This window comes from Acidimicrobiales bacterium, from assembly GCA_035316325.1.
Lineage (GTDB): Bacteria > Actinomycetota > Acidimicrobiia > Acidimicrobiales > VFJN01 > DASXTK01.
Map to the genome: position 1 here is coordinate 1 of DATHJB010000168.1, position 42,878 is coordinate 42,878.

General features: G+C 72.2%; 37 protein-coding genes and 1 pseudogene. 28 read left to right on the forward strand and 10 right to left on the reverse strand.

What is annotated here, in order from left to right; genetic code table 11:
- From VK611_21795 to VK611_21840, 10 genes and pseudogenes are all read left to right on the forward strand, one after another.
- On the forward strand, window positions 1-333 hold a 333-nt coding region (locus VK611_21795; GenBank protein ID HMG43981.1), incomplete at its 5' end, for a hypothetical protein.
- Window positions 334-527: 194 nt separating this feature from the next.
- Window positions 528-2,516 carry a TIGR03960 family B12-binding radical SAM protein gene (locus tag VK611_21800; GenBank protein HMG43982.1) on the forward strand — a complete coding sequence of 663 codons (1,989 nt, stop codon included), beginning with the start codon at window positions 528-530 and terminating at the stop codon, window positions 2,514-2,516.
- Window positions 2,513-3,259, forward strand: a complete 747-nt coding sequence (locus tag VK611_21805) for a TIGR03936 family radical SAM-associated protein (protein HMG43983.1) — start codon at window positions 2,513-2,515, stop codon at window positions 3,257-3,259. The genes VK611_21800 and VK611_21805 overlap by 4 nt, the downstream gene beginning before the upstream one ends.
- 15 nt (window positions 3,260-3,274) lie before the next feature.
- Window positions 3,275-5,392 (forward strand): Rne/Rng family ribonuclease, encoded by a 2,118-nt coding sequence (locus VK611_21810; GenBank protein ID HMG43984.1) that lies wholly within the window; start codon window positions 3,275-3,277, stop codon window positions 5,390-5,392.
- A 14-nt stretch (window positions 5,393-5,406) separates the two neighbouring features.
- Window positions 5,407-5,871: a DUF1707 domain-containing protein gene (locus VK611_21815; protein HMG43985.1), complete on the forward strand. Its 465-nt coding sequence runs from the start codon at window positions 5,407-5,409 to the stop codon at window positions 5,869-5,871.
- A 75-nt stretch (window positions 5,872-5,946) separates the two neighbouring features.
- Window positions 5,947-6,252, forward strand: coding sequence for a 50S ribosomal protein L21 (gene rplU, locus VK611_21820; protein ID HMG43986.1), 306 nt, complete (start codon window positions 5,947-5,949; stop codon window positions 6,250-6,252).
- Between the two features lie 13 nt (window positions 6,253-6,265).
- Window positions 6,266-6,520, forward strand: a complete 255-nt coding sequence (gene rpmA, locus VK611_21825) for a 50S ribosomal protein L27 (protein ID HMG43987.1) — start codon at window positions 6,266-6,268, stop codon at window positions 6,518-6,520.
- Window positions 6,521-6,574: 54 nt separating this feature from the next.
- Window positions 6,575-7,828, forward strand: a pseudogene (gene obgE, locus VK611_21830) (GTPase ObgE).
- 40 nt (window positions 7,829-7,868) lie between these two features.
- The gene (proB, locus tag VK611_21835) at window positions 7,869-8,960 is read left to right on the forward strand and encodes a glutamate 5-kinase (GenBank protein ID HMG43988.1); all 1,092 of its coding nucleotides are present in this window, start codon (window positions 7,869-7,871) and stop codon (window positions 8,958-8,960) included.
- A gap of 8 nt (window positions 8,961-8,968) precedes the next feature.
- Complete coding sequence (locus tag VK611_21840; protein HMG43989.1) at window positions 8,969-9,457, forward strand: NUDIX domain-containing protein; 489 nt, start codon at window positions 8,969-8,971, stop codon at window positions 9,455-9,457.
- Window positions 9,458-9,475: 18 nt separating this feature from the next.
- Here VK611_21840 and VK611_21845 read toward each other — a convergent pair whose 3' ends face one another.
- Window positions 9,476-10,273, reverse strand: a complete 798-nt coding sequence (locus tag VK611_21845; GenBank protein HMG43990.1) for a PspA/IM30 family protein — start codon at window positions 10,271-10,273, stop codon at window positions 9,476-9,478.
- A gap of 161 nt (window positions 10,274-10,434) precedes the next feature.
- On the opposite strand from VK611_21845, the gene VK611_21850 reads away from it, so the two are divergent.
- Window positions 10,435-11,646, forward strand: coding sequence for an MFS transporter (locus tag VK611_21850; GenBank protein ID HMG43991.1), 1,212 nt, complete (start codon window positions 10,435-10,437; stop codon window positions 11,644-11,646).
- On the opposite strand, the gene murJ is transcribed toward VK611_21850, so the two are convergent.
- Window positions 11,609-13,567 carry a murein biosynthesis integral membrane protein MurJ gene (murJ, locus tag VK611_21855; protein ID HMG43992.1) on the reverse strand — a complete coding sequence of 653 codons (1,959 nt, stop codon included), beginning with the start codon at window positions 13,565-13,567 and terminating at the stop codon, window positions 11,609-11,611. The two genes, VK611_21850 and murJ, sit on opposite strands and share 38 nt — an antisense overlap.
- Window positions 13,564-14,352: a hypothetical protein gene (locus tag VK611_21860; protein ID HMG43993.1), complete on the reverse strand. Its 789-nt coding sequence runs from the start codon at window positions 14,350-14,352 to the stop codon at window positions 13,564-13,566. The genes murJ and VK611_21860 overlap by 4 nt, the downstream gene beginning before the upstream one ends.
- Before the next feature lie 98 nt (window positions 14,353-14,450).
- On the opposite strand from VK611_21860, the gene VK611_21865 reads away from it, so the two are divergent.
- The 6 genes from VK611_21865 (at window position 14,451) to VK611_21890 (ending at window position 21,611) form a co-directional block, all read left to right on the forward strand.
- On the forward strand, window positions 14,451-15,878 hold the full coding sequence (locus VK611_21865; GenBank protein ID HMG43994.1) for an ABC transporter substrate-binding protein: 1,428 nt from the start codon (window positions 14,451-14,453) through the stop codon (window positions 15,876-15,878).
- Window positions 15,879-15,939: 61 nt separating this feature from the next.
- The gene (locus VK611_21870; GenBank protein HMG43995.1) at window positions 15,940-17,067 is read left to right on the forward strand and encodes an ABC transporter ATP-binding protein; all 1,128 of its coding nucleotides are present in this window, start codon (window positions 15,940-15,942) and stop codon (window positions 17,065-17,067) included.
- Window positions 17,067-17,960 (forward strand): sugar ABC transporter permease, encoded by an 894-nt coding sequence (locus tag VK611_21875; protein ID HMG43996.1) that lies wholly within the window; start codon window positions 17,067-17,069, stop codon window positions 17,958-17,960. Before VK611_21870 ends, VK611_21875 begins: the two co-directional genes overlap by 1 nt.
- Window positions 17,950-18,786, forward strand: coding sequence for a carbohydrate ABC transporter permease (locus VK611_21880; GenBank protein HMG43997.1), 837 nt, complete (start codon window positions 17,950-17,952; stop codon window positions 18,784-18,786). The genes VK611_21875 and VK611_21880 overlap by 11 nt, the downstream gene beginning before the upstream one ends.
- Before the next feature lie 4 nt (window positions 18,787-18,790).
- Window positions 18,791-20,200 carry an ABC transporter substrate-binding protein gene (locus VK611_21885; GenBank protein HMG43998.1) on the forward strand — a complete coding sequence of 470 codons (1,410 nt, stop codon included), beginning with the start codon at window positions 18,791-18,793 and terminating at the stop codon, window positions 20,198-20,200.
- 10 nt (window positions 20,201-20,210) lie between these two features.
- Complete coding sequence (locus VK611_21890; GenBank protein ID HMG43999.1) at window positions 20,211-21,611, forward strand: ABC transporter substrate-binding protein; 1,401 nt, start codon at window positions 20,211-20,213, stop codon at window positions 21,609-21,611.
- A gap of 69 nt (window positions 21,612-21,680) precedes the next feature.
- Here the strand turns inward: VK611_21890 and VK611_21895 are convergent, their stop codons facing one another.
- The 3 genes from VK611_21895 to VK611_21905 are packed head-to-tail and all read right to left on the reverse strand — an operon-like array spanning window position 21,681 to window position 25,178.
- Window positions 21,681-23,510 carry an extracellular solute-binding protein gene (locus VK611_21895; protein HMG44000.1) on the reverse strand — a complete coding sequence of 610 codons (1,830 nt, stop codon included), beginning with the start codon at window positions 23,508-23,510 and terminating at the stop codon, window positions 21,681-21,683.
- Between the two features lie 31 nt (window positions 23,511-23,541).
- Window positions 23,542-24,585, reverse strand: a complete 1,044-nt coding sequence (locus tag VK611_21900) for a hypothetical protein (GenBank protein HMG44001.1) — start codon at window positions 24,583-24,585, stop codon at window positions 23,542-23,544.
- On the reverse strand, window positions 24,582-25,178 hold the full coding sequence (locus tag VK611_21905; protein HMG44002.1) for a GNAT family N-acetyltransferase: 597 nt from the start codon (window positions 25,176-25,178) through the stop codon (window positions 24,582-24,584). The genes VK611_21900 and VK611_21905 overlap by 4 nt, the downstream gene beginning before the upstream one ends.
- A 59-nt stretch (window positions 25,179-25,237) precedes the next feature.
- On the opposite strand from VK611_21905, the gene VK611_21910 reads away from it, so the two are divergent.
- Complete coding sequence (locus VK611_21910) at window positions 25,238-26,476, forward strand: glutamate-5-semialdehyde dehydrogenase (GenBank protein ID HMG44003.1); 1,239 nt, start codon at window positions 25,238-25,240, stop codon at window positions 26,474-26,476.
- Window positions 26,477-26,495: 19 nt separating this feature from the next.
- Here VK611_21910 and VK611_21915 read toward each other — a convergent pair whose 3' ends face one another.
- Window positions 26,496-27,044, reverse strand: coding sequence for a TIGR03086 family metal-binding protein (locus VK611_21915; protein ID HMG44004.1), 549 nt, complete (start codon window positions 27,042-27,044; stop codon window positions 26,496-26,498).
- Between the two features lie 63 nt (window positions 27,045-27,107).
- On the opposite strand from VK611_21915, the gene VK611_21920 reads away from it, so the two are divergent.
- The 10 genes from VK611_21920 (at window position 27,108) to VK611_21965 (ending at window position 39,062) form a co-directional block, all read left to right on the forward strand.
- On the forward strand, window positions 27,108-27,914 hold the full coding sequence (locus VK611_21920; protein ID HMG44005.1) for a helix-turn-helix domain-containing protein: 807 nt from the start codon (window positions 27,108-27,110) through the stop codon (window positions 27,912-27,914).
- A 49-nt stretch (window positions 27,915-27,963) separates the two neighbouring features.
- Window positions 27,964-28,902 (forward strand): MoxR family ATPase, encoded by a 939-nt coding sequence (locus VK611_21925; GenBank protein ID HMG44006.1) that lies wholly within the window; start codon window positions 27,964-27,966, stop codon window positions 28,900-28,902.
- Window positions 28,902-30,413 (forward strand): VWA domain-containing protein, encoded by a 1,512-nt coding sequence (locus VK611_21930; GenBank protein HMG44007.1) that lies wholly within the window; start codon window positions 28,902-28,904, stop codon window positions 30,411-30,413. The genes VK611_21925 and VK611_21930 overlap by 1 nt, the downstream gene beginning before the upstream one ends.
- Before the next feature lie 39 nt (window positions 30,414-30,452).
- Window positions 30,453-31,256, forward strand: coding sequence for a septum formation family protein (locus VK611_21935; protein ID HMG44008.1), 804 nt, complete (start codon window positions 30,453-30,455; stop codon window positions 31,254-31,256).
- Window positions 31,257-31,748: 492 nt separating this feature from the next.
- Window positions 31,749-33,323, forward strand: a complete 1,575-nt coding sequence (locus VK611_21940; GenBank protein HMG44009.1) for a glycosyltransferase family 2 protein — start codon at window positions 31,749-31,751, stop codon at window positions 33,321-33,323.
- A 13-nt stretch (window positions 33,324-33,336) separates the two neighbouring features.
- On the forward strand, window positions 33,337-35,067 hold the full coding sequence (locus VK611_21945; GenBank protein ID HMG44010.1) for a hypothetical protein: 1,731 nt from the start codon (window positions 33,337-33,339) through the stop codon (window positions 35,065-35,067).
- Between the two features lie 24 nt (window positions 35,068-35,091).
- Complete coding sequence (locus VK611_21950) at window positions 35,092-36,018, forward strand: DUF4397 domain-containing protein (GenBank protein HMG44011.1); 927 nt, start codon at window positions 35,092-35,094, stop codon at window positions 36,016-36,018.
- 152 nt (window positions 36,019-36,170) lie between these two features.
- Entirely contained in the window at window positions 36,171-36,821 is a 651-nt protein-coding gene (locus VK611_21955) for a class F sortase (GenBank protein HMG44012.1), read from the forward strand.
- Between the two features lie 15 nt (window positions 36,822-36,836).
- Window positions 36,837-37,313 carry a nuclear transport factor 2 family protein gene (locus VK611_21960; GenBank protein ID HMG44013.1) on the forward strand — a complete coding sequence of 159 codons (477 nt, stop codon included), beginning with the start codon at window positions 36,837-36,839 and terminating at the stop codon, window positions 37,311-37,313.
- A 9-nt stretch (window positions 37,314-37,322) separates the two neighbouring features.
- Window positions 37,323-39,062 carry a DUF2207 domain-containing protein gene (locus VK611_21965; GenBank protein ID HMG44014.1) on the forward strand — a complete coding sequence of 580 codons (1,740 nt, stop codon included), beginning with the start codon at window positions 37,323-37,325 and terminating at the stop codon, window positions 39,060-39,062.
- Between the two features lie 7 nt (window positions 39,063-39,069).
- Here the strand turns inward: VK611_21965 and VK611_21970 are convergent, their stop codons facing one another.
- The 3 genes from VK611_21970 to VK611_21980 all read right to left on the reverse strand — a co-directional run.
- Window positions 39,070-40,299: a cytochrome P450 gene (locus VK611_21970; protein HMG44015.1), complete on the reverse strand. Its 1,230-nt coding sequence runs from the start codon at window positions 40,297-40,299 to the stop codon at window positions 39,070-39,072.
- A gap of 23 nt (window positions 40,300-40,322) precedes the next feature.
- Window positions 40,323-42,110 carry a glycoside hydrolase family 15 protein gene (locus VK611_21975; protein HMG44016.1) on the reverse strand — a complete coding sequence of 596 codons (1,788 nt, stop codon included), beginning with the start codon at window positions 42,108-42,110 and terminating at the stop codon, window positions 40,323-40,325.
- Between the two features lie 9 nt (window positions 42,111-42,119).
- Window positions 42,120-42,878, reverse strand: a 759-nt coding sequence (locus tag VK611_21980) for an aldose 1-epimerase (GenBank protein HMG44017.1), incomplete at its 5' end; no start/stop codon positions are given.

Consider the following 42,878-nt stretch of genomic DNA (forward strand, 5'->3'; position numbering starts at 1 on the left):
CGTCTCGTGGCTTTGAGTCAGCGGCACCGGAGCGAGATCTACAATGTGTGGGCCCCACAGCTCGGCGAGGAGGTGGCCGAAGCCTTGATCTCCCACTTCCCCTCCCGCGACCTCGACGAGCCCGTCACGAAGGAGTTCGTCGAGGTGAAGGTCTCCGAACTCCGCTCCGAGTTGCACCAGGGTTTCGGCGAGATCCGTGACGAGATGCACAAGGGGTTCACGGAGCTTCGTCGAGACTTCGACTCGCGGATGCAGCAGATGACCCTCTGGCTGGCGGGCATGGTCGTCGCCCTGGCTGGGGTAGGAGTCAGCATTGCCCTCGCCTTCGGCTGAGACAGGAGATCCTGTGGCAGAGCGGAGCCTCTACGACGATTACCCCTGGTTCAGGCCCCTCATGGTCGGGTCTCTCGCCGTCACGTGGCTGGCGATCATCGTCACCGTCGTCCGCGCCCTCAGCTGAGATCGACGACCAGGCAGTAGGCGAGGTTCGGGGGCGGAGGGTGGGGATGGCTACCCTGGACAGGGACATGCGGCAACCGACGCGGGACATCTGGACAGAGCTCGAACCTCACCTCGCCGACGTCGAGAAGCCGGCTCGCTACATCGGGCTGGAGCTCGGCGCCCAGACCCCCGAGCACGCGCCGCACAAGGTGTCCTGGCTGCTCACCTACCCCGACACCTACGAGGTCGGGCTCCCCAACCAGGGCCTCCAGATCCTCTACGAGATCCTCAACGAGCGCGACGACGCCGTCGCCGAGCGCTCGTACGCGCCGTGGACCGACCTCGAGGCGGTCCTCCGCCGCGAGAGGATCCCGCTGTTCTCGGTCGACACCCACCGGGCCGCCGGCGAGTTCGACGTCCTCGCCTTCAACCTCTCGGCCGAGCTGACCTTCACCAACCTGCTCAACTGCGTCGACCTGGCCGGCATCCCCGTCCGGGCCCGCGATCGCCACGGCGACCACCCGCTGGTCGCCGCCGGCGGCCACTGCACCTACAACCCCGAGCCCATCGCCGACTTCCTCGACTTCGTGGTCCTGGGCGACGGCGAGGAGGCGGTCGGCGACATCACCGAGGTGCTCCGGGAGTGGAAGGCGGAGTCCCGCCGCACGCCCGAGAGCCGCCACAACGTCCTCCGGGAGCTGTCGCACGTCGAGGGTGTGTACGTCCCGTCGATGTACGAGGTCGACTACGACGGCCCGGTCCTCAAGGCCGTCCGCCCCCGCTACCCCGACGTGCCCGCGCAGGTCGAGAAGCGCACGATCGCCGACCTCGGCCAGTGGCCCTACCCCCGCAACCAGCTGGTGCCCCTCACCGAGGTGGTCCACGACCGGCTCAACGTCGAGGTGTTCCGGGGCTGCACCCGGGGCTGCCGCTTCTGTCAGGCCGGCATGATCACCCGCCCGGTGCGGGAGCGTCCGGCCGACCAGGTCCGGACCATGGTGCAGGAGGGCCTGCGCCGCACCGGCTACGACGAGGTGGCGCTCACCAGCCTCTCCACGGCCGACTTCTCCGGCATCGAGGGCGTCGTCAAGAGCATCGTCGACGGCAGCAGCGACGACCCCACCAGCTGCGGCAACGTGTCGGTGAGCCTGCCCAGCCTCCGGGTCGACGCCTTCACCGTCGGCATCGCCGCCCAGATCCAGAAGGCCCGCCGCACCGGCCTCACCTTCGCCCCCGAGGCCGGTACCTGGCGGATGCGCCAGATCATCAACAAGCTCATCCGCGAAGAGGACCTGTACGGCGCGGTCGACAGCGCCTTCAGCCAGGGCTGGCGCCGGGTGAAGCTGTACTTCCTCACGGGCCTGCCGTCGGAGACCGACGCCGACACGCTCGGCATCGTCGACCTGGCCCGCAACTGCGTCGAGCTGGGCAAGAAGCACAACCGCAACGTGCAGGTGAAGGCGTCGGTCGGCGGCTTCGTGCCCAAGCCCTTCACCCCCTTCCAGTGGTTCGGCCAGAACACGGTGGCCGAGCTGCAGCGCAAGGTGGGCCTGCTGCGCGACGCCGCCCGGGGCAGCCGGCAGCTCCAGCTCACGTGGCACGACCCCAAGGCCACGCTGGTGGAGGGCCTGATGTCCCGCGGCGACCGCCGGCTCGGCCCGGTGATCGAGTCCGTGTGGCGCCAGGGCGGCACGTTCCAGGAGTGGAGCGAGCACTTCGACCTGGCCCTGTGGGAGAAGGCGATGGCGGAGGCCGGGCTCGAGCCCGACTGGTACGTCCACCGGCACCGCACCGAGGACGAGGTCCTCCCCTGGGACCACATCTCCGCCGGCCTCCACAAGGACTTCCTGTGGCAGGACTGGCAGGACGCCCTGGCCGAGGTCGGCCTCCCCGATTGCCGCTGGACGCCCTGCTACGACTGTGGGGCATGCACCGGCTACGGCATCGAGCACGTCGTCGCTTCGCCGGTGCCCCCGGCGGGCGGCAGCCAGGGAACGGGTCAGGACCTCATGCGCGGCACCGGTGTGCCCGTCGCCCTGACCACCAAGCGACCCGTCGGCGTGGGCACACCATGAGCGGCCCGACCGCACCCCGCAAGCTCCGGGTCCGCTTCACCAAGACGGGGAAGGTCCGCTTCACGAGCCACCGTGACGTGGCGCGCATCTGGGAGCGGGCGCTGCGACGGGCCGGGCTTCCCGTCGCCTACTCGGAGGGCTTCTCGCCGCGGCCGCGGCTCAGCTTCGGGCTGGCGCTGTCGACCGGGCACGAGTCGCTCGGCGAGTACCTCGACGTCAACCTGCGGGAGGACGCGCCCGGAGGCGACGTGGCCTGCGAGTTGTTCGCCCTACAGGTCAACCCGGCGCTGCCGGTCGGCCTGGAGGTGCAGGCCGTGGAGCCCCTCGCCGCGGGGGCCGACTCGCTGCAGCAGGCGGTGACGAGCTCCACCTGGCACTTCGAGCTCTCGGGCCTCTCGGACGACGCGCTGGCGGCGGCGATCGCCCGCACGATGGCCACCGACGAGATCGTGGTCACCCGGGAGCGGAAAGGCCAAGAAGTCACCGAGGACATCCGGCCATGTATCCTCGCCTTGCAGGTGCTGCCCCCTGGCACAGGATGCGGGGTGGCAGAGGCCGAGCTGGCGACCCAGCCCAGAAGTTTGCGACCAGCCGAGCTGGTCGACGCGCTCGACCCGGCATTGCATGCCGATCGGGTCGTGCGCATGCATCAATGGACGCTGGTCGGCGGCGCCCGGCAGGAGGTCATCCCCCTCCCCCCGGCAGCGACGCTGGCCCCGCACGCCCAGGCGCGTGCGTCATGAGAAGGGAATCGATAGATGTCAGAGACCGAGGCACGGTCGGAGGCGCCTCAGCGCCCTGAGCCGTCCCCGTCCACCGACGATGCGCAGGTTGCACCCACAACCGGCGACGCGACGGCGGCGGGAGAGACTTCAAGCGAGGCGGCGTCGTCTGACGCCTCTCGCAAACGCCGGCGGCGCGGTTCACGCGGTGGTCGCAAGCGGTCCAAGCCGCGCAGCGAGGGCGGCGACGGCGCCGGTAGCGGCGACGAGGACGATAGCGACGACGGCGACGACGACGAGGGCCCGCCGAGCGACAACGGCAGGTCCCGCAGCTCCCGCAGCAGCCGGGAGCCCGACGAGCTGCCCGACCCGCCGAACGAAGGCCGTCCGTCGGTCGAGGCGGCGGAGAAGGCGCTGGTGCGCAAGGCCGCCCCGTCGGGCGCGCCCAACCGGCCGAAGATCGGCGACACCATGCCCGCACCGGCTGCGGCGGCCGCGCAGGCCGACGCGGACGCCAAGGAAGGCTCGGGTGGCGGACGTCGGCGCCGGGGTCGCGGCGGGCAGTCGAAGACAGGCGCCGTCGTCGGCGCCGGTTCCGGCGCGGGCGCACCGGCCGACGACATGGCCGCCCGCAGCAGTGGCGGCCGCAACAGCGGTGGCGGTGGCGGCGATCGCGCCGGCGATGACACGGGCGCCAAGCGGAAGCGCCGTCGCCGGGGCCGCGGCGGCACTGGCACTGGCAGTGGCAGTGGCCAGGGCAGCGGCTCCAGCCGTCCGGCGGGCCAACCGGTCGAGATGCTCGCGGGCGTCCCCGTCGAGGTCGACGAGGAGACCCTGGAGCGCCGGCGGGGCCGCGAGCGCAAGGGCCGCCCGGTCGGTCGCTACATGATGTGCGTGCACGTCAGCGACAAGGCCACCCAGATCGCGGTGCTGGAGGGCCGGGCGCTCATCGAGCACTACGTGTCCCGCCCGTCCGACGACGTCTCCCAGATCCACGGCAACATCTACCTGGGCAAGGTCCAGAACGTGCTGCCGGGCATGGAGGCGGCGTTCGTCGACATCGGCACCCCCAAGAACGCCGTGCTGTACCGGGGCGACGTCCACTTCGAGAGCGAGGACATCGAGCGCAGTAGCGGCAAGGAGCGCCACCTGCGCATCGAGCAGATGCTGCGGGCCGGTCAGACCATCCTCTGCCAGGTCACCAAGAACCCGATCGGTGCCAAGGGCGCACGCCTCACCCAAGAGGTGTCGCTGCCCGGCCGGTTCGTGGTGCTGATCCCCAACTCGTCGACCTACGGCATCTCCAAGCGCCTCCCCGACGACGAGCGCAAGCGCCTCCGCCAGGTGCTCGACCGGGTGAAGCCGGCGCAGCACGGCATCATCGTGCGCACCGCGGCCGAGGGCGTCACCTCCGACGAGATCGAGAACGACGTCCGCCGCCTGCTGCGCCAGTGGGAGCAGATCGACAGCCTGGCCAAGCGTTCCAAGGCGCCCGCCATGCTCTACCGCGAGCCCGACATGGCCGTCCGGGTGATCCGCGAGGAGTTCAACCAGCACTACCGGGGCGTCGTGATCGACGACCGGGAGCTCTACGAGCAGGTGCGCGACTACGTCGGCTCGATCAGCCCCACGCTGGCCGACCGGGTGGAGTACTACGACCCCTCGGCCGAGGACCTGCCGCTGTTCGAGAAGCACCACGTCCACGAGCAGCTGCACCGGGCGCTCGACCCCAAGGTCTGGCTGCCGTCCGGTGGCTCGCTGATCATCGAGAAGACCGAGGCCCTCACGGTCATCGACGTGAACACCGGCAAGAACGTCGGCAAGTCGAGCCTCGAGGAGACGGTCTTCAAGAACAACCTCGAGGCCGCCGTCGAGATCGCGCGCCAGCTGCGGCTGCGCGACATCGGTGGCATCATCGTGGTCGACTTCATCGACATGGAGCGTCGCGACAACCGCGACGAGGTGGCGCACGTGTTCCGCGACGCCTTGTCCCGCGACAAGACCCGCACTCAGGTGTTCGAGATCTCCGAGCTGGGGCTCTGCGAGATGACCCGCAAGCGCATCGGCGAAGGGCTGCTCGAGTCGTTCTCGACGCACTGCCCGATGTGCGAAGGTCGTGGGGTCCTGGTCGACAAGGAGCTGTTGCCGGACTAGGGGAGGCGACGAGGGTGGGCGAGCTGGTTCCGGAAGAGCAACAGAGGCAACAACAGCCGGTGGTGGCCCGGCGCGACATGCGCGTGTCCGACGAGGACCGCCACGCCGTGGTCGACGAGCTGCGGGTGCACTTCAGCCTCGGCCGGATCGACCTGGCCGAGCTGGAGGACCGGGTGACCGGCGCGCTCGAGGCCAAGGTGCGCGGCGACCTCGAGCCGCTGCTCACCGACCTCCCCGAGCTGCGGCCCACGTCCAACTACAACGGCCCGCCCATCCGGGAGCGCGACCGGCCCGAGGGCGAGGCGTTCCGGGCGCACTTCTACCTGTGGGCCGTGCTGTCGGTGTTCTTCGTCGTGATCTGGGCCGGCACCGCGGCCCAGGCCGACGGCGACGTGCCGTTCTGGCCCGTCTTCCCCATCGCGGGGATCGGCCTGACGGTCGGGGTCCACGCGGCGCTGCGCAAGGCGACCGAGAACTAGCCCCTCCGCGGCTGGGCTCGGTAGGCTGGCGCGCCGCCTTCCCGGCGGAACCCCCTGAGTAGGTAAGGCTCTCGCATGTACGCAGTCATCAGGACCGGTGGCAAGCAGCACCGGGTGGAAGAGGGACAGACGCTCGACATCGAGCTGATCGGCGACGACGACAAGGTCGAGCTGAAGCCGATCCTGCTGGTCGACGGCGACACCGTGCTGGCCAAGCCGAGCGAGCTGACCAAGGCCACCGTCAGCGCCAAGGTGCTGGGTGAGACCAAGGGCCCGAAGATCAACGGGTTCACCTACAAGAACAAGAGCAACAACAGCAAGCGCTGGGGTCACCGCCAGCGGTACACCACCATAGAGATCACCGGGATCTCCAAGGGCTGAACGGGAGGCCGACATGTCGAAGACCAAGGGCGCCGGTTCAACTCGAAACGGCCGCGACTCACAGAGCAAGCGCCTCGGCGTCAAGGCGTTCGACGGCACCGCCGTCCACGCCGGCACGATCATCGTGCGCCAGCGGGGCACCCGGTTCCACCCGGGCGAGAACGTCGGACGGGGCGGCGACGACACGCTGTTCGCCCTGATCGACGGCAAGGTGAAGTTCGGCCAGCGACGCGGTCGCAAGCTGGTCGACATCCTGCCCTCCGAGTAGCCCGGCCACCGCGCCGAGGCGAGGTACACCGCCACGTCACAGCAACAGTTCGTCGACGAATGCAACCTGCACGTCAAAGGCGGTGATGGCGGGGCCGGGGCGGTGGCGTTCCGGCGCGAGGCCCACGTCCCCAAGGGCGGGCCCGACGGTGGTGACGGCGGCAACGGCGGCGACGTCTGGCTGGTCGCCAACCGCAACGTCGCCTCGCTCCTGTCGTTCAAGGACACGCCGTTCCGGCGCGCCACCAACGGCACCCACGGCCAGGGCAAGGGTCGCCACGGGCGAGCCGGCAGCGACATGGTGGTGATGGTGCCGGAGGGCACCCAGGTGCTCGACCGCGACGGCGTCGTCATCGCCGACCTGGTCCACGCCGGCGACCGCTACCTGGCGGCCGCCGGTGGCCGTGGCGGGCGGGGCAACGCCAAGTTCCTGTCCAACAAGCGCCGCGTGCCGGGGTTCGCCGAGCAGGGTGAGATCGGCGAGGAGCACTGGCTGCGGCTGGAGCTGAAGCTGCTGGCCGACGTGGCGCTCGTCGGGTTCCCCAACGTGGGCAAGTCGACGCTGATCAGCCGCATGTCGGCCGCCAAGCCGAAGATCGCCGACTACCCGTTCACCACGCTGGAGCCGCACCTCGGGGTCGTCCGGCTGGAGGACACCTTCGAGTACGTGGTGGCCGACGTGCCGGGCCTCATCGAGGGCGCCAGCGAGGGGAAGGGGCTGGGCCACCGGTTCCTGCGCCACGTGGAGCGGGCCCGGGTGCTGTGCGTGTTGATCGACCTGGCCCCGGTCGCCCCGGCGCCGCCCGCCGAGCAGCTGGCGGTGCTCCTGCACGAGCTGGAGGCCTACCAACCCGACCTGCTCGCCCGCCCCCGCCTGGTCATCGGCAGCCGCGTCGACCTGGAGGAGTCGGGTTCTGACGGGTCCGACGACCCCGGGGTCGAGCTCGACCTGCGGGTGTCCGCCGTGGTCGGGACCGGGGTGGCGGAGCTGCGGGGTCGGCTGGCCGACGCCGTGCGGCTGGCCCGGGAGGAGCTGGCGGAGCCGACCCAGTTCGTGGTCCATCGGCCGATACGGCAGGGCTACGAGGTGGTGCGCGACGGCGACCGCTGGATGGTGGAGGGACGTGAGGTGGTGCGGGCGGTGGCGCTGTCGGACCTCACCCGGCCCGACGCCCTGGCCGAGGCCCACCGCCGCCTGAAGAAGCTGGGAGTCGACCGGGCCCTTGCCCGAGCGGGAGCCCAGCAGGGCGATACGGTGCAGATCGGCGGACTGGCATTCGAGTACTCCGACGACGACATATCAACATAGGAAGACGAGGATGAGGCGGTAGGACAAGGGTGACGTACTCGTGATCGTGGTCGCCAAGATCGGCAGCTCTTCGATTACCGACGAATCAGGTCACATCGACAAGTCGGCCGTCGCCAAGTTCTGCACCGAGGTGGCGGCGTTGTGGGAGATCGGCCATCGGGTGGTGGTCGTGACCAGTGGTGCGATCGCCGCGGGCCTCCCCGCCCTGGGCCTCGACCACCGTCGCACCCGTGACGCGGTCACCCTGCAGGCGGTGTCGGCCATCGGGCAGAGCCGGCTCATGCGGGTGTACGACGCCGCGCTGGGCGAGATGGGCCTGGTCGGGGGACAGATCCTGCTGGCCCCGCTCGACTTCATGATGCGCCAGCAGTACCTCCACGCCCGGTCGACGCTGAACCGGCTGCTGGAGCTGGGCGTGGTGCCGGTGATCAACGAGAACGACGCCATCGCCGACGACGAGATCCGCTTCGGCGACAACGACCGTCTGGCGGCCCTGGTGGCCCACCTGCTGAAGGCCGACCTGCTGGTGCTGCTCACCGACCAGCCCGGCCTGCTCACCGCCGACCCCCGCTTCGACGCCCAGGCGTCGCTGATCGAGGAGATCGTCGAGCTGGACCACACGCTCGACGCCGTGGTCGGCGGGGCGGGCGACCGGGGGAGCGGCGGCATGGCGTCGAAGCTGGCGGCCGCCAAGATCGCCGCCTGGTCGGGTGTGCGGGCGGTGATCGCCCAGGCCGACCGGCCCAACGTGCTGGTCGACGCGGTCCACGGCGCCAACGGCGTGGGCACCGTGGTGGTGCCCCGGGGACGTCGCCTGGGGGCGCGCAAGCTGTGGATCGCCTTCGCCGTCGGGTCGACGGGCACGATCGTGGTCGACGAGGGCGCCCGGACCGCCGTGTTCGGGCGGGGCAAGTCGCTGCTGCCGGCCGGAGTGGTGGAGGTGAAGGGCAGCTTCGAGGTCGACGCTCCCGTCGAGATCGCCACCAAGGATGGTCAGGTGTTCGCCAAGGGCCTCACCCGGATCGACGCCGCCGGCCTGCGGGCGGTGGCCGGCCAGCGCACCCCCGACCTGCCCGAGGGCGTGCCCCACGAGGTCATCCACCGCGACGACCTCGTCGTCCTCCCGCGGTAGGGGTGTCGGTGGGCGAGGGTGTGGATCCGACGTCGGGCGACGGGTTCGTCCTGGTCGCGGACGGGACCGCACGGTGGGGCCTCTACGGCGCCGCCGGGTTGCTGGTCCGCCACGTCGACGCGGCCACCGGGGCAGCGTCGATCTTCGTGGCGCTGCGCTCGCAGTGGACCCACATGGGCGGCAAGTGGGCGGTCCCCGGCGGGGCGCTCGCCCTCGGCGAGACACCGGTGGAGGCGGCGCTCCGCGAGTTCCGCGAGGAGATCGGGATGTCGCTGCCGGCCGAGCGGGTGGTCGAGATCCACGAGGACGACCACGGCGGCTGGTCGTACTGGACCGTCGTCCTCGACGTCGACGAGCCTTTCCCCCTGCCCACGGGCATCAACTGGGAGACCGCCGAGGTCCGCTGGGCCGTGGCGCACGAGCTCCACGACCTCGCGCTCCTCGAACCCTTCCGCGCCACCCTGATCCGCTTGGCGCTCCTGCCCGGGCCCGGCTGACGGCCGGGCGAAGGCCGCTCAGCTCCCCTCGGGCTTCGCGGCCTCCTCCTTCTCGGTGGCGGGGATCTCGGGGACGTCGTCGGTGACGGACGGGGCGCCGATGCCGAGCTGGTCCTTGATCTGCGACAGCCGGGCCTGGGCCTCGACGTTCATCGACGCCGACTCGACCTCGAGCATCCGTGACTCGACCGAGGTGTCGGTGAGCTCCGACATGCCCTTGGCCTTGGCGTAGCGGGCCTCGATCTTGTCGCGCACCTCGTTGAGGGTGGGCACGTCCTCGCCGACCGTCTCCGACAGCGACGACATGGCCTTGTTCATCGTCTCCTGCATCTTGGCCTGGTCGAGCTGCGACAGGAGCTTCTGTCGCTCGGCCAGCTTCTGCTGGAGGGCCATGGCGTTCTGCTCGACGGCCTTCTTCGCCTGGTTGGCCGCGTCGGTCGACTGGAGGTGCATCTGCTTGAGGTCGTCGACCTCCTTCTCCAGCTGGATCAGGCGGTTGGCGAAGGCCTCGGCCGTGGACGTGAACTGCGCCGACTTGGTGGCGTCGCCGGACTTCGCCGCGTCGTCGGCCATCCGCACCGCCTGCACGGCGTTGCCGTTGACCTTCTCGAGCTCGCCCATGGTGCGGTTGAGCCGCATCTCGGTCTGCTTCTGGTGCGCGATGACGTTGGCCGCCTGCTCCTTGAGCCGGCGCTGCTGGTCCTGCGCCTCGGTCAACGCCTGCTCCAGCTGGACCTTGGGGTCGGCCCGCTCGCTGAACGACGATGACAGCTTCGCCGTCATGTACTTCCACCACCGCCGGATCAGTTTCAACATGCGACCACCCTACGCTAGAGCTGTGACAGTCAAGGCCGCGCAGCGTCTTGACCCCGCTTGGGGCTGCGGCGGGTGGTTGGAGGGCCGTGACAGTCAGGACTCCGGGTCGTCGGCCTTAGCCTCGGGGGATCGACTCGGATCTGCGGCTGGCCCGTCGTGCCGTGGCGGCGGTGTTCTTCGTCAACGGTGCGCTGTTCGCGAACTGGGTGACGCGCGTCCCGGCGGTGAAGGACGCCGTCGATACCGGCACCGGACCGCTCGGCGTGGCCCTGCTGGGCATCGGGGCGGGGTCGCTGCTGTCGATGCCGTTCTCGGGCCGGCTGTGCGAGCGCTACGGCAGCGGGCGGATCGTCACCGCCAGCGGCCTGGGGATGTCGGCCGTGCTGCTCCTGCCCGCCTTCGCCCCCGACGTGGTGACCCTCGGCCTGTGCCTGCTGTTCTACGGCGCCGGCTTCGGCCTGCTCGACGTGTCGATGAACGTCCAGGCGGTCGCCGTGGTGAAGCGGCTGGAGCGGCCGATCATGCCGTGGTTCCACGCCGCCTTCAGCTGCGGCGGCCTGGCCGGCGCCGCCACCGGAGGCCTGGCCGCCCAGGCCGACCTCGGCCCCGCGCCCCACTTCGCCCTGGTCGGCTCCGTCATGGCGGTGGTCGTGCTGTGGGCGGATCGGCACCTGTTGCCGGACCCCGACCCCGTGCCCGAGCCCGCACCGAAGCCGGAACCCGAGCCCGACCCGACGCTGCAAGGCCGAGATGGCGACGGCGACCGCGACCGCCGGACCCGGCGGTTGAACCCCTACGTGATCGGCGTCGGGGCCGTCGCCGCCTGCGCCGCGCTGGGCGAGGGCGTGATGGCCGACTGGTCCACCCTGTTCCTCCGCGACGTCCGTGACGTCGACGCCGGCCCCGCGGCCGCCGGGTTCGCGGCGTTCTCCGTCGCCATGACCGCCGGTCGCCTCGGCGGCGAGGCCGCCATCCGCCGCCTCGGTGCCACCAGGGTCCTGCAGGTCGGCGGGTCGACCGCGGCCGCCGGCGTCGTCCTCGCCGTGACCGTGCCGTCGCCCGTCGCCGCCGTCGTCGGCTTCCTGCTGGTGGGCCTGGGCCTGTCGTGCGGCTTCCCCCTGGCCATCAGCGCCGCCGGCGAGAGCGGGTCCGGGTCGGGCAGCAACGAGATCGCCACCGCCTCGATGATCGGCTACCTGGGCTTCCTCCTCGGCCCGCCCCTCATCGGACTGCTGGCCGAGGTCGTGGGCCTGGGCCCCGCGCTGCTCGCCATCGCCGTCTCGTCGGCGGGCCTCGTCGCCCTGGCCCCGATCCTCGGGACCGCCGACCCGGCCGCTACCGGCCCAGACCCGGTAAGGGCAGGCGCGCGGTGAGCGCGGCGGCCTCGGGGACCTGCAACCAGCGCGTCATCACCAGGTAGACGACCCCGGCCGGGCCGAGCACCAGCGGCGCCAGCAGCAGCGCCGGCCAACTGTTCGGCAGCACGGTGACCAGGCCGAACGCCACCGTGGCGGACACCGCGCACGACGCCGCGATCGGGTTGAGCCAGCGCCCGGCCATCCGGGTGCGCCCGATCCGCCAGGCGACCGCCCGCGCCAGCATCCGGTACTCGACGATCGCGGCGACGGTCGCGCCGATGGCGAAGGCGATCAGCCCCAGGTGGACGAACTCGGTGTTGAGCCGCACCGAGGACGGCAGCGGCCCGACGGCCCAGAAGTCGTCCCAGCCCTGCACGCCGTTCGACCCGATCGTCAACCGGTCGAGCGGGAACATCACGGCCAGGCTCACCACGGTCGACACGACCACCCGGATGACCGACAGCCGCGGCGGCGTCTTGGGGTCGTCCAGGGCGTAGAGGCCGTTCTGCAGCAGCCGCGACGACGTCGTCGCCGGTAGGCCGATGGCGAACACGGCCAGCGCCAGCCAGACGCCCCAGGTGTCGTCCCAGCCGAACTTGCCCCGCTGGAAGATGGCACCGACGATCACGTCGCCCACCACGACGTACATGGTGGCGATGGGCAGCACGTAGAAGGCGATGCGGGCCATGCCGTCTTCCAGGCGCCGCCGGAACAGCCGGCGGGTCTCGGGGTCGTGCACCGACACCTGCGACAGGTCGGGCAGCTCGGCGGCGGCCACACCGAGGCCGAACATCGAGATCGGCAGCTGGTACAGCAGCAGGGCGTAGAACAGCGACGACACCGCCCCGGTGGCCAGGAAGCTGGCCAGCCACAGGTCGATGTAGATGATGAACTGGACGATGCCCTTGCCCACGATGACGGGCATGAAGCGGGTCACCACGCTGCGGACCGGGGCGCTGCGGGTGTCGAGGCTCAGGCGCATGTTGCGGCCCAACAGGCCCAGCACCGGGCGCAGTTGCACCAGCAGCTGGAGCAGACCACCGACCAGCACGCCCCAGGCCAGGGCCGTCGCCATCCGCCACTGGCTCTGATGGGTGAGGCCGGCGGCGAACAGCGCCGCGATCTGGGCGGCGTTCCACAGCACCGGCGCGATGTAGGACAGGAAGAACTTGCGGTGGCTGTTGAGCACCCCGAGGCACCAGGCCGACAGCACCAGGAAGCCGATGCCGGGGAACATGATGCGGACGAGCCGGACGGTCAGTGCGAACGTCTCGCCCTCGAAGCCGGTGACCAACACCCGGGCGATCGGCTCGGCGAACATCACGCCGACGAGGCTGATGATGCCGGTGATCACCAGCAGCAGGCCGGCGATGGCCCCGGCCAGGCGGCCGGCCTCGCGCTCGTTGCCCTCGTCGCGCAGCCGGGCGTACACCGGGATGAACGACGCCGACAGCACACCTTCGCCCAGCAGGTTCTGCAGCATGTTGGGGATGCGCAGCGCCGCCTTGAAGGCGTCGGCGGCGGGGCCGGTGCCCAGGAAGGAGGCGATCACCGTCTCCCGCACGAGGCCGGCGCAGCTCGACAGGAAGATGGCGATGGCGACCAGCCGCGACGACTTCGACGACGACGGCTGCTCCTCCTCCTCGGGCGGCGGCTCCGGGGGTGGCGGGCGACCCGGCCGAGGGGGAGAAGGGCGGCGGGTCGGACGGACCTGGTCGTCGGCCCGGGTCCGCAGGCGAGGCCCCGACTGCTGCAGGAGCATCTCGTCGAGGATCGGCATCTCGATGGTCGGCGCGTCGGGCTCGTACCACCCGGGCTCCGGCTCCGGCCCGTCCTCGGCGTAGGGGGAGTGCGGACGCGGCGCGTGCCGCTCGCGCTCGTAGGGGTCAGCCCGCAGCCAGGGGTCCTGGTCGTGCTCGTCGTTGCCGGTCGTCACCCGGCGGGGCCTTGGGACATCCCACCCGTCGACGTGCCGTGCGTGCCGTGGGTCTCCTCCAGGGCCAGGCGGAGGGCCTCCATGTCGCTGACCATGCTGTCGACGTCGGTGGACAGGCTCGACACCGACGCGTTGGAGTCGGCCTGGGCCGAGAGCTCCAGCGCCCGCACCACGGCTTCGCCCATGCGGGCGTCGAGCAGCCGCAGCTGGCTGCGCGCCTGCTCGATGACCCGGTCCATCCGCTGGGCCGTCGCCTGCTGCACCTCGAGCGACTCGATGGTGCGGGCGACGCTCTCGTCGCCGGGGGAGGCGTCGCGGGCCTGGGCGGCCTCGGCCAGGTCACGGCCGATGTCGGCGGTGTCGATGCGACGCCGGGTCTGCACCAGCGACTCGCCCCGGTTGGCGATCTGCCACGTCTCCTGCACCAGGGTGTCCATCTGGCCGGCGATGCTCTGCAGGGTCTCCTGCAGCGGACCGGACCGGGTGCGGCTGACCGCCTCGTGGAAGCGGGCCCGGGCGGCGACGGCGTCCTGCACGGCCCGTCGCCACGGCTCCTGGAGGGTGAACGGGTCGATGCGGTCGCCCCGGGCCCGGCCGCCCCCGGTCATGGCGGCGCCGACCCGCACGGCCCACGCTCCCGCCCCGACCACCACGGCGCCGACGATCGGCAGCCCGAGGGCGATGCCCACCGCGGCCCCACCCCCGGCGGCGAGGATGCCGACGGGCGACATCATGGCCCGCGCCACCTTGGGCGTGAAGAAACGATCGCGCAGAGAGAGCCCCACGGCCTCAGAGTAGTTGTGGGGTCGCGTGACCAGGGGGAGCCAGTCCATTCGCTTCGCGTCCAGGTTCCGTTCACCCGACGGCTGTAGGGTCCCGGCCCGTGGGAGGAGCACGCCGAGCGTGGGTCGTCGCGGCGGCGACGGGGCTGCTGGTCGCGTCGTGTGGCGGTGGCGACGACGACGGCGCGTCGGGCGACGACGAGGGCGACGAAGCGGCGACCACGGAGCTGCCCCCCTGCCCGCTCGACGCCCTCGACGACGCCACCGAGCCGGTCGAGATCGTCTACTGGCACGGGATGACCCGGGTCGCCGAGGACGCCCTGAAGGCCCTCACCGACGAGTTCAACGCCTCGCAGGACCGGGTGCAGGTGAAGCTGGTGAACAACTCCAGCGGCAATCAGCACGACAAGTACCTGGCCGGGCTCCAGACCGGCGACCTGCCCGACGTGATCCAGCACGACGCCACCCTGCTGCAGCAGATGGTCGACACGCAGACCGTGGTGCCGGCCGAGTCGTGCATCGCGGCGATGGAGGAGCGGGGCGACGAGTTCGACGAGGCCGACTGGGTGGAGCGCAGCCTCGTGTACCACCAGCTGGACGGGGTGCAGTGGGCGCTGCCGTTCGGCGTCGCCAACCCGGTGCTGCTCTACAACAGGGCGGCCTTCACCGAGGCGGGGCTCGACCCCGACGACCCGCCCGCCACCCTCGACGACTACCGGTCCGCCGCCGAGGCCCTGGTCGACGCCGGCTACCGCTACGGCGCCGCGGTGGCGATCGAGGCGTGGCACTTCGAGGAGTTCCTCGCCCTGGCCGGTGAGACCTACGTCGACCAGGGCAACGGCCGCACGGACCGGGCCACGCAGGTGACCTTCGACGGCGGGTCCGGCGAGGAGCTGTACGCCTTCTTCGACCAGCTGGTCGACGACGGCCTCGCCGTGACCAACCCCCGCGAGGGGCCCGACGGCATCAACAACCTGCTGGCCATTGGCAACGGCGACGCCGGGATGACGGTGGTGTCGTCCTCGGCGCTGGGATCGGTGCTGGAGGTGCTCGGGTCGGACCAGTACACCGACGTCGAGCTGGGCGTGGGCCCGATGCCCGGGTTGACCGAGGACGGGGGTGTCGTCGTCGCCGGTGGAGGCCTGTCGATCACCGCCCGCGACCCGGCCAAGCAGGCCGCCGGCTGGGAGCTCATCCAGTTCCTCACCAGCCCCGAGAGCCAGGCCACGTGGGCCGCGGCCACCGGCTACGCCCCGGTGCGCCAGTCGTCGGTCGACCTGCCCGAGCTCCGGCAGCGCTGGGAGGAGGAGCCCGGCTTCCGCATCTCCTACGACCAGCTGGTGGAGGGCGTCGAGAACGAGGCGACCGCCGGCCCGATGGTGGGCGACATGGCCGCGGTGCGGACCGCCGTCGAGGAGGCGCTGACCGCCATGTTCGTCGCCGACCTGGCCCCCGACGAGGCGCTCGCCGAGGCCGCCCAGGTCTCGAACGACGCGATTGCCTCCTACAACGAGCGCCTCGGTGGGTAACGTCCGGGGTCGCCGCCGGCCCCGGCGCGTGGCGGAAGCGGAAGCGGATGAGGAGTAGTTGATGGGACGGGTTGCCTTCGACCACGTCACCAAGCGCTTCGGCGACGTGACCGCGGTCGACGATCTCACCCTCGATGTGGCCGACCAGGAGTTCCTGGTGCTGGTCGGACCGTCGGGGTGCGGCAAGACGACAGCGCTGCGGATGCTGGCGGGCCTCGACGACCCCACGTCGGGCGACATCGTGATCGGCGAGCGGGTGGTCACCGAGGTGGCCGCCATCGACCGCGACATCGCCATGGTGTTCCAGAGCTACGCGCTCTACCCGCACATGTCGGTGCGGCGGAACATCGAGTTCCCGCTGCGCAGCCGCAAGGTGCCGGCCGACGAGCGCAACGAGCTGGTGGCCGAGGCCGCCGCGGCGCTGGGCCTGGAGCAGCTGCTCGACCGCAAGCCGGCGCAGCTGTCGGGCGGTCAGCGGCAGCGGGTGGCGCTGGCCCGGGCGATCGTGCGCCGGCCCGAGGTGTTCCTGATGGACGAGCCGCTGTCGAACCTCGACGCCAAGCTGCGGGTGCAGACCCGGGCCGAGCTCGTGGAGCTGCAGCGGCGGCTGGCCACCACGGTCGTCTACGTGACCCACGACCAGGTCGAGGCCATGACGATGGCCGACCGCATGGCGGTGATGGACCAGGGCATCCTCCAGCAGGTCGGGCCGCCCCAGGAGGTCTACGCCAAGCCGGCGAACCTCTTCGTGGCCCGCTTCATCGGCAACCCGCCGATGAACACGATCACCGGCACGGTGTTCCGGACCGACGGCACGCTCGGCGTCCAGCTCCCCGGCGGCCGGGTGACGCTGCCGGAGAGCGTGGCCGCGGCCGTGCAGGCGCACGACGGCGACGACGTGGTGGTCGGCGTGCGACCCGAGCACGCCACGCTCGACCCCGAGGGCAGCATCGAGGCGACCGTCGCGGTGGTCGAGGTGCTGGGCCACGAGCAGCACGTGATCTGCCGGCTGGCCGACGACACGCTGTTCACCGTCCGCCAGCCCAACGACGACGTCCCGCCCGGCCTGGGCGTCGGCCTCCGCATCGCCGTCGACTCCCGCCGCCTCCACGTCTTCGACCCGGAGTCCGGCCGTCGTCTCGAGGTCGCCCCCGCGGCGCCGGCCGAACCGGCGGAGACGACGACGTAATGGCCGGGCGCACCCGGCGTGCGCAGCGTCGGCGGGAGGCGCTGCTGGGCTACCTGCTGGTGGCCCCGGCGCTGGTCGTGTTCGCCGTCTTCGTCTTCTACCCCTTCGCCAAGAACTTCCAGCTGGCCTTCTACCAGGACCCGCTGTTCAACCTCCCCGGCAAGCGCTACGTCGGCTTCGACCAGATCAGCGACGTCCTCTCGTCCGAGGACTTTCGCCACAGCCTCTGGACGACGATCGCGTTCGCCCTGCTCTCGGTGCCCGCCGGCATCCTGCTAGGCCTGGCCCTGGCCGTCGCGGCCCACCAGAAGCTGCGGGGCATCGGCATCTACCGCACGATCTTCGCCTCGACGGTGGCCAGCTCGGTGGCGGTGGCGGCGGTCATCTTCGGGACGCTGTTCAACCCGGTGATCGGCTGGCTGCCGTGGCTCGGCATCGAGCCCCAGCCGCCGTTCCTGCAGAACCCCGACTGGGCGCTGCCCGCCGTCGCCCTGGTGACGATCTGGCAGAGCATCGGCCTGTCGTTCATCGTGATGTCGGCGGGCCTGCAGGCCATCCCCGAAGAGGTGCTGGAGGCGGCCGAGCTCGACGGTGCCCGTCCCTGGCGGCGGTTCTGGCGGGTGACGGTGCCGCTGCTGTCGCCCACGATCTTCTTCGCCGTGGTGGTCGGGTCGATCTTCGCCTTCCAGGCGTTCGCCCAGGTGGAGATGCTCACCAAGGGCGGCCCGATCGACCGCACCAACGTGCTGACCTACAACATCTTCGTCACCCTGCGGGAGAGCCAGGACGAGGGCCGGGCGGCGGTGCTGTCGATCGCTCTGTTCCTGGTCACGCTGCTGCTGACCCTGTTCCAGATGCGGATCCTCGAGAAGCGGGTGCACTATGCGTCGTAGCGGTGGCCGGCCCGGGCTCAGGAAGTTCGCCCGCTACCTGCTGTTGACCGCCCTGGCGTTCGTGGTGCTGTTCCCCATCTACGTGACGGTCGTGGGGTCGCTGCTGATGCCCGAGCAGCTCACGTCGCGCCCGCCCACGCTGATCCCGGACCACCCGCAGTGGAGCTCCTACAGCGACGCCTGGAGCGGCGGCCACTTCTCCACCTACCTGCGCAACAGCGCGGTGATCACCGCGCTGATCACCGTCGGGCAGCTCGTCACGTCGATCCTCGCCGGGTACGCCTTCGCCCTGCTGGAGTTCCCGTTCAAGCGGACGATCTTCGTGGTGTTCCTGGCCACGATGATGGTGCCGTTCGAGGTCACGATCATCACCAACCTCCAGACCGTGACCGACCTCGGTTGGTACAACAGCTACGCCGGCCTGGCGGTGCCGTTCCTGGCGACCGGCTTCGGGGCGTTCCTCATGCGCCAGGCGTTCCTGCAGATCCCGCACGACCTGCGCGACGCGGCCACGATCGACGGCTACGGCCACCTCAAGTTCCTCGGCCGCGTGGCGGTGCCGCTGGCGCGCCCGTCGATCGCGGCGCTGGCGGTGTTCTCGTTCCTCGGCGCCTGGAACCAGTACCTGTGGCCGCTGCTGGTGACCAGGGACGACGAGTACCGGACCGTTCAGATCGGCCTCAAGCAGCTGCGCAGCACGCAGCTCGACGAGATCAACGTGACGCTGGCCGGCACGATCCTGGCGGCGTTGCCGCTGGTCGTGCTGCTGATCCTGTTCCAGAAGCAGCTCATCCGCGGGCTCACCACCGGGGCGGTGAAAGGTTGATGGAATGTTGAAGCCCCTCGCGGCGGCCACCTCGGCGCTGCTCCTCCTCGTGGCCTGTGGCGGAGGCGACGACGACTCGGGCGACTCCGGGGGCTCGGGCGACGGCGACGGCGGCGGCGACCTCGCCGACTGCCCGGTCGACGCGCTCGACGACGCCACCGCACCCGTCGAGATCTCGTTCTGGCACCCGATGGTGCGGGCCAACGAGGAGGCCCTGATCGCGCTGACCGACGCCTACAACGCCTCGCAGGACGAGGTGGAGGTGTCGCTGGTCAACAACACCACCTACGACGACCAGCAGGACAAGTACCGGGCCGGCCTCACGTCCGGCGACCTGCCCGACGTGTCGATGCAGCAGGACATCTACCTGCAGCAGCTGATCGACACGCAGACCGTGCTGCCGGCCCAGTCCTGCATCGACGCCACCAGCAACTTCCCCACCGACGACTTCACGGCCCGCACGCTGGAGTACTACCAGGTGGGCGACGTGCAGTGGGGCCTGCCGTTCAACGTGTCGAACCCGGTCTTCTACTACGACAAGGCGGCGTTCCGGGCGGCCGACCTCGACCCCGAGGCCCCGCCCGCCACCTTCGACGACGTGAGGGCCGCCGCCGAGGCGATCACGGCGTCGGGCTACCCGGCCGGGTTCGGGCTCAAGGTCGACTCGTGGTACTTCGAGCAGCTCGTGGCCCTGCAGGGTGGCGAGCTGGTCGACAACGGCAACGGCCGCGACGACCGGGCGTCGGCGGCGACGTTCGACAGCGAGGCCGGCGCGGCGGTGTTCGACTTCTTCGGCGCGATGGTGGCCGACGGGCTCGCCACGCCCAGCCCCCGTGAGGGCCCCAGCGAGTTCGACAACCTCCTCGGCATCGCCAACGGCCAGCACGCCATGACCTTCGACACCTCGGCGGCGCTGGGCACGATCGTCGAGCTGCTGGCGTCCGGCCAGTACACGAACGTCGACCTGGGCGTGGCCCCGCTGCCGAAGGGCGACCCTGACGCCGAAGGTGGCATCGTGGTGGGCGGCGCCGCGCTCTACATCTCGGCCACCGAACCGGCCAAGCAGGCCGCGGCCTGGGACTTCATGCAGTACCTGACCACGCCGGAGAGCCAGTCGCAGTGGGCCGCGGCCACCGGCTACATCCCGGTGCGGGCGTCGGCCACCGAGCTGCCGGAGATCACCGCGCGCTGGGCCGAGGTCCCCGGCTTCCGGGTGGCCTACGACCAGCTGGTCGACGGCGCCGACACCACCGCCACCAACGGCGGGGTGATCGGCGACTTCGAGGGTGTGCGGGCCGCCATCGAGGACGCCGAGGACACGATGTTCCTCGACGGCGGGTCGCCCGACGCCGCCGTGGCCGACGCGGCGACCGCCGCGTCCGCCGCCATGGAGGCGTACAACACAAGACTGTGAGGAGCGCACGGTGAGGACACGAACGGGTCTGGTCTGGCTGACGGCGGTCGCTCTCCTGGGCGCCGCCTGCAGCGGTGGCGACGACGACGCCGGTGGTGGGGGAGGTGGCGGGGGCGGCGGTGACCTCCCGGAGTGCCCGCTCGACGCCCTCGACGACGCCACCGAGCCGACCGAGATCACGTTGTGGCACACGATGGTGCGGGCCAACGAGGAGGCCCTGGTCACCCTCACCGACGCCTTCAACGCGTCGCAGACCGACGTGAAGGTGAACCTGGTCAACAACAACGACAGCAACGACCAGCACGAGAAGTACCTGTCCGCCATCAGCACCGGCGGCGAGCTGCCCGACCTGGTCCAGTCGCAGGAGTTCTACCTCCAGCAGCTGGTCGACACGCAGACCGTGCTGCCGGCGCAGTCGTGCCTGGACGCAGAGAACACCAGCACCGAGGACTTCGTCGACCGCACACTTGCCTACTACGAGATCGCCGACGTGCAGTGGGGGCTGCCGTTCGCCGTCTCCGAGCCGATCCTCCTCTACAACCGCACGGCGTTCACCAACGCCGGGCTCGACCCGGACAACCCGCCCGCCACCTTCGAGGACCTGCGCACCGCCGCCCAGGCGCTGGTCGACGCCGGCCACGAGGGCGGCCTCGGCCTCAAGCTCGACGCCTGGCACCTGGAGCAGATGCTGGCCTGGCAGGGCGAGCCGTTCGTGAACAGCGGCAACGGGCGCGAGGAGCGCGCCACGGAGGTGGCGTTCGACACCGACACCGCGGTGGAGACGTTCGCGTTCCTCAAGGGCCTGGTCGACGACGGCCTGGCGATCACCAGCCCGGCCGATGGCGAGGGCGGCTTCGACAACCTGCTCAGCGTCGGCACCGGCAAGGTGGGAATGACCATCGACGCCTCGGGCTCCCTGGGCACGATCATCCAGGTGCTGGAGAGCGGCCAGTACGCCGACGTCGAGCCGGCGGTGGCGCCGGTGCCGGGCCGGGAGGACGACGGCGGCGTGCTCGTCGGCGGCTCCGGCCTCTACGTCTCGGCCCAGGACCCGGCGAAGCAGGCCGCGGCCTGGCGCTTCGCCGAGTTCCTGACGTCGGCCGAGAGCCAGTCGCAGTGGGCCGCGGCGACGGGGTTCGTCCCGGTGCGCGAGTCGGCCACCGAGCTGCCGGAGGTCCAGCAGCGCTGGCAGGAGATCCCCGGCTTCCGGGTCGCCTACGACGAGCTCACCGAGGGTGCCGAGAACGACGCCACCGCGGGTCCCGCCATCGGCGACTACCGGACCGTGCGGCGCGTCGTGCAGGAAGCCGAGGCGAAGATGTACCTGGAGGACATGTCCCCCGAGGACGCCGTCGCCGAGGCCGCGGAGAAGGCGAACGACGCGATCTCGTCGTACAACTCCCGCATCTGAGGCCCGACCCACCGAAATTGCGTGGCTGGCGGTCGCTCTGCGACCAGCAGCCACGCAATTTCGGGTCGGTCAGAAGTTGGAGATCACGTTGTTGAGGACCCGGTCGATGGTGGTCGGGTCGGAGGCGTCGTAGGCCGCGGCCGACGTGGCCTCGGCGATCTGGCGCAGGGTCGACTGGTCGGCGTCGCCGCCGTAGCCGATCGGGAACACCCGCACCGGCCGGCTGGCCACACCCTCGCTCGACGACTCCAGTGAGTCGATCAGCGAGGCGAGCTGGTCGCGGTCGTCGGTGTTGTCGCCGTCCTGGTTCATGCCGTCCGACAGCACCACCACGGCGTTGATCCGGCTGGGGTCGAAGGCCTCCAGCGCGGCGTCGTACGCCTCCTGGGTGGCCTCGTACAGCGGCGTGTTGGCCACCGGCGCCAGGTCGCGGATCTGGCCGGCGAGCTGCTCGCGCACGTCGCCCACCCGGGCAGGCTCCTGCAGCTTCAGGATGTTGTCGGTGCCCTGCGGGCCGAGCTCGGTGGAGAACGTCCACAGGCCGACCTCGTCGTCGTCCTTGAACAGGTCGAGTGCCTGGGCCGCGGCCGTCTTCGCCAGGTCGAGCTTGGTCTCGCCGGTCTCCGGGTTGCCCGGGTCGCCCATCGAGCCGGACACGTCGACCAGCAGCAGCACCCGGGCCGACTTGCGCTGCGTCTGCCAGTCGGCGAGCAGGTCGGCCAGCACGGGGGGCTCGGGCACCTCGAGCAGCGTGTCGGGCGTGGCGGGGTTGACGCCGTTGTCCTCGGTGATGGGGGCGCCCACCGCCACGTCGGGGTTGCCGGGGCGGAAGCCGTACTCCAGCACCTTCTCCTGGTTGTCCGCGGTGCCGGCGAAGTCGACGAACAGCTGCGCCGCGTCCTTCTCCTCCTGGCTCACCCACTCGGCGTCGAGCACGAACAGCGGGTGGTCGGAGTAGAGGGTGCCTTCCTTGGGATAGATGGCGACCAGCGGCTCGCGGGGCGGGCGGGCCTCCTCGCCGGCGTCGAGGATGCCGTCGGGGTTGCCGGTGTTGTAGTCGATCACCGACTTCTCCTCGACCGCCACGGCCGACACGTACTGGAACGGGTTGCCGCGCTGGTCGGCCCGGTACCAGTTGTTGAGGAACGTGAGGGTGGTGTCGCCGTAGTGGACGACCGCCGACTCGACGGCGCTGGCGAACTGGGCGACCGCGGGGTTGTCGAGGTCCTCCGACGACAGGCCGCTGGACTTGTTGGTGGCCGCGTAGGCCTGGGCGATGAGCGCGGAGAGTCCGCTGGTGGAGAAGTTCGGGTTGGTCTTGCCCAGGCGGAACGCACCCCACTCGGGGTGGCCCTTGCCGGCCCAGCCCTGGGTGTCGCGGGCCAGGGCGAGGATGTCGGCGAAGCCCACGGGGGTATCGGGCCAACCCAGTGCGTCCGCCATCGGCCGGGGCATGGCGATGACCAGCGGGCTGAGCATGAAGCGCTCGGCGGCGGGGTCGGTGATCGCCGTGCCGGTCTGCTGGTTGAGCACCGTGCCCCAGGTCGACGCGGCGGGCGACCAGATCACCGGCCGCGGCCCTTCGAGGTTCTCGTCCCAGCCCTCGGCCAGCAGCGACTCGGCGAAGCCGGACGACTTGCTCTGAACCCGCACGAAGGCGCAGTCGCCGCCGTCCATGTCGGCGGCGTCGGAGCCGTTGAAGTCGTCGGCCAGGTCGGTCATCAGCTCGAGCTTCTCGGGCGACGACGCCAGGTCGACCGGCACGCAGTCGCCGGGGTCCTCGAGGCTGCCCTCGTCACCGCCGTCGTCGTCGTCATCGCCGCCGCCGCACGCCGCCGCCGTCACGACCAGCGCCGATGCCAGGAACGCTCCCCACCACCGCCAAGTCCGCCGGGTCATCCGTCACTACCTCCACTCACCGAGAACACGTTCATACCAGCTGCTGCCAGCGTTGCAGCAGCACCCGCAGGACGTCGCCCCGGGGGATGCCGGGGTCGTCGGGCAGTTCGACGTCGGCGTCGAGGCCTTCCGCGAGGTCGCGGCCATCGACGCGCCAGCCGGCGGCGGCGAGGGCGTCGCGCAGGGCGTCGTCGTCGGCGAGGTCGGGGGCGGCGTCGCTGTCGTCGCCCTCGTCGGTCACAGGCACGGCGACCAGGTCGGCGGTCACGATCGGCTCGGGCACCACCACCTGCACGCGGTCGCTCTCCAATGCCCGGTCGGCGTCGGCTTCGACGGTGCCGAGCACCGCCAGCAGCCCGGGGCCGCCGGTGATCATGGCGTCGACGGCGTCGGGCCGGTCGGCGGTCCGGGCCTCGGCGGCCAGGCGGGAGAGCCAGTTGTCGAGGCCGCCGTCGAAGTCGTTGCTGGCGTAGCCGGCGTCGTCCAGGTAGTCGGCGGCGGCCGCGCCCAGGGCGACGAGTCCCGGCCCGGCAGCGGGACGGGCGATGCCGGCCTTCACCGGGCCCCAGTTCGCCTGACCGCCGGCCGCCGTCCAGGGCCCGGCGGCGACGTCGCCGACGCACTGCCAACCGATCTCGCCGCCGCACGCGCCCGACGTGGCCAGGGCCTCGGCCCGGTTCTCCTGCACCACCAGCACGACGGGGGAGCGGGCGATCGTGGCGCTGGCCTCGCCCAGCACGGCCGGCTGGTTGGCCAGCTCGCGGGCGGCGCTGACGGCCTCGGCCCAGGACCGGGGCACCAGCCACACGTCGGCGTCGACCGCGTCGGCGGTGCGGGCCGCGGTGAGGGCGTCGGCGGTCACGACGGCGTCCTCCACCCGGACCGTGTAGTCGTCCTCGAACCGGTCGCAGACGTCGGCCAGCTCGGGCGGGCAGACCAGCGTGGTGCCGTCGCCGTCGCCCCCACCGGAGCCGCCGCCACCACCGTCGTCGTCCCGGCCCCGGATGAACAGCGCCAGCCCCACGAGGCCGACCGACACCCCGAGCGCCAGGACCCGTCGGGCGTTCTCGTTCACGCCGCCTTCGGCTCCCGCCACATGGGCCACAGCGGCGGGCCGTCGGGTAGCTGGATCTCGGCCGTCACGGCGAAGCCGTAGCGGGCGTAGAACGCGATGTTCCGCTCCTTCGACGACTCGAGGTAGGCGCCCAGGCCCTGCTCGTCGCAGCGGTCGAGGATCGGGGCCATGAGGTCGGCGCCGACGCCCGTGCCCTGCGCCGGCGGGTCGGTCCCCAGCACGGAGAGGTACCAGTGCGGTGCCCGGGGGTGGGCCTGCTCGATCACCGACAGGCCGCGCACCGCCCGGAACACGCGGGGGCCGACGGCAGGCGCCATCACGGGCAGCGACCGCAGCATGTCGACCCACTTCTCCTTCCAGCGGTCGGGCGGGTCCCAGAAGGCGCCGCCCAGGTGGCCGTCGGTGGTGAGCACCTCGCCCTGCACGCCGTGGCGGCGGGCCTCGAGGGCGAAGAACCGCCGGAGCCGCTTCAGCCGGCGCTCGTCGTGGGGGCCGAAGAGCCAGGTCATCACCGGGTCGTCGGCGAAGGCGCGGGCCAACGCCGCGGCCAGCGGCGCGATGTCGTCCGGTGTCGCGGTCCGTGCCCTGGTCACGGCCGGAAGCCTGCCACAAACCCTCTGGGGATCAGACGCCGGCCAATACCATGGCCCCCATGTCGACCATTCCTGAGCTGGGGCGCCGAGCCAAGGCCGCCGGGCGGGTGCTGGCCACCGCGTCGACCGAGGCCAAGGACGCCGCCCTGCTCGGGGCCGCCGACCTGCTGGTGGAGCGCACCGCGGACCTGCTCCGAGCGAACGCCGAGGACGTCGCCCGGGAGGAGGGCGCGGGCGTCAGCCCCACCGTCGTCGACCGCCTGCGGCTGACCGCGGCCCGGGTGGAGGGGATGGCCGGCGGTCTGCGCCAGGTGGCCGCCCTGCCCGACCCCGTGGGTGGCATCACCGAGGGCTGGACGCGCCCCAACGGCCTGCGCATCCACAAGGTGCGGGTGCCGCTGGGCGTGGTGGCGATCATCTACGAGAACCGCCCCAACGTCACCAGCGACGCCTTCGGCCTGTGCCTCAAGTCGGGCAACGCCGCGTTCCTGCGGGGCTCGTCGGGGGCGATCCGGTCGAACATGGCCATCGCCGGGGTGCTGCGGGAGGCGCTCGCCAAGGCGGGCCTGCCGGAGGACGCCCTGGTGCTGGTGGAGGACACGTCCCGCGAGGCGGCGGTCGAGTTCATGCGCCAGCGCGACAGCATCGACTGCCTCATCCCCCGGGGCGGCCCGTCGCTGATCAGCTCGATCCTCGACAACGCCACCGTCCCCTACGTGATCGACGGCGACGGCAACTGCCACGTGTACGTCGACGCCGCGGCGGACCTGGGCATGGCGCTCGACATCCTCGACAACGCCAAGACGCAGCGGCCCTCGGTGTGCAACGCCGCCGAGACGGCGCTGGTCCACGAGGCGGTCGCCGAGGCGTTCCTGCCGCGGCTCGCCGAGCGGCTCGACGGCGTCGAGCTGGTGGGCGACGAGCGGGTCGCCGCGGCGCTGGGCGTGCCGCTCGCCACCGAGGACGATTGGGCGCACGAGTTCCTGGCGCTCAAGCTGGCGGTGCGGGTGGTGCCGTCGCTCGACGCCGCGGTCGACCACGTGGCCCGCTACGGCTCGGGTCACTCGGAGGCCATCGTCACCGGCGACCTGGCCGCCGCCGAGCGCTGGACCGACGAGGTCGACGCCGCCGCGGTGCTGGTCAACGCCTCCACCCGGTTCGTCGACGGCGAGGAGTTCGGCTTCGGCGCCGAGATCGGGATCTCCACCCAGAAGCTCCACGCCCGCGGCCCGATGGGCCTCCGCGAGCTGACCACCGAGAAGTACGTGGTCCACGGCACCGGCCAGGTCCGCCCCTAGCTGCCGCCCCACCGAGCGGTTAGGGCTTCCGGCCCAGGAAGGCGAGCATCCGGGTCTGGACGTCGGCGTCCGGGGGCACCGGCACTTCGGGGCCGATGGCGCCCGACGACCGCATCATGTCGCCCAGAGCCGAGGCCCGGTCGAGGATCCGCTGGGCGTCGCCGGGGTCGATCGTCTCGTCGACGCCGGCGGCGCGAGCCAGGTCCCAGCCGTGGACGACCAGGTCGAAGTTGAGGAACCCGTCGACCCCTTCGTCCCAGCGGGTGGGGCCGCGGAAGCCCTCGTACTCCGCGCCGGCCCGCTCGGGGTCGTCCAGGTCGGCCTGGATCACGGCGCTCGCGGCCTTCCAGGCACCCGACGGGTCGTCGTCGACCGAGGGGATGTCGCCCAGCTCGCGCCCCACGAAGCCGAGGAACAACCCCTGGGTGTCGACCACGTGGCGGACCAGCTCACGGGTGGTCCAACCGTCGCACGGCGACGGGCCGTCCCAGCGGTCGGCGGGCACGGCGTCGACCTTGGCGGCGAACTCGGACGAGAGGCGGCGGTAGCGGTCGGCGATCTCACTCATACGAGAAGGTTGCCCGTTCCTGCCACGCACAGTCTTGAAGGAACACGACATAGCCTGCGGTCCGTGGCCCCACCGGTCTCCGAGAGCACCCGCGGGATCATCGACCCCATGCGGGCCCGCACCCGCTTCGACCACCAGCGCTTCGACCCGTCGCCCCGGGTGGCCCGCTTCGTCACCTGGTACGCCGCGCTGAGCTGGGACCTGGGCGCCGACGTCCACGACCAGCAGATCCTCAGCCACCCGGTGGCGAACCTGGTGTTCGGGCCCGAGGTGGTCAACGTCACCGGGCCGTGCCACACCCGGGTCACCCGCCGCCTGGAGGGGCGCAGCTGGGCGCTCGGCGTGATGTTCCGCCCCGCCGGGTTCCGCCCGCTGCTCGACGGCCCGCTCACCGGGCTCACCGACCGCACGCAGCCGGCGGGCGACGTGCTCGGCGCCCCGGTCGACGCCGTGCAGCGCCAGGTGGCGGCCACCGACGAGTGGTCGGCGCGGATCGCCCTGGTCGACGCCTACCTGGACGCCCGGCTGCCCGACGAGCTGCAGCCCTCCGAGGCGACCACCTCGATCGTCGAGCGCATCGCCGCCGACCGCACGTTGTTGCGGGTCGACCACCTCGCGGCCGAGTGCGACACCGGCGTCCGCCGGCTGCAGCGCCGCTTCGCCGACCACGTGGGCGTGAGCCCCAAGTGGGTGATCCAGCGCTACCGGCTGCACGAGGCGGCCGAGACGGCGGCGGCGGGCGGCGACATCGACTGGGCGCAGCTCGCGGCCGACCTCGGCTACAGCGACCAGGCCCATCTGGTGCGCAGCTTCACCCGCGCCATCGGCGTCCCACCCGACCGTTACGCCCGTGAGAACACTCGTGGGTAGACGTTCCAAAGATTGACCCTGCGGTCAAGTCGGCCGGTAACCTGGCCCGATGGAGTCGCAGGCGTACCGTTTCGAGTCCGTCCCCGCCGTGCGCGAGTCGCTGCGCAAGGTCGACTACCTGGCGGACGAGGGCATCGCCGGCGTGGTCTACCTCGCCGATCGCCTCGGCAAGCCGGTCCTGGTCGAGGGCCCGGCCGGCACCGGCAAGACCCAGCTGGCCAAGTCGGTGGCCGACATGACCGGGTCCCGCCTCATCCGCCTGCAGTGCTACGAGGGCCTCGACGAGTCGAAGGCGCTCTACGAGTGGAACTACAAGAAGCAGCTCCTCCGCATCCAGGCCGAGCGCAACGACGGCGCCTCCTGGGCCGAGATCGAGGACGACATCTTCTCCGAGGAGTTCCTGCTCACCCGGCCGCTGCTGGAGGCCATCCGCGCCGAGGAGCCGGTGGTGCTGCTGATCGACGAGGTCGACCGGGTCGAGGTCGAGACCGAGGCGCTGCTCCTGGAGATCCTCTCCGACTACCAGGTGTCGATCCCGGAGCTGGGCACGGTCGTCGCCACCCAGATCCCGCTGGTGTTCCTCACCTCGAACAACACCCGTGAGCTGTCCGAGGCCCTCAAGCGCCGCTGCCTCTTCCTCCACGTCGACTACCCCGACCTGGAGCGCGAGCGTCAGATCGTCCTCGCCAAGGTGCCCGACATCACCGAGGGCCTGGCCGAGCAGGTCGCCCGCATCGTCCGCTCGATCCGCCAGCTGGAGCTGAAGAAGCCGCCGTCGGTGTCGGAGACCATCGACTGGGCCCGGACGCTGCTGCTGCTCGGGGTCGAGAAGGTCGACGCCGAGGTCGCCACCAGCACCGCCAACATCCTGCTCAAGTACCAGACCGACATCGCCAAGGCGGTCAAGGAGCTGGCTCAGGACGACTCGCTCGGCGGCGAGGGCGCGGCGTCGGGAGCTCCCGGCAAGCCCTGGCAACGGACCTCTTGATGGCCGGAAGCGGCATCGCCGGCAACGGCGCCGCCCTCACACGCGAGGCGATGGGGGCGGGGGTCGCGCTCACCGAGCTGCTGTCGGGCTTCATCTCCGAGCTGCGCACCGCCGGCCTGCCGGTGAGCCTCACCGAGAACCTCGACGCGATGGAGGCGGTGAAGCACATCCCCATCGAGGACCGCGAGGCCTTCAAGTACGCGCTCGCCGCGACCCTGGTGAAGAACGCCTCGCACTGGCGGGTGTTCGAGACGGTCTTCGAGGTGTACTTCTCGCTGCGGGGCAAGGACTTCGCCCTGAACGACGAGCAGGCCGGGGGCATGCCCGACCTCGACGAGCTGCTCGGCGAGCTGGCCGACCAGCAGCGGGGCGACCAGCCGGGCGGCAACGGCTCGGGCGACATGATGACGCCCGAGGAGCTGGCGGAGATGCTCTACCGGGCGCTCCAGCAGGGCAACGAGGCGATGCTCCAGGCCCTGGCCCGCCAGGCCGTGCGGCGCTACGCCGGCATGGAGCCGGGTCGCCCGGTCGGCGGCACCTACTACCTGTACCGCACGCTGCGGAACCTCGACCTCGACGGCCTGCTCGACAAGCTCATGCAGGAGGCCCGCGAGGGCGCCGACGACCAGCTCTCCCCGCTGGAGGAGCGCCTCGAGCGCGACGAGTACGAGTCGCGCATCGACAAGCTCCGCAAGCAGATCGAGGCCGAGATCCGTCGCCGCCTCGTGGCCGACCGCGGCGTCGACGCCATGGCCCGCACGCTGCGCAAGCCGCTGCCCGAGGACGTCGACTTCATGCACGCCAGCCGCGAGGAGATGGCGTCGCTGCGCAAGGCGATCTACCCGCTGACCCGCAAGCTCGCGGTGCGCCTGGCCCGCAAGCGCCGCCACGGCCGCAAGGGCCCGCTCGACTTCCGGTCGACCATGCGGCACTCGCTCAGCTACGGCGGCGTGCCGGCCGACCCCAAGTTCCGCTACCCGCGCCCGTCGAAGCCGGAGATCGTGGTGGTGGCCGACATCTCGGGCTCGGTGGCTGCCTTCGCCCGCTTCACCCTCCACCTCGTCTACGCCATCAGCAACCAGTTCTCGAAGGTGCGGGCCTTCGTGTTCATCGACGGCATCGACGAGGTCACCCGCCTGTTCGAGGGCACCGAGGACATCGCCGAGGCGGTGCACCGGGTGAACACCGAGGCCGACGTGATCTGGGTCGACGGCCACTCCGACTACGGCCACGCCTTCGAGGAGTTCTGGAAGCGCTGGGGCCGGGAGATCGGGCCGAAGTCCACCGTGCTGCTCCTGGGCGACGCCCGCAACAACTACCACGCCTCCCAGTCGTGGGTGCTCAAGGAGATGGAGCACCGGGCCCGCCACCTCTACTGGCTGAACCCGGAGCCGAAGAGCTACTGGAACACCGGCGACTCGATCATCGGCGAGTACTCCACGTTCTGCGACGGTGTGTTCGAGTGCCGCAACCTGCGCCAGCTGGAAAAGTTCGTCGATCATCTCGTATAACGTGCCCCCTCTTGCGGTGGGACGAGCTGGGAGGTCGTGATGAGTGATCCGTGGCAACCGGGAGGTGGGCAGCCGCCGCCGTCGGCACCGCCGCCGCCAGGGTCGGGTGGCTTCCCGCAGCAGCCCGGCTACCCGCCGCAGCAGCCGCCGCCGCCCGGGTACCCCTCGCCGCCGGGTGGGTTCCCGCCTGCGCCGGCCGGTGGGCCGGGGTGGTCGCCGCCGGGCGGCGGCCAGGGCACCGACGGCTTCGCGATCGCCGCGTTGGTGCTCGGCATCCTGTCGTGCATCCCACTGGGGATCATCTTCGGGATCATCGCCCTCAACCGCATCGGCCGGTCGGGGCAGAAGGGCCGGGGCCTGGCGATCGGTGGCATCGTCGCCTCGGTGGTGTGGGGCGCGCTGGTGGTGGGCGCCGTGGCGCTGGGCGGCGACGACGCCGAGCGCGACGACGAGGGCACCATCACCGATGCCGGCTCCGAGGACGTCTTCGACCTGGGAACGGGTGACTGCATCAACAACCCCACGGAGGAGTCGGAGCTCGAGACCGTCGATGCCGTCCCCTGCACCGAGCCGCACGACGCCGAGGTGTTCGCCGAGTTCGACATGAGCGCCGCCGGCGACACCTACCCGGGCGTGCCTGCCGCCCAGCAGGAAGCCCAGACGGGCTGCTCCGAGCAGTTCGAGGGCTTCGTCGGCATGCCTTTCGACGGCACGGCCCTCAACCTGTACTACCTGTATCCCACGCAGGACTCGTGGGACCGGCTCGACGACCGGCAGATCACCTGCCTCGTGTCCGACCCGGCCGGCCCCACCACCGGCACCCTCGAAGGCGCCGCCCGGTAGCTCGTCAGCGAGGAGGCGCGATCGGCGGACAGCGCCAGCTCGGCCCGCCGATCGCCCTCACCCTCGCCTCAACCGGCTGCAAGACAGGACGAGCGCCCCAGCCGTGCCGCTGGAGCGCTCGTCGAGTGCCACCCGACCGAGGTTGCCCTCTTGGGGAGGGTGAGGATCCACGCCCCGGGGCCGGCGGGGGGAGCCGACCCGGGGCGTGAGAACTTCACTGGCATCACGGTAGGCGCGCGATGTTGCGCACCTGTCACCTCTGGATCAGGGGAGCGTGGCCAGATTCTGAACGTCGGGTGAACCCGCCCGCCGCAACACGATCGCCCCGGGGCGTACGACGATCCCACCGTTGAGTGGCCGTGGAGGCGCTCCGCGTTGCGTTCTCGTGACGGCTATGGGCGATCCTTGACGCTCGCGTCACGGCTGACCAGCATGTCGAAGTTGGGTTAGGCGGAGGAAGGCGCGGGGAGCATGGGGCATCGTATTGCCACCGTGAGTGGGCGCGTGGCGGGCGCGCTCGCCTTGGGTGCTGCCCTCGCGCTCGTCTGGGGAGGCACCGCGGGTGCCACCGATGGGGACGAGCCCTCGGAAGGGACGTTGCTGCCACCCGAGGGCGGCGTTTCGATCGTACCCACCGACCAGGCGCCGGATCAGCCGGTACCGGCGCCAATCTCGGACGATCCCCAAGAATCCTCGGGCCTGCTCGACCTCGGTGACGTCGGCGCCCTGGAAGCCGTCGGCTGGGCCTTGGCCGCCCTCGCCTCGCTGGCCGCGACGGGCATCGGCATCACCCGCCTCACCCGGATGCTCTACGTGTGGCGCTCGCCGGCCTCGCTGGCGGCGTCGGGCTTCGGGCCGGTGAACGGTCACACGTCCACCAGCTTCTCGCTGCTCGTCCCCACGTCCCGCCGCCACCCCGGCGACCTCGACGCCACCCTCGACGGGTTGGCCCGGCTCGACCACCCGTCCTACGAGGTGGTCGCGGTGGTGGCCTACGACGACATCGCCAACCGCTCCGTGGCGGCCGAGGCGGAGGCCTGCTACCCCGGTCGGGTCCGGGTGTTCGTCGACCGCAACCTGCGCCGCGGTCGGGCCGCCAGCCTCAACGCCGCGCTCGACGAGTGCCGTGGCGAGGTGGTCGGGGTGTTCCAGCCCGGCGACCAGGTGCACCCCCGCCTGCTGCGCCACGTCGACGCCTGTCTCGCCGACCCGGCGGTCGGGGCCGTGCAGGGCGGTGTCCGCCACGTCCTGCACGCCCGACGCTGGTTCGCGGCCCGCAGCGTGGTCGACCAGTACTTCTGGTCGCGCAGCCGGCTGCAGTTCCACGCCCACCAGCACTTCACCCCGCTGGAGCCGACCACGTCGTTCGTGCGGGGCCAGGTGCTCCGCGACGTGGGCGGCTGGGACGAGCGCGGCGTCGACGAGGCCCGCGAGCTGGGCGTCCGGCTGTCGGTGCTGGGCATCCCGGTGACCGCGGCCTACGACCCCGAGCTGGCGACCCGCACCGCGGCGCCCGCCACGCTGCGCGCCCTGCTCCGCCTGCACCACCAGCGCATCCGGGGCTACCTCCAGGTGCTCCGCAAGGGCGTGTGGCGCCGGCTGCCGACCCGGCGGCAGCGCCTGCAGGCCCGGGCGATGCTGGCCCGCCCGCTGGTGGAGGCGACGACCACCCTGGCCGTGGTGTCGGCGCTCGTCGGCGTTGTCGTCGCCGGCGCCTCCACCGCGGCCGTGGTGCTGGCGGTGCTCCCGGCGCTGCCGGTGCCGGTGGTCGTCGGCGCCGAGCTGGCGGGCCTCGCCGAGCTGGGCCGACTCGAGGGACACCGCGTGCGGGCCCGCGACCGGCTGCGGCTCGTGGTCTCCTTCCTGCCCTACGACCTGCTCGTCAGCCTGGCCGCTCTGGCCGCGCTGCCGGGCTTCCTCACGCGGGGCACGGACGCCCGACAGCCGTCCGTGCCCATCGCGCCCTCCCAGGACCGGCACTCCCGCCTCGACGGCCTGACCGCGGACGTCGTCGACCTCTCCGACCACCGCCCCCAACTCCGCGCCGTGGGCGACCCCCGGCGATGAGGGGTGGGGACTTGTGAGCGCCGCGACCACGCCGGCGTTCGCCCGGGACGGGCCGGGCTGGCGCTACCGGGTGGAGTCGCTGCCCGTGCGGCGCATCCAGGACTTCGCCATCGCCGCCACCGTCGTCGCCGCGGGGGCCGCGGTCCACGCGGTGCACCTGGCCGACGCCCCCGGCCGCACGACCGGCGAAGGCGTGCTGGTCGGCCGGGCCTGGCTGCTCGACGGCGGGCTCCGCACCCACGTCACCGACTGGTACGACCACCCGCCGCTCGGCTGGCTGCTGCTCGGCCTGTGGACGTCGCTGACCTCGGCCTTCGAGCGCGCCCCCACGGCGATCGGGGCGGGTCGGGAGCTGATGCTGGTGGCCTACGTGGCGTCCGCGGCGCTGCTGTGGATCCTGGGCCGGCGCCTCGGCCTGCGCCGCTGGGCCACCGCCGTCGCCCTGGTGGTGTTCGGCCTCGTGCCGCTGGCGGTCGAGCTGCACCGCCAGGTCACCCTCGACAACCTGGCCGTCCCCTGGCTGCTGGCGGCGTTCGCCCTGGCCAGCAACCCCCGGCGGCCGCTCGTCGCCTACGCCGGCAGCGGCGCCTGCCTGGCCGCCGCGGTGCTCACCCGGGAGACGGCCCTGCTGTTCCTGCCGCTGCTGGTGTGGCACCTGCGCCGCTCCAGCGTCCCCTCGACCCGGCGCTACGCGCTGGTGGTGAGCGGCACGCTGTTCGTGCTGGTGTGCGCCGCCTACCTGGTGCCGGTGGCGGCGTCGGGCGAGCTGGCCGCCACCCAGGACCACCCGGGCCTGCTCGACGGCATCGGCTACCGGCTCCGCCACCTGGGCGGCGACGAGGCGGCCGCGGGCCTCGTGGTGATGCTCCTGCCGGCGGCGGCGCTGGCCGTCGGGGGGCTGGCGCAGACCGCCTGGCACCGTCGCGGCGCCACCGACCGGCCCCACACCCCGCTCCTGGTCGTGGCGGCGGTGGCGGCGACCACGGTCGTCGCCTGGTGGGGCGTCGAGCACCGCCTGCTCGTCCCCGACGAGGCCCGCGCCGACGTCGAGCCCGTGGTGCAGGCCGAGGCGTGGGTGCACGCCAACCTGGCCGAGTCGCCCGTGCGCCTCGTGGTCGACGACGCCGTGTGGGTCGACCTGGTGGAGGCCGGCATCCCCGTCGAGCGGCTGACGGGCCACGAGGCGATCGCCCTCCCCGACGACGTCGGCCGCCCCCGACCGGGGGAGGGAGCCTGGGCCGACCACCAGGTGGTGCTGGTGACCCCGGCGCTGCGGGCCGCCGCGCCGCCGGACGTCCTGCAAGGTGCCGTGCCGCTGGCCACCTTCGGCTCGCACGACGACCGGGTGGAGCTGGTGCGCATCGGCGCCCCGCCCGGGGCCGTGCACGACGGGACCGCCGCCGCCGGCCAGGGCGCCGAGCTCGCCGACAACCCGTCGGTGCAGATGACGACCGAGGTCCGCCGCGTGCTGGTCGGGGGCCGGGTCGACCTGCGCCTCATGACCACGCTCGTCGCGCTGGGCACCGCCCGCCCCTACCAGGTCACCGCCTTCCCGGCCGACCCCGCCGAGGTCGAGGCCGGCGCACCGCGGCGGGTCGCCGAGCTGCGCTTCGCCACCCCCGGCGACGCCCTCCTCGCCGCCGACATCCTCCGCGTCCAGCAGCCGCCCTACCAGCCGGCCGACGTCGAGGTCATCGACGACGTCCAGGTCACGGTCACTTACGAGCCGGCACCGCTCGGCTGACAGAACGACAGGAGCAACGGAGACATGCGCAACAGCGTGAAGGACCATTCCGATCCAGGAGCACGGTGGCGCCGCGCGGCGCCGTTCGCCGTGCTCGCGGCGCTGGCCGCGGTCCTGACGGTCGTGACACCGGCCGGGGCGCAGGAGGCGAACGCCCACATCCGCCTGGCCCACTTCTCGCCCGACACACCGGAGATGGACGTCTACGTCGCCGGCTTCGACGGTGAGGAGACCCGGGTGCTCGAGGGTCTCGGCTACGGCGAGGTCTCCGACTACGCCGCGCTGCCGGCCGGCAGCTACACGTTCCTGCTCCGACCCATGGGCGCCCCGGCCGAGAGCGCGCCGGCCGTCACCGCCTCGGCCGACCTGGCCGAGAGCGCGGCCTACACGTTCGCAGCCATGGGCCCCAACGCCGAGCTCCAGAAGGCCCTGCTCACCGACGACATCGCCCCGCCGCCGGCCGGCAAGGCGAAGGTGCGCCTCATCCAGGCGTCGAGCACGGCGGGTGAGGTCGACGTCACCACGGTCGACGGGCCCGCGCTGGCCGAGGACCGGGCGTTCGCCACCGCCACGGGCTACGCGGCCATCGACGCCGGGGCGTACACGGTCCAGGTGTCCACCAGCAGCGGCACCGAGCTGGAGCGCCGCCTCACCCTCGACGCCGGCACCGTGAACACGCTGGCGGTGCTGGAGAACGCGGCGGGCGAGATCGAGCTCACCCGGGTGGTCGACGCCACCGGCACCGACGTGTCGTCGGACGGGCCGCTGGGAGCGCGCCAGGCCACGCCGCTGGGCGGGGTCGACACCGGCGGCGGCGGTCTCGCCGAGCTGGTCGTCGGCGACGCCGACACGCAGGGCAGCGGGTCGTCGATGCCGCTGGTGGCCGGGATCGGCGCGGCGCTGGCCGTGGCCCTGGCCGGAGCGATCCTGGTGAGCCGCCGGAGCGCGTGAGCCGCGCACGCGACCACGCTCCTCGCCATCGCGCGAGCGGCCGTGGACCGTCGTCGGCGGGGCGTCCGGCGACGGTCCCGGTCGACCGCTACGTCCCCCGGCACGCAGCCGGGGGACGAGGTCGTCGGCCCCGCCGGCGCGGCGGGCCGCCCGTGGCGCTGCTCCTCGCCGTGGCGGGGCTGCTGGTGGCGGGGGCAGTAGCCGGCGTGGCCGTGGTCGGGCAGTCCTCCGACCGCCGTCCGAGCGTCGAAGCCGTAGCCGGTGACGGGGCCATCGCCCTCCCCGAGGTCGAGCGGCCGGCCCGCCCGACCGGTGCCGGGGCGCCGGAGCTGGTGGTGCCGGCCCCGTCGCCGCCGGCGCGGGTGGTCATCCCGGGGATCGGCGTCGCTTCCGACCTGGAGGATCTGGCGATGGGCGACGACGGCAAGCTGCGCGCCCCGGTCGACTACCGCGTGGCGGGCTGGTTCGCCGCCGGGACCCAGCCCGGTCAGCCGGGGCCGGCGGTGATCGCCGGCCACGTCGACTCGCCGGACGGGCCGGCGGTGTTCGCCCGGCTCGCCGAGCTGGCCCCCGGCGACGAGGTGCTGGTCGACCGGGCCGACGGCAGCCAGGTGCGCTTCCGGGTGACCGGCGTGGAGAGCTACCCGAAGGAGCAGTTCCCGACCGCCGGCGTGTACGGTCCGGTGCCCGGCGCCGAGCTGCGCCTCGTCACCTGCGACGGGGCCTTCGACCGCTCGATCGGCCACTACCTCGACAACCTCGTGGTCTACGCGGTGGTCGACGGCACGCCGGTGCTGGGATGAACCCCCAAGGACCCGATGCCTGACCCGACCGCCGACGTCGTGGCGCTGTGGCGCCTGCAGCACGCCTACGCCGACATCGTGACCCGCCGCGCCTGGCCCGAGCTCCACGACCTGTTCCTGGCCACCACCACGGTCCTGGTCGACACGGTGACGGCGCCGGCCCGCACCTTCACCGGCCCCGACGAGCTGGGCGGCTTCATCGGGGCCGCCATCGAGCGCTACGACCACTTCGCCTTCGTGATCCTCAACGCCGTGGTCGACGTGGAGGGCGACGATCGCGACGCGGCCACCGGTCGCATCTTCATGACCGAGATCCGCCACGAGGCCGCGACGGACGACTGGCACCAGGCCTACGGCCTCTACCAGGACGACTACCAGCGGGTCGACGGTCGCTGGTGGTTCGCGGCGCGCCGCTACCGCTCGCTGGCCCGCACCGGCCCGGTCCCCGCCGTGCCCGGCCTCCCGTCCGACCTGCCTCCGGCGAGCCGGTAGGTTCGTCCGATGCAGCCCAAGAGCCGTCGGCGCCTCGACGCGGCCGTCCTCGCCGGTGGCGGCCTGCTGGTGGGCGCCGCGGGCCTGGCGGGTGCGGCGCTCGGCGACCAGGAGCGGATCGCGTCGCTGTGGGTGCTGGCCGACGTCGGCACCGACGGGCCGGCGCAGGTCACCGAGGTCGTCGACTACGACTTCGGGGCCCTCGCGGTCGACAAGCACGGCCTCCGCCGCATCGTGCCCGACCTCGACCCGAACGCACCGATCACGGTGGAGTCCGACACCGCGCCCGACGACCTGGCAGTGACCCGCGAGCCGGGGGGCACCCAGCTGCGGGTCGGCGACGCCGCCCGCACGGTGACCGGGCGGCACCGCTACCGCATCGGCTTCCCCCTGCCGGCGATGCTGCAGGGCGACGAGATCAACTGGAACGCGGTGGGCACCGAGTGGGAGGTCCCCATCGACGAGGCCGAGGTCCACCTCGTGTCCGACACCGAGTTGCTCGACGTGCGCTGCTTCGTCGGCGACGCCGGCTCCGAGACGTCCTGCGACGACGATCTGCAGGTCATCGCGCCGGGGCACGTCGCGGTGACGGTCGAGGACCTGAGCAAGGGCGAGGGCGTGTCGTTGGAAGCCCGCACCGGCAACCCGGTCGTCGGCCCGGTGGTCGCCCCGTCGCCGCCCACCGAGATGCCCGCCGAGCCGGGCACCGGCCTGCTGCCGCCCGCGGCCGCAGCTGCCGCCGCGGCGCTGGTGGCCGCGGTCCCCGCGAGGTGGTTGGTGCGCCGCGCCGGGCGCGAGCGCGTCGCGGTCGGCGGTGCGGCCGACGCGGCCTGGTCGTCGGCCAACCCGGTCGGCGAGGTGCGCGTCGACGCCGACGAGCTGGCGCAGATGGCGACCACCGAGTTCGCCCCGCCCGAGGACCTGAGCCCGTCGCACGGCGGCATCGTCCTCACCGAGACGGTCGCGCCCGAGCACAAGGTGGCGTGGCTCATCGACGCCGCCATCGACGGCGCCGTCGAGCTGGTGGAGGAGGACGGCCGGGCGGTCCGCCTCGTGCGCAAGGACGGCTCGACCGAGCACTCGGCGGTCCTCGACGTCGCCTTCGACGGGCGGGACGAGATCGACCTGGGCAGCTACGACCCCCAGTTCGCCGCGGCCTGGAGCCAGCTGGGGACGGAGCTGGAGCGGTGGCGCGACCAGTGCGGCCTCTGGGACGCCGCCGCCGACCGGCGGCGCGTCACGGCGCTCCTCCTCGGCATCGTCGGTGTGGTCGTCGGCGTGGTGGTCGCCGGTGTGGGCGCGGCGCTGGCCAACATGAACGGCAGCGGCTTCCTCGTGCCGGTGGCGCTGGGCGGCGTGATCGCGGGTGCCGGCCTGGCGACCGCGGTCACCGGATGGGAGCTGCGGGTGCGCACGCCCGCGGGCTCGGCGGCGTGGCTGCGGGTCGAGTCGTTCCGGCGGTTCCTGGCCGAGTCCGAGGCCTTCCACGCCGAGGAGGCGGCGAAGCGGGGCGTGCTCCGCGAGTACACCGCCTGGGCGGTGGCCACCGGCGAGGTCGACCGCTGGTCGCGTGCGGTGCAGACCTCCACCGCGATCCCCAGCAGCGCGGGCCTGTCCTACGTCTACCTGGCTCCGCTGCTGATGGCCTCCACGATGGCGACGGCGACGGCCCCCTCGTCGTCGGGCGGCGTTGGTGGTGGTGGCTCGGTCGGGGGCGGCGCCGGTGGCGGTGGCGGCGGCAGCTGGTGATCCGGGCTCAGGTCGGCGCGACCGGGCTGGCGACCGGCGAGAACCGCACCGGCATCGACTCGTAGCCGGAGATGAAGTTGGCGGCGCGGTAGCCGGGCTCGGCGGCGTCGACGAGCTCCAGGTCCGGTAGCCGGCGGAGCAGCTGCTCGAACATCACCTTCAGCTCCAGCCGGGCGAGGCTGTTGCCGAGGCAGAAGTGGGTGCCGAACCCGAAGGCGACGTGGTCGTTGGGCGCGCGCTCCACGTCGAACCGGAAGGGCTCGTCGAACACGTCCTCGTCCCGGTTCGCCGACGGGTAGAGCAGCAGCACGTTGTCGCCCTCGTGGATCTCCTGGTCGCCGAGCACCACGTCACGGGTGGCGGTGCGGTTCATGTTCTTGATCGGGCTGACCCAGCGCAGCATCTCCTCCACGCCCGTGGCCAGCCTGGCCGGGTCGGCCCGCAGCGCCTCCCACTGCGAGCGGTCGGACAGGAGCTGCCACGCTCCGCCGGAGATCACGTGCCGGGTGGTCTCGTCGCCGCCGATGAGGATCAGGAGCGACTCGTGCACCAGCGAGTCGTGGTCGAGCCGGTCGCCGTCGACCTCGGCGTGGCACAGCACGCTCATCAGGTCGTCCTGCGGCTCGGCCTTGCGGTCGGCGATGACGCGGGTGGCGTAGTCGCTGTAGCCGACGAACGCGTCGGCTGCGGCGCCCATGGTCGCCGGGTCGCCGGTCAGGCCGCTGAGCATCGCGTCGCTCCAGGCCAGCAGCTGCTCACGGTCCTCGGGGGCGACGCCGAGGTCGTTGCCGATCATGATCAGCGGCAGAGGAGCGGCGATGTCCCACACGAAGTCGCACTCGCCCTTGTCGGCCACCCGGTCGATGATCCCGTCGCACACCCGCCGCACCTCGTCCTCCCGCTCGCGCACGCGGCGGGGGGTGAACCCCCGATTGACGAGCTTGCGGCGCCGCACGTGCTCGGGGTCGTCCATGTCGATCATCATCGGGATCGCCATCGCGTCGGGCCGGATGCCCTGGGCGTTGGAGAAGGTGGCGGTGTCGGTGGAGATCGCCTTGAGGTCGGCGTAGCGGGTGATGCCCCAGGCCCGGCCGTCGAAGTAGACGGGGGCGTTGGCCCGCATCCAGGTCAGCGCCTCGTGCGGGTCGCGGCCCCAGAACTCGCCGGACACGAGGTCGATGTCGTCGCGGGTGGGGTGGTCGGCCACGGCGTCCTCCAGAACCTGACAGGCCGTCACATTCTGTCAGCCTCGGGCCGCCCCTACTCGGTGCGACGGCGCAGCGCCCCACCCCGGGAGTCGCGCAGGTGGGTGGCGCTGTCGACCAGGGCCACGTGGCTGAACGCCTGCGGGAAGTTGCCGAGCATCCGCCCCGCCACCGGGTCGTACTGCTCCGACAGCAGCCCCACGTCGTTGCGCAGCGCCAGCAGCCGCTCGAACAGCGCCGTCGCCTGCTCGACCCGCCCGGTCATCGCCAGGCAGTCGACCAGCCAGAACGTGCACAGCAGGAAGGCGCCCTCCTTCCCGCCCAGCCCGTCGACCTCCACCTTGGGCTCGTAGCGCCACACGAAGCCCGACTCGTCGGTCAGCTCGGTGGCGATGGCGTCGACGGTGGCCCGCACCCGGGGATCGCGGGGCGGCAGGAAGCCGGTCAGCGGGACCAGCAGCAGGCTGGCGTCGAGGTCGGTCGACCCGTACGACTGCACGAACGCGCCCCGCTCGTCGACGCCGTTGGCGCACACGTCGGCGTGGACCTCGTCGCGCAGCGCCCGCCAGCGGTCGGCCGGGCCGTCGAGCCCGAACGACTCCACCGACCGCACCGCCCGGTCGAAGGCCACCCAGGCCATCACCTTGGAGTGCGTGAACTGCCGGCGTGGGCCCCGCACCTCCCAGATGCCCTCGTCCGGGTCCTTCCAGGCGCCCTCGAGGTGGTCGAGCAGCGCCCGCTCCAGCTGCCAGGCGTCGTGCGACGCCGCCAGCCCGGCCCGGCGCCCCGAGTACAGGGCGTCGAGCACCTCGCCCCACACGTCGAGCTGCAGCTGCGACGAGGCGCCGTTGCCGATCCGCACGGGCCGCGACCCCTCGTAGCCGGGCAGCCACGGCAGCTCCTGCTCGTCGAGGCGACGCTCGCCCGCCGGCCCGTACATGATCTGCAGCGACGCCGGGTCGCCGGCCACGGCCCGCAGCAGCCAGTCACGCCACCGCTGGGCCTCCTCGGTGTAGCCGCACTCCAGCAGCGTGAGCAGGGTGAACGTGGCGTCGCGGAGCCAGCAGTTGCGGTAGTCCCAGTTGCGCCCGCCGCCGATCGACTCGGGGAGCGACGTGGTGGCGGCAGCCACGATGCCACCGGTCGGGTGATACGTCAGGCCCTTGAGCACCACCAGCGAGCTGCGCAGTGCGTCCTCCCACGGCCCCTTGTAGGTGCAGCGGTCGATCCACTCGTTCCACTGGTGCTCGGTGCGCGCCATGGCCTTGAACGGGTCGACGGCCTCGGGCATGGGGTGGTGCGACGGGTGCCACTGCAGCTCGAACGGCAACCGGTCGCCGGGGCCCACCGAGAAGTCGGCGACCGTGTGCTTGTTCTCGCCCCGCAGCGCCACGGGCGTGGTCAGCACGAGGGCGTCGGGCCCGGCGACGGCGTGCCAGCGGCCCTCGATGTTGCGCACCCAGGGGACGATCGAGCCGTAGTCGAAGCGGACGGTCAGGTCGAGGTGCATCGGCACGGTCCCGCTCCGGCCCTCGACGATGCGGATCAGGTTGGGCCGCTCGTCGCGCAGCGGCATGCCGTCGATCACGGCGACGGTGCCGTCGTCGGTCTCCCACACGGTCTCGAGCACCAGGCCGGCGCGGTAGCGGCGCGTGGTCTTGCGGATCTCGCCCGCCGGGCGGATCGACCAGCGGCCGTTCTCCTCGGTGCCGAGCAGCGCGGCGAAGCAGGCACCCGAGTCGAAGCGGGGGAGGGCCAGCCAGTCGACCGACCCCTCCTTCGACACCAGGGCGGCCGTCTCCGTGTCGCCGAGCAGCGCGTAGTCCTCGATGGGAGCAGGCACCCCGTGGTTCTACAGCCCGGGGAGGCGCCCCACGTGCAACGAGAACCGGGCGGTGAGCGCGTCGCCCGGGGGGACGAGGAAGCAGGTGCCGTCGACCAGGGCGTTCACGGGTGCGGTCATCGGCTCCAGGCACACGAAGTCGCTGCCCTCGGGGGCGAAGACCTGGGCGTACGGGTAGCCCTCGTCGAGGGTGAGCGTGACGCTCCGGCCCTCGCCGGTGAAGCCCAGCGCGGCCCCGTGGTCGCCCACCTCGTAGTGGTCGTCGAAGGTGCTGTCGCCCAGCGGCTCGTCCTCGGCCGGCTCGTCGTCGACGTCGCCGGTCGGCAGGTACCGGGCGTCGAGCTGCAGGTGGCGACGGGCCGGCAGCCGCAGGCGCGCGGTGCGGTGCAGGCGGAGGTAGGGGTGGTAGCCGAACGACACCGGAACCCGCCGGTCGCCGGTCGCCTCCAGGGTCGTCGCCAGCCCGAGCGTCGCGCCGTCGACGGTCACGTCGATCGTCAGCCGGTGGGGGAACGGGAACGACGCGAGCAGGTCGTCGTGGGCGGCGAAGTCGAAGGTCGCGGTCAGCCGCGCCGGCTCGTGCCGGACGACCTCCCACTCCGGCCGGTGCATCAGCGTGCCGTGGATCGGCAGCCCGTTCGGGTCGGTGGGCAGGTCGAGCCGCTCCAGGTCGACGACGACGCCGTCGACCGCGTACCGCCGGTCGCCCAGCCGGTTCGCCCACGGTGCCAGGAACGGCAGCCCTTCCGGTCCGAGGAGCTCCTCGCC

Coding starts and splice junctions, on each gene's coding strand:
- VK611_21800 (HMG43982.1), top strand. CDS start 528: ATGCGGCAACCGACGCGGGACATCTGGACAGAGCTCGAACCTCACCTC.
- VK611_21805 (HMG43983.1), top strand. CDS start 2,513: ATGAGCGGCCCGACCGCACCCCGCAAGCTCCGGGTCCGCTTCACCAAG.
- VK611_21810 (HMG43984.1), top strand. CDS start 3,275: ATGTCAGAGACCGAGGCACGGTCGGAGGCGCCTCAGCGCCCTGAGCCG.
- rplU (HMG43986.1), top strand. CDS start 5,947: ATGTACGCAGTCATCAGGACCGGTGGCAAGCAGCACCGGGTGGAAGAG.
- rpmA (HMG43987.1), top strand. CDS start 6,266: ATGTCGAAGACCAAGGGCGCCGGTTCAACTCGAAACGGCCGCGACTCA.
- VK611_21845 (HMG43990.1), bottom strand. CDS start 10,273: ATGTTGAAACTGATCCGGCGGTGGTGGAAGTACATGACGGCGAAGCTG.
- VK611_21870 (HMG43995.1), top strand. CDS start 15,940: ATGGGACGGGTTGCCTTCGACCACGTCACCAAGCGCTTCGGCGACGTG.
- VK611_21875 (HMG43996.1), top strand. CDS start 17,067: ATGGCCGGGCGCACCCGGCGTGCGCAGCGTCGGCGGGAGGCGCTGCTG.
- VK611_21880 (HMG43997.1), top strand. CDS start 17,950: ATGCGTCGTAGCGGTGGCCGGCCCGGGCTCAGGAAGTTCGCCCGCTAC.
- VK611_21885 (HMG43998.1), top strand. CDS start 18,791: ATGTTGAAGCCCCTCGCGGCGGCCACCTCGGCGCTGCTCCTCCTCGTG.
- VK611_21895 (HMG44000.1), bottom strand. CDS start 23,510: ATGACCCGGCGGACTTGGCGGTGGTGGGGAGCGTTCCTGGCATCGGCG.
- VK611_21910 (HMG44003.1), top strand. CDS start 25,238: ATGTCGACCATTCCTGAGCTGGGGCGCCGAGCCAAGGCCGCCGGGCGG.
- VK611_21915 (HMG44004.1), bottom strand. CDS start 27,044: ATGAGTGAGATCGCCGACCGCTACCGCCGCCTCTCGTCCGAGTTCGCC.
- VK611_21925 (HMG44006.1), top strand. CDS start 27,964: ATGGAGTCGCAGGCGTACCGTTTCGAGTCCGTCCCCGCCGTGCGCGAG.
- VK611_21930 (HMG44007.1), top strand. CDS start 28,902: ATGGCCGGAAGCGGCATCGCCGGCAACGGCGCCGCCCTCACACGCGAG.
- VK611_21935 (HMG44008.1), top strand. CDS start 30,453: ATGAGTGATCCGTGGCAACCGGGAGGTGGGCAGCCGCCGCCGTCGGCA.
- VK611_21950 (HMG44011.1), top strand. CDS start 35,092: ATGCGCAACAGCGTGAAGGACCATTCCGATCCAGGAGCACGGTGGCGC.
- VK611_21960 (HMG44013.1), top strand. CDS start 36,837: ATGCCTGACCCGACCGCCGACGTCGTGGCGCTGTGGCGCCTGCAGCAC.
- VK611_21965 (HMG44014.1), top strand. CDS start 37,323: ATGCAGCCCAAGAGCCGTCGGCGCCTCGACGCGGCCGTCCTCGCCGGT.